53 protein-coding genes, 1 tRNA gene and 3 pseudogenes (2 of these 57 running past the window's edge) are annotated in these 55,481 nt (G+C 68.5%); 31 read left to right on the forward strand and 26 right to left on the reverse strand.

Features of this window, described 5'->3' with window-relative positions; translation table 11 throughout:
• Positions 1–1,985, forward strand: partial view of a PAS domain S-box protein gene (locus tag JMJ56_RS09115; protein ID WP_202831307.1) — the 3' portion only. Its footprint begins 559 nt before the window's first position; only the last 1,985 of its 2,544 coding nucleotides appear in the window; the start codon falls outside the window, past its left edge; it ends in the stop codon at positions 1,983–1,985.
• Here the strand turns inward: JMJ56_RS09115 and JMJ56_RS09120 are convergent, their stop codons facing one another.
• Positions 1,986–2,990: a lysylphosphatidylglycerol synthase transmembrane domain-containing protein gene (locus JMJ56_RS09120; protein WP_202831308.1), complete on the reverse strand. Its 1,005-nt coding sequence runs from the start codon at positions 2,988–2,990 to the stop codon at positions 1,986–1,988.
• A gap of 194 nt (positions 2,991–3,184) precedes the next feature.
• On the opposite strand from JMJ56_RS09120, the gene JMJ56_RS09125 reads away from it, so the two are divergent.
• From JMJ56_RS09125 to JMJ56_RS09135, 3 genes are read left to right on the forward strand one after another with little or no spacing between them, the layout of a single operon-like run.
• Positions 3,185–4,216, forward strand: a complete 1,032-nt coding sequence (locus JMJ56_RS09125; RefSeq protein WP_202831309.1) for a sugar ABC transporter substrate-binding protein — start codon at positions 3,185–3,187, stop codon at positions 4,214–4,216.
• A gap of 2 nt (positions 4,217–4,218) precedes the next feature.
• A complete protein-coding gene (locus tag JMJ56_RS09130) occupies positions 4,219–5,715 on the forward strand; it encodes a sugar ABC transporter ATP-binding protein (RefSeq protein WP_202831310.1) in 1,497 nt (498 codons plus the stop codon).
• Positions 5,716–5,727: 12 nt separating this feature from the next.
• Complete coding sequence (locus JMJ56_RS09135; protein ID WP_202831311.1) at positions 5,728–6,744, forward strand: ABC transporter permease; 1,017 nt, start codon at positions 5,728–5,730, stop codon at positions 6,742–6,744.
• A gap of 6 nt (positions 6,745–6,750) precedes the next feature.
• Here the strand turns inward: JMJ56_RS09135 and JMJ56_RS09140 are convergent, their stop codons facing one another.
• Together JMJ56_RS09140 and JMJ56_RS09145 are read right to left on the reverse strand one after the other, a co-directional pair.
• The gene (locus tag JMJ56_RS09140; RefSeq protein ID WP_202831312.1) at positions 6,751–7,926 is read right to left on the reverse strand and encodes a hypothetical protein; all 1,176 of its coding nucleotides are present in this window, start codon (positions 7,924–7,926) and stop codon (positions 6,751–6,753) included.
• Between the two features lie 94 nt (positions 7,927–8,020).
• Positions 8,021–8,548 carry a 2'-5' RNA ligase family protein gene (locus tag JMJ56_RS09145; RefSeq protein WP_202831313.1) on the reverse strand — a complete coding sequence of 176 codons (528 nt, stop codon included), beginning with the start codon at positions 8,546–8,548 and terminating at the stop codon, positions 8,021–8,023.
• Positions 8,549–9,066: 518 nt separating this feature from the next.
• Between JMJ56_RS09145 and JMJ56_RS09150 the strand changes: the two genes are divergently transcribed.
• Positions 9,067–10,410, forward strand: coding sequence for an NAD(P)H-dependent oxidoreductase (locus JMJ56_RS09150; protein WP_202831314.1), 1,344 nt, complete (start codon positions 9,067–9,069; stop codon positions 10,408–10,410).
• Positions 10,407–10,955: a dTDP-4-dehydrorhamnose 3,5-epimerase gene (gene rfbC, locus JMJ56_RS09155; RefSeq protein ID WP_202831315.1), complete on the forward strand. Its 549-nt coding sequence runs from the start codon at positions 10,407–10,409 to the stop codon at positions 10,953–10,955. Before JMJ56_RS09150 ends, rfbC begins: the two co-directional genes overlap by 4 nt.
• 473 nt (positions 10,956–11,428) lie before the next feature.
• Here the strand turns inward: rfbC and JMJ56_RS35475 are convergent, their stop codons facing one another.
• From JMJ56_RS35475 to JMJ56_RS09165, 3 genes and pseudogenes are all read right to left on the reverse strand, one after another.
• Entirely contained in the window at positions 11,429–12,001 is a 573-nt protein-coding gene (locus JMJ56_RS35475) for a sensor histidine kinase (RefSeq protein ID WP_407927898.1), read from the reverse strand.
• A gap of 16 nt (positions 12,002–12,017) precedes the next feature.
• Positions 12,018–13,700: pseudogene (locus tag JMJ56_RS09160) on the reverse strand (PAS domain-containing protein); the annotation flags it as partial.
• Between the two features lie 30 nt (positions 13,701–13,730).
• Positions 13,731–14,063, reverse strand: coding sequence for a Crp/Fnr family transcriptional regulator (locus tag JMJ56_RS09165; protein WP_202831317.1), 333 nt, complete (start codon positions 14,061–14,063; stop codon positions 13,731–13,733).
• A gap of 29 nt (positions 14,064–14,092) precedes the next feature.
• Between JMJ56_RS09165 and JMJ56_RS09170 the strand changes: the two genes are divergently transcribed.
• The 4 genes and pseudogenes from JMJ56_RS09170 to JMJ56_RS09180 all read left to right on the forward strand — a co-directional run bounded on the left by JMJ56_RS09170 (position 14,093) and on the right by JMJ56_RS09180 (position 15,704).
• Positions 14,093–14,806: an MFS transporter gene (locus JMJ56_RS09170; protein ID WP_202831318.1), complete on the forward strand. Its 714-nt coding sequence runs from the start codon at positions 14,093–14,095 to the stop codon at positions 14,804–14,806.
• Positions 14,794–14,916 carry a hypothetical protein gene (locus JMJ56_RS36180; RefSeq protein WP_268884970.1) on the forward strand — a complete coding sequence of 41 codons (123 nt, stop codon included), beginning with the start codon at positions 14,794–14,796 and terminating at the stop codon, positions 14,914–14,916. Before JMJ56_RS09170 ends, JMJ56_RS36180 begins: the two co-directional genes overlap by 13 nt.
• Positions 14,917–15,057: 141 nt before the next feature.
• Positions 15,058–15,189: pseudogene (locus tag JMJ56_RS35480) on the forward strand (NnrS family protein); the annotation flags it as partial.
• Positions 15,190–15,356: 167 nt separating this feature from the next.
• Positions 15,357–15,704: a carboxymuconolactone decarboxylase family protein gene (locus tag JMJ56_RS09180; protein WP_202831319.1), complete on the forward strand. Its 348-nt coding sequence runs from the start codon at positions 15,357–15,359 to the stop codon at positions 15,702–15,704.
• Positions 15,705–15,776: 72 nt separating this feature from the next.
• Here the strand turns inward: JMJ56_RS09180 and JMJ56_RS09185 are convergent, their stop codons facing one another.
• From JMJ56_RS09185 to JMJ56_RS09200, 5 genes and pseudogenes are all read right to left on the reverse strand, one after another.
• On the reverse strand, positions 15,777–16,472 hold the full coding sequence (locus JMJ56_RS09185) for an NnrU family protein (RefSeq protein ID WP_202831320.1): 696 nt from the start codon (positions 16,470–16,472) through the stop codon (positions 15,777–15,779).
• Between the two features lie 4 nt (positions 16,473–16,476).
• The gene (locus JMJ56_RS36185; protein WP_407927894.1) at positions 16,477–16,728 is read right to left on the reverse strand and encodes a molybdopterin-binding protein; all 252 of its coding nucleotides are present in this window, start codon (positions 16,726–16,728) and stop codon (positions 16,477–16,479) included.
• Positions 16,729–16,813: 85 nt separating this feature from the next.
• Positions 16,814–17,014, reverse strand: a pseudogene (locus JMJ56_RS36190) (hypothetical protein); the annotation flags it as partial.
• Between the two features lie 2 nt (positions 17,015–17,016).
• Positions 17,017–17,592 (reverse strand): DUF542 domain-containing protein, encoded by a 576-nt coding sequence (locus JMJ56_RS09195; RefSeq protein ID WP_202831321.1) that lies wholly within the window; start codon positions 17,590–17,592, stop codon positions 17,017–17,019.
• On the reverse strand, positions 17,589–18,044 hold the full coding sequence (locus tag JMJ56_RS09200) for a group III truncated hemoglobin (protein WP_236037572.1): 456 nt from the start codon (positions 18,042–18,044) through the stop codon (positions 17,589–17,591). The genes JMJ56_RS09195 and JMJ56_RS09200 overlap by 4 nt, the downstream gene beginning before the upstream one ends.
• A gap of 75 nt (positions 18,045–18,119) precedes the next feature.
• Between JMJ56_RS09200 and JMJ56_RS09205 the strand changes: the two genes are divergently transcribed.
• The 12 genes from JMJ56_RS09205 to JMJ56_RS09260 all read left to right on the forward strand — a co-directional run bounded on the left by JMJ56_RS09205 (position 18,120) and on the right by JMJ56_RS09260 (position 31,798).
• Positions 18,120–18,569: an RrF2 family transcriptional regulator gene (locus JMJ56_RS09205; protein ID WP_236037573.1), complete on the forward strand. Its 450-nt coding sequence runs from the start codon at positions 18,120–18,122 to the stop codon at positions 18,567–18,569.
• 63 nt (positions 18,570–18,632) lie between these two features.
• Positions 18,633–21,059: a recombinase gene (locus JMJ56_RS09210; protein ID WP_202831322.1), complete on the forward strand. Its 2,427-nt coding sequence runs from the start codon at positions 18,633–18,635 to the stop codon at positions 21,057–21,059.
• Between the two features lie 296 nt (positions 21,060–21,355).
• On the forward strand, positions 21,356–21,877 hold the full coding sequence (locus tag JMJ56_RS09215; RefSeq protein WP_236037574.1) for a DUF488 domain-containing protein: 522 nt from the start codon (positions 21,356–21,358) through the stop codon (positions 21,875–21,877).
• 31 nt (positions 21,878–21,908) lie between these two features.
• Positions 21,909–22,634: a hypothetical protein gene (locus tag JMJ56_RS09220; RefSeq protein ID WP_202831323.1), complete on the forward strand. Its 726-nt coding sequence runs from the start codon at positions 21,909–21,911 to the stop codon at positions 22,632–22,634.
• 473 nt (positions 22,635–23,107) lie between these two features.
• The gene (locus tag JMJ56_RS09225) at positions 23,108–24,418 is read left to right on the forward strand and encodes a site-specific integrase (protein WP_202831324.1); all 1,311 of its coding nucleotides are present in this window, start codon (positions 23,108–23,110) and stop codon (positions 24,416–24,418) included.
• 1 nt (position 24,419) lies between these two features.
• The gene (locus JMJ56_RS09230; protein ID WP_202831325.1) at positions 24,420–25,934 is read left to right on the forward strand and encodes a site-specific integrase; all 1,515 of its coding nucleotides are present in this window, start codon (positions 24,420–24,422) and stop codon (positions 25,932–25,934) included.
• Complete coding sequence (locus tag JMJ56_RS09235) at positions 25,934–28,102, forward strand: hypothetical protein (protein WP_202831326.1); 2,169 nt, start codon at positions 25,934–25,936, stop codon at positions 28,100–28,102. The genes JMJ56_RS09230 and JMJ56_RS09235 overlap by 1 nt, the downstream gene beginning before the upstream one ends.
• A 101-nt stretch (positions 28,103–28,203) precedes the next feature.
• Positions 28,204–28,557 (forward strand): hypothetical protein, encoded by a 354-nt coding sequence (locus JMJ56_RS09240; protein WP_202831327.1) that lies wholly within the window; start codon positions 28,204–28,206, stop codon positions 28,555–28,557.
• Between the two features lie 133 nt (positions 28,558–28,690).
• Complete coding sequence (locus JMJ56_RS09245; protein ID WP_202831328.1) at positions 28,691–29,101, forward strand: hypothetical protein; 411 nt, start codon at positions 28,691–28,693, stop codon at positions 29,099–29,101.
• Positions 29,098–30,978, forward strand: a complete 1,881-nt coding sequence (locus JMJ56_RS09250; RefSeq protein WP_328702326.1) for an AAA family ATPase — start codon at positions 29,098–29,100, stop codon at positions 30,976–30,978. The genes JMJ56_RS09245 and JMJ56_RS09250 overlap by 4 nt, the downstream gene beginning before the upstream one ends.
• A gap of 65 nt (positions 30,979–31,043) precedes the next feature.
• Positions 31,044–31,250 (forward strand): hypothetical protein, encoded by a 207-nt coding sequence (locus JMJ56_RS09255; RefSeq protein ID WP_202831330.1) that lies wholly within the window; start codon positions 31,044–31,046, stop codon positions 31,248–31,250.
• A gap of 170 nt (positions 31,251–31,420) precedes the next feature.
• On the forward strand, positions 31,421–31,798 hold the full coding sequence (locus JMJ56_RS09260; protein ID WP_202831331.1) for a hypothetical protein: 378 nt from the start codon (positions 31,421–31,423) through the stop codon (positions 31,796–31,798).
• Between the two features lie 224 nt (positions 31,799–32,022).
• Here JMJ56_RS09260 and JMJ56_RS09265 read toward each other — a convergent pair whose 3' ends face one another.
• Positions 32,023–32,748 carry a Crp/Fnr family transcriptional regulator gene (locus tag JMJ56_RS09265; protein WP_202831332.1) on the reverse strand — a complete coding sequence of 242 codons (726 nt, stop codon included), beginning with the start codon at positions 32,746–32,748 and terminating at the stop codon, positions 32,023–32,025.
• 405 nt (positions 32,749–33,153) lie between these two features.
• On the opposite strand from JMJ56_RS09265, the gene JMJ56_RS09270 reads away from it, so the two are divergent.
• The 5 genes from JMJ56_RS09270 (at position 33,154) to JMJ56_RS09290 (ending at position 36,363) form a co-directional block, all read left to right on the forward strand.
• Entirely contained in the window at positions 33,154–34,176 is a 1,023-nt protein-coding gene (locus JMJ56_RS09270; RefSeq protein WP_236037575.1) for an HWE histidine kinase domain-containing protein, read from the forward strand.
• Positions 34,177–34,355: 179 nt separating this feature from the next.
• The gene (locus JMJ56_RS09275; RefSeq protein WP_202831334.1) at positions 34,356–35,099 is read left to right on the forward strand and encodes an IS5 family transposase; all 744 of its coding nucleotides are present in this window, start codon (positions 34,356–34,358) and stop codon (positions 35,097–35,099) included.
• A 505-nt stretch (positions 35,100–35,604) separates the two neighbouring features.
• Positions 35,605–35,952, forward strand: coding sequence for a hypothetical protein (locus JMJ56_RS09280; protein ID WP_202831335.1), 348 nt, complete (start codon positions 35,605–35,607; stop codon positions 35,950–35,952).
• An 8-nt stretch (positions 35,953–35,960) separates the two neighbouring features.
• On the forward strand, positions 35,961–36,119 hold the full coding sequence (locus JMJ56_RS09285) for a hypothetical protein (protein WP_202831336.1): 159 nt from the start codon (positions 35,961–35,963) through the stop codon (positions 36,117–36,119).
• Positions 36,112–36,363, forward strand: coding sequence for a CopG family ribbon-helix-helix protein (locus tag JMJ56_RS09290; protein WP_202831337.1), 252 nt, complete (start codon positions 36,112–36,114; stop codon positions 36,361–36,363). Before JMJ56_RS09285 ends, JMJ56_RS09290 begins: the two co-directional genes overlap by 8 nt.
• Positions 36,364–36,566: 203 nt before the next feature.
• Here JMJ56_RS09290 and JMJ56_RS09295 read toward each other — a convergent pair whose 3' ends face one another.
• Positions 36,567–37,997: a UvrD-helicase domain-containing protein gene (locus JMJ56_RS09295; protein WP_328702327.1), complete on the reverse strand. Its 1,431-nt coding sequence runs from the start codon at positions 37,995–37,997 to the stop codon at positions 36,567–36,569.
• The gene (locus tag JMJ56_RS09300; protein WP_202831338.1) at positions 37,985–39,682 is read right to left on the reverse strand and encodes an ATP-dependent nuclease; all 1,698 of its coding nucleotides are present in this window, start codon (positions 39,680–39,682) and stop codon (positions 37,985–37,987) included. The genes JMJ56_RS09295 and JMJ56_RS09300 overlap by 13 nt, the downstream gene beginning before the upstream one ends.
• A 514-nt stretch (positions 39,683–40,196) precedes the next feature.
• Here JMJ56_RS09300 and JMJ56_RS09305 point away from each other — a divergent pair.
• A complete protein-coding gene (locus JMJ56_RS09305; protein ID WP_202831339.1) occupies positions 40,197–41,819 on the forward strand; it encodes an ABC-F family ATP-binding cassette domain-containing protein in 1,623 nt (540 codons plus the stop codon).
• 143 nt (positions 41,820–41,962) lie between these two features.
• Here the strand turns inward: JMJ56_RS09305 and JMJ56_RS09310 are convergent.
• The 4 genes from JMJ56_RS09310 to JMJ56_RS09325 all read right to left on the reverse strand — a co-directional run bounded on the left by JMJ56_RS09310 (position 41,963) and on the right by JMJ56_RS09325 (position 45,464).
• A tRNA-Ser gene (locus JMJ56_RS09310) sits at positions 41,963–42,053 on the reverse strand.
• A gap of 45 nt (positions 42,054–42,098) precedes the next feature.
• Complete coding sequence (gene der, locus JMJ56_RS09315; protein ID WP_202831340.1) at positions 42,099–43,439, reverse strand: ribosome biogenesis GTPase Der; 1,341 nt, start codon at positions 43,437–43,439, stop codon at positions 42,099–42,101.
• A gap of 37 nt (positions 43,440–43,476) precedes the next feature.
• Entirely contained in the window at positions 43,477–44,820 is a 1,344-nt protein-coding gene (locus JMJ56_RS09320) for a PQQ-like beta-propeller repeat protein (RefSeq protein ID WP_202831341.1), read from the reverse strand.
• Positions 44,820–45,464 carry a tetratricopeptide repeat protein gene (locus tag JMJ56_RS09325; RefSeq protein ID WP_202831342.1) on the reverse strand — a complete coding sequence of 215 codons (645 nt, stop codon included), beginning with the start codon at positions 45,462–45,464 and terminating at the stop codon, positions 44,820–44,822. Before JMJ56_RS09325 ends, JMJ56_RS09320 begins: the two co-directional genes overlap by 1 nt.
• A 91-nt stretch (positions 45,465–45,555) precedes the next feature.
• Here JMJ56_RS09325 and JMJ56_RS09330 point away from each other — a divergent pair, with 91 nt between their 5' ends.
• Positions 45,556–45,900: a hypothetical protein gene (locus JMJ56_RS09330; protein ID WP_202831343.1), complete on the forward strand. Its 345-nt coding sequence runs from the start codon at positions 45,556–45,558 to the stop codon at positions 45,898–45,900.
• A gap of 35 nt (positions 45,901–45,935) precedes the next feature.
• Positions 45,936–46,625, forward strand: coding sequence for a hypothetical protein (locus JMJ56_RS09335; RefSeq protein ID WP_202831344.1), 690 nt, complete (start codon positions 45,936–45,938; stop codon positions 46,623–46,625).
• Positions 46,626–46,686: 61 nt separating this feature from the next.
• Here JMJ56_RS09335 and JMJ56_RS09340 read toward each other — a convergent pair whose 3' ends face one another.
• From JMJ56_RS09340 to JMJ56_RS09350, 3 genes are all read right to left on the reverse strand, one after another.
• Positions 46,687–48,015, reverse strand: coding sequence for a dihydroorotase (locus JMJ56_RS09340; RefSeq protein WP_202831345.1), 1,329 nt, complete (start codon positions 48,013–48,015; stop codon positions 46,687–46,689).
• A gap of 283 nt (positions 48,016–48,298) precedes the next feature.
• Positions 48,299–49,174 carry a glutathione-dependent disulfide-bond oxidoreductase gene (gene yghU / locus JMJ56_RS09345; protein ID WP_202831346.1) on the reverse strand — a complete coding sequence of 292 codons (876 nt, stop codon included), beginning with the start codon at positions 49,172–49,174 and terminating at the stop codon, positions 48,299–48,301.
• 30 nt (positions 49,175–49,204) lie between these two features.
• Positions 49,205–49,603: a winged helix-turn-helix transcriptional regulator gene (locus JMJ56_RS09350; protein WP_407927895.1), complete on the reverse strand. Its 399-nt coding sequence runs from the start codon at positions 49,601–49,603 to the stop codon at positions 49,205–49,207.
• Positions 49,604–49,684: 81 nt separating this feature from the next.
• Here JMJ56_RS09350 and JMJ56_RS09355 point away from each other — a divergent pair, with 81 nt between their 5' ends.
• Positions 49,685–50,296 carry an FMN-dependent NADH-azoreductase gene (locus tag JMJ56_RS09355; RefSeq protein WP_202831347.1) on the forward strand — a complete coding sequence of 204 codons (612 nt, stop codon included), beginning with the start codon at positions 49,685–49,687 and terminating at the stop codon, positions 50,294–50,296.
• 111 nt (positions 50,297–50,407) lie between these two features.
• Here the strand turns inward: JMJ56_RS09355 and asnB are convergent, their stop codons facing one another.
• The 5 genes from asnB to JMJ56_RS09380 all read right to left on the reverse strand — a co-directional run.
• Entirely contained in the window at positions 50,408–52,168 is a 1,761-nt protein-coding gene (gene asnB / locus JMJ56_RS09360) for an asparagine synthase (glutamine-hydrolyzing) (protein WP_202831348.1), read from the reverse strand.
• On the reverse strand, positions 52,168–53,211 hold the full coding sequence (locus JMJ56_RS09365; RefSeq protein WP_202831349.1) for a glycosyltransferase: 1,044 nt from the start codon (positions 53,209–53,211) through the stop codon (positions 52,168–52,170). Before JMJ56_RS09365 ends, asnB begins: the two co-directional genes overlap by 1 nt.
• 76 nt (positions 53,212–53,287) lie before the next feature.
• Complete coding sequence (locus tag JMJ56_RS09370) at positions 53,288–54,307, reverse strand: glycosyltransferase (protein ID WP_202831350.1); 1,020 nt, start codon at positions 54,305–54,307, stop codon at positions 53,288–53,290.
• Positions 54,304–55,068, reverse strand: a complete 765-nt coding sequence (locus tag JMJ56_RS09375; RefSeq protein ID WP_202831351.1) for a glycosyltransferase family 2 protein — start codon at positions 55,066–55,068, stop codon at positions 54,304–54,306. Before JMJ56_RS09375 ends, JMJ56_RS09370 begins: the two co-directional genes overlap by 4 nt.
• Positions 55,065–55,481 carry the 3' end of a glycosyltransferase family 9 protein gene (locus tag JMJ56_RS09380; protein ID WP_202831352.1) on the reverse strand. Its footprint extends 504 nt past the window's final position, so the window shows 417 of its 921 coding nt (coding positions 505–921); its start codon lies off the right edge, out of view; its stop codon occupies positions 55,065–55,067. The genes JMJ56_RS09375 and JMJ56_RS09380 overlap by 4 nt, the downstream gene beginning before the upstream one ends.

A 55,481-nucleotide genomic window follows, 5' to 3' on the forward strand; every position in this document is an offset into this window, starting at 1 on the left:
CCTCCCTGCGCGAAAGCGAGGCGCGCTTCCGCCACATGGCCGACAGCGCGCCGGCTCTCATCTGGATGACGGATGAGCAGGGGCGGCAGGTCTTTGCCAACATGCACCACGACTTCCTCTTCGGCAGGCCCGCTGCCGAGATGCTCGGCGAGGGCTGGCGCGAGGTGGTGTGGCCGGAGGACCTGCCGGGGCATGAGGCCGCGTTCCGCGAGGCCTTTGCGGCACGGCGCCCCTACCGGCGGGAGTTGCGCGTCATCGACCGCCATGGCGCGGTGCGCTGGCTGCGCTGCGAGGGCGTGGTCCGGCTCGACGACAATGGCCGCTTCCTCGGCTATACCGGGTGCAGCGTCGACATCTCCGCCGCCAAGCATGCCGAGGCGGAGCTGCGCCGGCTGAACGAGACGCTGGAGCGGCGCGTGGCCGAGCGCACGGTGCAGCTCGCCGCCAGCGAGGCGCGCTTCCGCACCTATTTCGAGACCTCGCCGGACCTCGTCTTCCTCATCAATGTCTCGCCCGAGGGCGTCGCCTGCTTCGAGGCGATCAACCCGGCAGCGGAGCGGTTCACCGGCATGAAGGCCGCCGAGATCGTCGGCCGGCCGGTCGAGACGGTGCTGCCCGCCGCCATCGCCGAGACCGTTGCCCAGCGTTACCGCCACTGCGCCGAGGAGCAGCGGCGCATGACCTATGAAACTGTCTACGAGGTGGACGGCGAGCGGCGGGTGGCCGATGTCATCCTCGTGCCGATGGGCGAGACGGCGGGCGGCGGCCGTCTCGTCCTCGGCAATGCGCGCGACATCACCCGGACGCAGGTGCTGGAGGAGCAGCTCCGCCAGGCGCAGAAGATGGAGGCGGTAGGCCAGCTCACCGGCGGCATCGCGCATGATTTCAACAACCTCCTGACCGGCATCATCGGCGCGCTGGCGATGCTGGAGCGCCGGGTGGAAGCCGGGCAGGTGGAGGGGCTCGAGCGCTACACCAGCGTGGCGGTCACTTCGGCGCAGCGGGCCGCGGCGCTGACCCAGCGGCTGCTTGCCTTCGCCCGCCGCCAGCCGCTCGATCCGCGGCCGGTCGAGGCCAACCGCCTGATCGCGGGAATGGAGGAGCTGCTGCGGCGGACGCTCGGGCCGGCCATCGCCCTGGAGCTGCGGCTGGCCGAGGGACTCTGGCCGACGCTCTGCGACCCGAACCAGCTGGAGAACGCGATCCTCAACCTGGCGATCAATGCGCGAGATGCCATGCCGGAGGGCGGGCGCCTCACCATCGGCACCGAGACCCTGATTCTGGACCAGGCGGCTGCGCGGGCGATCGGGGGCGAGCTGCCGCCGGGGGAGTATGTGACGATCAGCGTCGGCGACACCGGCATGGGCATGCCGCCCGAGGTGCTGGAGCGCGCCTTCGAGCCCTTCTTTACCACCAAGCCGATCGGCCAGGGGACCGGGCTGGGGCTCTCCATGCTCTACGGCTTCGTCAAGCAGTCCGGCGGGCATGTGCGGGTGGAGAGCGCAGCGGGGCAGGGCACCGTCTTCCGGCTCACACTGCCGCGGCACCGCGGCGCGCCGGACCGGGCGGAGGCGCGGGCGGAGGCGGAGGAGGGCGACGGCTGGGCGACGCGATCCGGCCACGGCGAGACGGTGCTGGTGGTAGAGGACGAGCCCTCGGTGCGCCTGCTCATTCTCGAGACGCTGAAGGATCTCGGTTATGCGACTGTGGAGGCGGCGGATGGGCCGGCCGGGCTCAAGGCCATCCGCTCCGGGGCGCGGATCGACCTGCTCGTCACCGATGTCGGCCTGCCGGGGATGAACGGCCGGCAGCTGGCGGATGCGGCACGGGAGCTGCGGCCAGGGCTGAAGGTGCTCTTCGTCACCGGCTACGCGCACAACACGCTGGGCAACCAGGCTCCGCTGCAGCCGGGGATGGAGCTGCTGACCAAGCCCTTCTCGCTGACGGAGCTGGGGCGCCGCATCCGCGCCCTGATCGACAGCTAGTTACCGCCGCCGCAGCGCGAGGGGCAGCGCGGCCAGGCCGAGCAGCACGGCGAACCAGAGCGTCGCCAGCCGCACCAGGATGGTGGCGACGATGGCGGCCGGCTCCGGCACCCCGACCAGGCGCAGCAACCCGAGCAGGCCGACATCTGCCGCACCGAGCCCGCCCGGCAGCAGCGAGACCGCTCCCGCCACTGCGGCGAGGCAGAAGACCAGCATCCCCTCGCCGAGGCCGATGGGCGTGCCGAGCGCATGCACCACCAGCATCAGCACCAGGCATTCGGCGAGCCAGCCGAGGCAGCTCAGCCCCAGCGCAGGCAGCAGCACGCCGGGGCGGCCGATGGCCGGCAGCGTGGCGCAGACCTCCCGCGCCTTGGCGAAGAGGCCGGGCGCGCGGCGGAGGCGGCGCTCTGCCCAGTCGATCAGGTGCAGCAGCAGCGGCGCATGGGTCAGCGCCGCGAGCAGCGCGACGCAGGCCACGGCGAGGACGGCCGTCACCAACAGGTAGTGGCTGGTCAGCGCGGCCCCGGCCAGCGCCAGCAGGCAGATCGCCACCATGTCCATCACCCGGTCGCCGGCGAGCAGCGGCATGCTGCGGGCATAGGGCACGCCATGATGGCGCCGCAGCAGCCAGAGCCGCACCACCTCACCCAGCTTGCCCGGCGTCACGGTGAGGGCGAAGCCGGCGAAGAAGTAGAGCATCTGCCGCGCCGGCGGCGCGGTGACGCCGAAGGCCCGGCCGAGCAGCACCCAGCGCAGGCCGCGCAGGATGTAATTGGCGAAGGACAGGGCGAGGCAGGCGAGGATCACGCCCGGGGACAGCAGCGTGGCGGCCGCCATCATGTCGCTGTCGCGGGTGAACCAGAGCAGCGCGGCGCAGGCGAGCAGGAAGGCGGCGAGCATCGCCGCGGTGCGCCGCAGCGCGCGGCCAAGGCGTGGAGCATCGCCCTCCTCGGCGGCGGGGGCGGGCAGGATGCCGGCCTCCGGCCGGGATGCGAGGGGAGCCATGGCCCGAGGGCTTAGCGGCGCGGCCGGGCAGGGTCCACGCACCGCATGCTGCGCTGCGATGATAAGGGCGCGAGGCCGGGCCTCATCAACCGCGCGTGTGCGGGATGCGGTCAGCTTGACGCTGCAACGGGCCGCCATCGATCATCCCCGGCATGAACGGCCTCGTGAAGGGCCGCGGCTTGGGGAGAGACGTGATGGCATTCGACCTGCCCGGTGACCGGCGCGGCATGCTGCAAGGGGGCGGGGCCTTGCTCGCCGGCCTGATCGGCGGCTTCGGCATCAGCCCGGCCCTTGCTCAGGACATGTCGCGCGAGACCAGGCGCTCCGAACGGCCGCTGAAGGCCGCCTTCTCCAATGCCGGCCTGCAGGCCACTTGGTGCGCCCAGGGCAAGCAGGCGGCCGAATGGTGGGGCAGGCTGTTCAACGTCGACGTCACCTGGTTCGACGGCGAGCTGAACGCCACCAAGCAGCGCAGCGCCATCGAGAACATGGCGAGCCAGAAGTGGGATTTCGTCGCCATCCAGGCCTTCGGCATCGGCACGCTGGCCCAGCCGGTGAAGCGGATGATCGATGCCGGCATCCCGGTCATCGACATGGACACGCTGATCGCGCCGCTCGACAGCATCAACGTCCACAGCTTCCTCGCCCCCGACAACGAGTTCATGGGCGCCTCCGTCACCCAGGCGCTGGTCGATGCGATCGGCGGCAAGGGCATCGTGACGATGACCCAGGGCGCGCTCGGCCATACCGGGGCGCAGGGGCGGGCACGCGGCTTCGACTCCGTGGTGAAGAAGAACCCCGGCATCGAGGTGGTGGACACCACGCCGGGCGACTGGGACGTCACCAAGGTGTCGCGCCTCTGGGACACGCTGCTGACCAAGCACCCGAAGATCGACGCAGCCTATTTCCACAACGACGACATGGCGCTCGCCGCCTACAACGTGATGAAGGCGCGCGGCCGCACCAACATCCTGATCGGCGGCTGCGACGCGATGCCGCCGGCGCTGGCCGCCGTCTCCGACGGGCGGATGCATGCGACGGTGCGCAACCCCTCCTGCCGCATCCATGGCGGTGCGGTCGTCGCCGGCGTCGCCGCGGTGGTCGCGGGCCAGAAGACGGGCAACGGCGCAGGGCAGATCCCGAAGCACGTCATCACCGACGGCCCGGTCGTCACCAGGGCGAATGCCCCCGGCATGGCCTGGATGGAGAGCCAATTCCTGATCTGACCATGCAGAGCGGCGCGCCCCTGCTCGAGCTGCGGGGCATCAGCAAGTCCTTCGGCGGCGTCACCGCCCTCTCCAGCGTGGATTTCACGCTGGAGGCGGGCGAGATCCATGGCCTGGTCGGCGAGAACGGCGCCGGCAAGAGCACGCTGATGAAGATCATCGCCGGCGTGCACACCAGCTTCGAGGGGGAGATGCGCATCGCCGGCCAGCCGGCGCGGCACCGCTCCGCCCGCTCGGCGCGCGATGCCGGGATCGGCATGGTGCACCAGGAGCTGAGCGTGGTGCCGGAGCTCTCCGTCGCCGAGAATGTCATGCTCGGCGTGCAGCCGGTGAACCGGCTCGGCCTGGTCGACTGGCCGGGGATGATGCGGCGGGCGCGGGCGCTGCTCGCCGAGCTCGGCATCGATGTCGACCCGCGCGTGCCGATCGGCAGCCTGCCGCTCGGCCTGCAGCAGCTCGTCGAGATCGCGCGCGTGCTGTCCTCCGGCGCGCGCATCGTCATCCTCGACGAGCCGACCTCGGCCCTCTCGCCGCCGGAGGTGGAGGTGCTGTTCGGCCTGCTGCGGCGGGTGAGGGACAGCGGGCGGAGCATCGTCTTCATCTCGCACTTCCTCGAGGATGTGCTGGCGATCTGCGACCGCGTCACCTGCTTCCGCAACGGGCGGCTGATCGAGACGGCGCCGGTTGCGGCCATCGACAAGGGCTGGATCATCACCCGCATGATCGGCGCCGGGCATGAGGAGCTGGAGGCGGGCTATACCGGCGAAATCCGCCTCGACAGCAGGCCCGGCGCGCCGGTGGTGCTGGCCTGCGAGGCTGCCTCCGGCCCCGGCTTCCGCGAGGTCTCGCTGGAGGCGCGGGCGGGCGAAGTGCTCGGCATCTACGGCTCGATGGGGGCCGGGCAGCTCGATCTGGCGCGGGCGCTGTTCGGGCGGACGGCGCTGTCGGGTGGGCGGCTCTCGCTCGACGGGCGGCCGCTCGCCTTGCGCAACACCGCGGCGGCGCGGCGGGCGGGCATCGCCTTCGTGCCGGAAAGCCGCCGCAGCATGCTCTTCGCGCAGGAGCCGGTCTACCGGAACGTCTCCATCAGCATCCTTGGCCGCATCTCGCGCCTCTGGGTGAAGCCGGCGGTGGAGCGGGAAATCGCGCAGCGGCAGGTCGAGTCGCTCGGCATCCGCCCGCCCTCGGTGCAGCGGCGGCTCGGCACGCTCTCGGGCGGCAACCAGCAGAAGGTGGCGCTGGCCAAGTGGCTGACACATTTGCCGCGCGTCCTCGTCCTCAGCGAGCCGACGCGGGGGATGGATGTCGGCGCCAAGGAGGAGGTGGTGCGGATCGTCCGCGGCTTGCGCGAGCAGGGCATCGCCATGCTGGTGGTCTCAACCGAGCCGGAGACGGTGCTCTCGCTCGCCGACCGCATCCTCGTCATGAAACGTGGCGAGGTCTGCGAGGAATTCGCCGGCGGCACGGTCAGCAAGGACCGCCTGCTCGCCGCAGCATAGGAAAGAGCATCCATGAGCACGAGCGACAGCGCCGTCCTTCCCCGCAACGGCGGCGGCCTGCGATGGCTCCGGGGCCAGCTCCGCAACATCGCGCCCTTCGCCACGCTGCTGGTGCTGGTGGCGCTGTTCAGCATCGCCAGCCCTTCCTTCGCCACGCTCGACAACGTGGCGAACATCGCGCGGCAGGTGTCGGTCACGGCCATCATCGCCGTCGGCCTCACCTTCGTCATCCTCTGCGCGGAGATCGACCTCAGCGTGGCGAGCGTCGCCAATGCGGTCGGAATCATGGTCGCCTTCTTCACGCTGCAGGACCAGAGCGTGAATATCGCCAATTTCCCGCTGCCGGGGGCGGCCGCCATCGCGCTGGCGCTGCTCGGCAGCGTGGCGCTTGGCGCAGTGACGGCCTTCGGGGTCACGGTGATCGGCATCCCCTCCTTCATCATGACGCTGGCGATGCTGCAGATCGGCGCCGGCATCTGCGCCATGCTGGTGCGCGGGCAGATCGCCTACGCCGTGCCGGCGCCGATCGAGCTGCTCGGCTCGGGCTCGATCGGCCCGGTGCCCTGGATCGTGGTGGTGGCCATCCTCGTGCTGGCGATCGGCCATGTGGTGCTGAGCTACACGCGCTTCGGTCGCTACGTCTACATGGTCGGCGGCAACCGCGAGGCGGCGGAGTATTCCGGCGTCAACGTCAAGCTGGTGCTGGCGGCGGTGCTCATCATCTCCGCCGTCTGTTCGGGAATCGCGGGGATGCTCGGCGTCGCACATTTCGGCAGCGCGCAGCAGGACGAGTTCGACAACTACCTGCTCGATGCCATCTCGGCCGTCGTCGTCGGTGGCACCAGCCTGTTCGGCGGCCAGGGCGGCATCGGCAACACGGTGGTCGGGCTGCTGGTGCTCGGCGTGCTGAACAACGGGCTCGACCACGTCAGGATCGACAGCTTCCTGAAGATCCTGATCCGCGGGCTGATCCTGCTGCTGGCGCTGGTCATCAACGTCTATGCGCAGCGGCTGCGGGCGAAGGCGTGACGACGGTCAGGCCGCGGCGATGAGGGCCGGGCCGGGTGCCGGCGCCACGCGGCGCGGGCCCCGGACGGCCAGGTAGAGCGGGACGATGCCGAGGGCGGCCGGCAGCACCGCGAGCGATGCGGCGGGGCCCGCCCAGGCCACCAGCGCGGCCACCAGCAATCCACTGACGGCGCCGCAATCCCAGCCTGCCTCGAGATTGATCTGGAAGCGGTAGATCGCGCCCGAACGCCGTGCCCGCGCATAGACCGTGCTCATCACCACAGGTCCGTAGAAGCCCGCGATCGCGGCCCCGGTGGCATTCGCCGCGGCCGCGCCAAGCGGCCACCAAGCCGAGGCGGCGCGGAGCGCGAAGCTCGCCGCCAGCGCGGTGCAGGCAAGCAGCAGGTAGCGGTCGCGTTGGCCGCGGTCGATGGCGCGGCCGCAGAACAGGCTCACCGCTGCGCCGGCCAGGCCGGCAACGGCATTGGCAGCGCCGAAGGCCTCGTAATCCGCCCCCATCGACGAGAACAGCAGCATCGGCCAGACGAAGGTGAGGCCGGAGGAGATCCAGCCATCCGCCGCGAAGGTCGCCATGCCGGCCCTGTCGGTGCCGTGCAGCGCCTCGCGCATACGCGGCATCGGCCCGCCCTCGATCCGGCCCAGGCGGGCGAGCGGCAGGATGGAGAGCAGGGAGCAGAAGGCGGCGATCCCGAAATCGGCGGCCTCGCCGAAGGAGGCCAGCAGCAGGCCGCCCGCCAGGGGGCCGACTACCGTCACCAGCGCGCCGACCGTCATCCGCTCGCCGAGCTGGCGGCCGAGCGAGCCCTCCCCGGCCGCAGTGGCCGCCGTGGCGGTGTGGTAGGCGGGCCAGTAGAGCGCCTCGGCCATCGAGACCGCGACGACCCAGGCAAGGAGCCACCCGCTGCTCCGGTCGGCCAGCAGGAGCGGGAGGAAGCCGAGCGCGCCGAGGACCGCGCCGACCTTCATGCCGCCGGCGATGCCGACCCGCCGGACCACTTCGACCGCGAGCAGCCGGATGCCACAGCGGACCGTGAGGAGGCCCGCATAGGTCGCCAGCGCCACGGGCAGCCCGAGGCCGAGCTTGAGCAGATAGGCACCGACGAAGCCACCGGCCATCGCCGTCGCCAGGCCGAACAGGGCGGAATGCAGGGTGAGGAGGCGAAAGGGGCCGAGGTGGGACAAGGCTGGAATCCGTGCGGGAGGCGGCAGGTAGCGCCGTCCTTTCACGGAATCGTGAGCAGAATTTTAACCAAGACGCATCGTTATCATCCTTTGCTTAGGCGAAAGGGAAGGTGCCGGCCGCTTCCCATGGCCCGCCGCGGTAATGCCAGAGCAGCAAGCCGGTCCCGCGTGCGGTGAAGGGGGTGAAGGCCGCGCGCAGGTTGCCATGCAGTGCTCGTGCCGCCTCAGCCGTCACCTTGTTCTGGATGGTGACATGCGGGCGGAGCGGCTGCCGGTCCTGCGGCGTCAGCCAGTCCTGCCAGCCGGCGGCAAGGCCAGCACGTAGCGTCACCAGCCCGGGCGCGCGCAGCCGGTAGGCGACGCCGCGGCCCATCATCCAGACATCCTCCACGGCGAGGTCGAGGCCAGGCTGGCAGCGGCTGGTTTCGGCGAGGCGGGCCGCGATCTCGTCGATCGCCTCGCCGGGGAGGTGATGGAAAAGCGTCAGATGAGCGGCGAGGTGGTTGCGCTCGGGTGGGAAATGGGCCCGGCGCTCGCGGTCGAAGCGGGCTTGGGTGCCGGGATCGAGGGCGAGGGTGAGGATCAGCGGGTCGGGCCTGGCAGAGGATGCGGGCAAGGACATGCGTTCCGAAATCTCCGTCTTGCGCGCTGGATGCCGGTCGGCGCATCGCTGGTGGCGCTGGCGTTCATGCCGTCATTTCCGTCTTCCGTAACCACTGGTAATGGACGGAAATGATAACGGCATTGTTGGTTGGCGCATTGTTTTCATGAGCTATCGTTAATGAGGGAATTAGGGAAGGTAGATGCCGCTGCTGCTGTAGCAGCGCGCAAAAAGGCAGGCCATGAAGCGCCTCCTGAACTCCAGGAATGGTTTGCTCAATTCTACAACATGGCGTCCAGGGATGATGCCGGCCACGGGAAGTAGTGCCCCTGTACAGTCTATGCGTGCATCAGGATGAGGTAAGGCGTGACATTTCCGAGCGGGGACACCGTGGCCCAGGACGCGCTCGTCCTGACGCGGCGCGTGCCATGCCGCCAGCCGATGCACGGGCTGTCAAAGGCCGGTGATGGCCGGGCACAGCATGAAAATTCCGGTAACAACGGGCCTCTGGCGAACCCGGTGATTGAAAAGGAATACAGGTGATCATCGTCGATACCGCGCTTGCTCGTCGTGAGTCCGAGGGCCGGCCTATCCAGGTCGGGATCGTCGGAGCCGGCTTCCAGGGCGCCGCCATCATCCGCCAGATCGTGACCACGACACCCGGCATGCGGGTCGCGGCGGTCGCCAACCGGCATATCGACAAGGCGATCGAGGCCTTCACCGTGCTGGGGATCGAGCCCACCGTCTGCGACAGCCGGTCCGCCATCAATGCCGCCATCGCCCGCGGGCAGCCCGTGGTAACGGAGGATGCGGTAGGCTTGGCCGGCGCCGACGGCATCGACGTGGTGGTCGAAGTCACCGGCTCGATCGATTATGCGGCGGAGGTCGTCCTGGCGGCCATCACTGCGGGCAAGCATGTCGTGCAGATGAATGCCGAACTCGACGGGACGGTCGGGCCCATCCTCAAGCAGCGCGCCGATGCGGCCGGCGTGGTCTACAGCTTCTCCGACGGCGACCAGCCGGGCGTGCAGATGAATCTGTACCGCTTCGTGCGCGGCCTCGGCGTGACGCCGGTGCTCTGCGGCAACATCAAGGGCCTGCACGACCCCTACCGGAACCCCACCACGCAGAAGCCCTTCGCCGAGCGCTGGGGCCAGAAGGCGGCGATGGTGGCCTCCTTCGCGGATGGCACCAAGATTTCCTATGAGCAGGCGATCGTGGCGAACGGCACCGGCTTCAAGGTGGCACGCCGCGGCATGATCGGCCCGGATTTCTCGGGCGGTGACCCCTATGCGCCGCTGGTTCCCCTCGAGGAAACCATCGCCTCCTTCGCGGAGCACCTCTCGGCCGGTGGCCCGGGGATCGTGGACTATGTCGTCGGCGCCCGGCCGGGGCCCGGCGTCTTCGTCCTCGGCACCCATGACGATCCGCGTCAGCAGCATTTCCTGAATCTCTACAAGCTCGGCACGGGCCCGTATTTCTGCTTCTACACGCCGTATCACCTGTGCCATTTCGAGGTGCCCACCTCGGTCGCGCGGGCTGCGCTGTTCGGCGATGCCGTGCTTGCGCCGCGGGGCGGGCCGGAGGTCGGCGTCATCGCGGTGGCGAAGATCGACCTGTCGCCGGGCGACGTGATCACCGAGTTCGGCGGCTACCACGCCTATGGCGTGGCCGAGAACAGCGAGATCATTGCACAGGATCGCCTGTTGCCGCTCGGCATCGCGCTGGGCTGCCGCATCACCCGGCCGGTGGCGAAGGACAGTGTCCTGACCTTCGCCGATGTGGATATCCCGCCAGGCCGCGTCGTGGACAGGCTTTATGCGGAACAGGAGGCGCGCTTTCTGGCCCGCGCGCCGAAGCTGGAAGTTGGAATCGCCTCATGATCTTCCACAAGACGACGCTGCAGGATGCCTGGCTGATCGATATCGAGCCACGGGGCGACGAGCGCGGGATCTTCGCGCGCACCATGTGCCGCGAGGAATTCGCGGCGCATGGCATGGCGCAGGACTTCGTGCAGCAGAACATGTCCACATCGGCCACGGCGGGCACCCTGCGGGGGATGCATTTCCAGCGGGCGCCGCATACCGAGGCCAAGCTGGTGCGCTGCATCCGCGGCGCCATCCTCGACGTGATCGTCGACCTGCGCTCGGGCTCGCCCAGCTACCTCCGGCACGAGGCCTTCGAGCTGACGGCGGAGAACCGCAGGCAGCTCTACGTGCCGCCCGGCTTCGCACATTCCTTCCAGACGCTCGCCGATGATTCGGAGGTGTCCTACCTGGTTTCGGCCGCCTATGCGCCGCAGGCGGAGGGAGGCCTCCGCTACGACGACCCGATGCTCGGCATAGAGTGGCCGCTGCCCATCACGGCCATATCGGACAAGGACGCGAAGTGGCCCTACCTCGTCCAGGGCGGCCCGCCGATCTTCTGAACCGGGCCTGGTATGGGCCGGCGCCCGGGCATTGGGCGTGGTGGCGTGCAGCGAATCAGCGGACGGGGTGAAGCCCATGTGATAGGCGCCGAGGAAGCAATGGCAGGGGCGAAGGCCGTTGGATTCCCGGCGCAAGCGCTGATGCCGCGCCGTTTCGGATTGCCTGCGAACGGGGTGCCGTGACTGTCCTCCTCTCTGCGTGCACCTGCTGAGGAGCGATGCCGATGGTACGCATGTGGCCAGGGTTTCGAAGCTGCAAGTCTAACCTTCGCCGGCACTGACTCCATCCAGTGTCAGATCTCCTTGAGCGTGACGGTCCGGTTTCCCCCGGCGCTTATCCCAAGCATTCCGCCTTATCGCTCGATGGGTCGGCCCCCAGTACGACCCGCCCCGGTCCACGGGATTGCGCGGCACGGCTTCGTCCGTGCCGGCGGCGGGACGCCGCCGTAGGTCGCCGGGTCGGCGAGCCGCCGTCACCCAGCGGCAGGGAGGTGTGGCTCCGGCCCCGGTGGGTCGGATTCCCGCGTGAGGGTCAGCCTGACCTTGGTCCCCCTGCCGGGACAGCTCTCGACGCTGACCCGCGCGCCGACCTGGCGCGCCAGCGACCTCACCAAGGCCGAGCCAAGTCCCGACCGCGTTCCGGGACTGTCCAGTGGCATGCCGCGGCCCCCATCTTCGACCGTGAGCACAACGAGGCCATCCCGCTCCTCGACGGTGGCCTCGACCGCGCCCTGCCCACCGTCCGGGTAGGCATGCTTGATGGCATTGCTGAGCAGCTCGCTGGCGATCAGGCCGATGGGAATGCCGCGCTCGGCATCCATGTTCACTCCGGCGTGGCTCGCGCACCGCACCGCGACCTTGGGCGACAGCGAGCCGAGGTGCTCGGTCAGGTCGGTCAGAACCCTGCACAGATCGACCGTCCGCAGATCGGAACTGCGGTAGAGGCTGCGGTGCGCCTCGGCCACGGCCATAACCCGCGACATGGCCTTCTCGAGCGCCTCGGCGGCGGCCGGCTCGGCCGTCCGCTGCGCCTGGAGCCGCAGCAGGCTGGACGACGTCCCACCACTTCGGGTTCCCCCTGGCGGTCGGGCAGAGCGCCTCGAAGCGGTCTGCCTCGCCGGACAGCGCCCTCGTCACCGCCTTCCGGACCCGCGCCCGGCTGTCCTCCGGCCAGAGCGAGGCCCACTCGCGTCCCCGAAACTTCTCGAAGTCGTCGATCTCCATGAGGCACAGGCCATTGGCGTTCATGAAGGAAAGCGTGCCGTCCGGCTCGACCACCTTGGTGCAGTCGGTGCTCCCGTCCAGCACCGAGCGGAGCAAGGCGGCGTCGTCATGCTCCCCCGTCCACCCCTGGCCCTGCGCCAGGTCGCCCACCAGGCAGGTGACGTCGATGTTGATGCCCCGCATGCGCACCGGCGTGCCGTCCGGTGCGGCCCTGAGCACCCGCCCCAGGGCGGCCAGCCAGCGCTCGGCACCGTCGTCAGCCCGCCGGATGCGGAACAGGGTGCGGTAGCGGTGCCCGGACGCGGCCCAGCCTTGGCGCGCCGCGTCGAACAGCAGGTCGCGGTCATCCGCGTGCACCAAGTCCAGCCACCGCTCGAGCGTGGGTGCCCCCTCCCTCTCGGGCACGCCGTGCAGGGCGAACTGCTCCGGGGACCAGACCTGCCGCCTCGTGTCGCGGTCCCACTCCCAGGTGCCGAACTCGGCGACCTCCTGCATCGCCCGCAGCCGTGCCTCGCTCTCGGCCAACCGAATTTCGGCCCGCTTGCGCTCGGTCAGGTCCAGGTCGATGCCGACCATGCGCACCGGGCGGCCCGCGGCGTCGCGCTCGACGGTGGCGCGCGACAGCACCCAGCGCTCTCCGCCATCGGCCCGGAGCATGCGGAATTCGATGTCGTACGCCGCCTCGCACGCAAGCGCCCGACCGATGGCAGCCTCGACCCGCGCCAGGTCGTCGGGATGGACCAGCTTCCGGAACGCCTCGACGGTGCCGCCGAAGGAGCCCGGCGCCATGCCGCATGCCTCGGCCAGCCCCTCCGACCACTCGACGGCACCGGTGGTGACGTTGAAGTCCCAGAAGTACATGCGGCCCGCGCCGATCGCGAGCCGCATCTGCTCCGCCCGGCGCCGGAGTGCCGTGGTGGCCGCCTCGGCCTCCTGCCGGGCCCCGACTTCGGCCGTGATGTCCCGCAGGATGACCAGCACCGCGCCGAGGTCACCGTCGGTGTCCGGCAACGGGTGGTGGTCCATGTCCCACCAGCTTTCCGGGTCACCAGTGCGGAGGACGGCGCGGACGGCCTTGCTGGAGATGCTCCGTCCCGAGGACCGGGCCTCGGCGAGCCGCGCCAAGCCACCACAGGCGATGACGCCGGGGAACAGGTCGGCCACCTTCCGGCCGATGATGTCGGCCCCCTCCATCCCGGCCAGAGCGCGATAGCTGCGGTTGGCGTAGACCACCCGCCAGTCCGGGGCGAGCAGCACCGCGATCGGATCGGGCACCGCCTCGGAAATGCGGCGCAGGAGCAGGTGGGTGGTAGGGGAGAGGACGGGCTGGTGGCTCACAGCGGGTTTCCTTTCTCCCAGGACGTTGGCGTGGGCAGGCGGCCGCACAGGCGCGAGCGACCCGCGGCCGCAATGTAAGTTCCCGGAACCAAAATGAAAGCCATTTCTGGCACCCGCGCGGAGCACGGCGTGCCTGGCCCAAGGTTGCCCTGCTGGTGATCGAGAGGTGCTTCCGCGGGCCATGGCCCTCTTGGAAGCCTATCTCGCGCCGGCCTACAGAAGGCGAGCGCGATCGACCACGTGGGCCTCGCGCGGCGACATGCGGATGACGCCCGGCGCCTCAAGTGCGTTGAGCGTCCGCGAGAGGGTTTCCAGTGTCATGCCAAGCCGGGCGGCGATGACCGTCCGCGGTTCCGGCCGCGCGGCCACGCCCGCGCCCGCCTCCTCCGGAACGCGTCGGGCCAGGAACCTCGCCACGCGCCGCTCGGAGGAGCGCAGCTTCAGGTCCACCACCTGGTCCACCATCAGGCGCCAGTGGCGCGAGAGGAGCTCGATGGTCGCCCGCCCCAGCGCCGGATCCTGGGTGATGCCCTCCCCGGGAGGCATCGGCCGGAATCATCAGCAGCCGCACGTCGGTGAGAGCGGCCCCGAGGCGAGGTAGGACAGCCCGAGAATGGCGTCCGTCGCGTCTTCGCGCTGATGATGCTGGCCGCGGCCGCCGCCACCTGAATGCTCTCTACGCGCACGACTACACGACCTTCCTGCTCGCCGCGCTCGGCGTCGGCATCGCGGGAGGCTCGTTCTCGGTCGGCGTCGCCTACGTCTCGAAGTGGTACCCGAAGGAGCGCCAGGGTACCGCGCCCAGCATCTTCGGCGCGATGATGGCGCCGCTGGCGAACATCCATGTCTGGCGCTTCGCGCTCTACTACTTCTTCGTCTTCGGCGGCTTCGTCGCCCTCGCCCTCTGGCTGCCGCGCTTCTACGTGAGCGTCTACGGGCTCGACATCGTCATTGTGGGCATGCTGGGCGCCGCCTACTCCATCCCCGGCTCGCTGTTCCGGGTACTAAGCGGCACGCTGAGCGGCCGCTACGGCGCGGCGGGTGATGTAGTGGACCTTCATTGGCTCCACCGTCTGCTGCTTGCTGCTGAGCTACCCCGGCACGCACTACGTGTTGCGCGGCATCCGCGGCCCGATCGAGTTCGACCTTGCCATCGGCTTCCTGCCATTCATGGGGCGGACCATGACGCTCGACTTCTTCATGAGCCTGGGCAAGGCCGCGGTCTACAAGCACGTCCCCCGTTTGCTACCCCGGTCGCGTCGGCTCGGTGCGCGGCGTGGTCGGCCTGATCGGCGACCTGGGCGGCTTCATCCTGCCCATCGCCTTCGGCGCCATGAACGACCTGATCGGCGTCTGGACGAGCTGCTTCATGCTGCTCGTCGCCGCCAGCTTGGCCTGAATGCACCTCGCCATCCGACGCATGGAACGAGCCGAGCACCCCGAGTTGCGCGCCCTACGCGACCTGCCGGAGGCAGCCGCCGTCGCCAACCCGAACCCCACCCCCGCCGCACGCGCGCCGGGCGGCTGCGCCGTGGCCCTGATGATCCTGGCGGTCATGCCCCGGGCGACGCTCGGCCATACCGGACACCTGCTTGTCGCCGCGCCCGCCATGCTGGCGGCCTGGGCGCTGCTTCCCGCGGCGGTGCTGCTGCGCGCCTACGGCCCGGCGGTTCTGCCGGGCCCGCTTGCCCCATGCCGCCGCGGGGGCGCTCTGGGTGCTGGCTTTCGGGCTGTTCCTGCTGGCGCATGGGCCGATGCTGCTGCGGCCGCGGGCGGACGGGAAGCCCGGGTGACGCTGCCGCGTTCTCCGCGGCGTTCAAGGAACAGGAGGCGGGGTCGATGCAGCAGGATGAGGAACTTCCCGCCGCGGCGGGGCAGGTGGCGCGGTCCTACCCGGAGCTCTACCGGGCCTACGCCGCCCTCGGCGAGGCCTGCGCCAAGGCGGGGCCTGTCGAGGGGGAGGCGCTCCGGCTGGTGAAGCTGGCGCTCGCCATCGGTGCCGCGTCGGAGGGCCGCGTGCACTCGCATTGCCGCCGCGCGCTGGAGGAGGGCGTGCCGAAGGAGGCGTTGAAGCAGGTGGCGCTGCTGGCCATCCCGACCCTCGGCTTCCCGCGCGCGGTCGCGGCGCTGACTTGGATCGAGGACATCACCGACGACCGACGAGGCCCGGCGCAGCCCCGCGGCTGACGCAGCTTGGCCGAGCCGGCGGCCGCCGGCTCGGCCCCGCCGCCGGATTTCTAACCGCAACATCCGCCGGGGTCAGGGCGGCAGCGGCGTGACCCCGATGATCGGTCCGTGCAGCACGAGAAGGGCAAGCCATAGCAGCGTCGCCGCAACCAGGCGCTGGGAAGAGGGAAGGGTAGCGGGTCGCCATCGTCCGGAGGCCAGCGCCGCGCCGGGCCAGAAGGCGGTGCGGCGGGCGAGCCGCGCCCATGCCTCCGCGCCGAGCTGACGCCTGCGACGCCGGTCGAGGGCGCGCATGCCGAGGAGCGCGAACCCCGCGAAGCCGCCGAAGAGCAGCAGGTGCGCGAGGTCGCCGTTCGGCACGGCGTGCGCCCCGGCCCAGAGCGCGATGGCCCAGAGCAGCGGGTGTCGGGTGAATCCCACGACGCCAGGGTGCTCCGGGTCGTACCCGGCCGTGCGGCCGCCGAGGGAGAGCGGGTTCGGCGCGGCCGTTCCGAAGGCCACCAGCAGGCAGGCCAGCGGCACGGCGAGGTTCGGCATCCACCACTGCCACGGCGCCGCGTCCCAGATCGCCAGGTAGGGCGCTCGTCCGCTGGCCGCGACCAGCCAGGCCAATGCCGCCACCGAGAGGAGGCTGTAGAGCACGAGGTAGCCGCGCTCGCCGAGCGCCCCGGCGATGCGTTGGCGCAACGCGGGGCGCGCGGGCAGAGCGTGGGAGAGAAGGAAGAGGCCGAAGGCCCCGGCGAACTCGCCCCAGCCCCCCACGCTCATTCCCTCAGGCCGCCTTGGGGCGGAAGGCGACGCAGGCGGCCGGGTCCGTCTCCAGCCGCGGCCCGCCGATCAGGTCGATGCAATAGGGTATGGCCGGGAAGACTGCATCTAGGCACTCCGCGATGGCCGAGGGCTTGCCGGGCAGGTTCACAATCAGGCTGCGCCCCCGCGTGCCCGCCGTCCGGCGCGAGAGGATGGCGGTCGGCACGGCGCGCAGCGAGACCGCTCGCATCAGCTCGCCAAATCCCGGCAGCATGCGGTCGGAGACCGCCTCGGTGGCCTCGGGGGGTGACGTCGCGCGGCGCCGGTCCGGTGCCGCCGGTGGTCCCGATGAGCGGGCGGCCCTCGAGGTCGGCGAGGTCGCGCAGCGCCGCCTCGATCTCGGCCCGCTCGTCCGGCACCAGGCGCCGCACCGGGTGCCAGGACGTGGCGAGGATGCGGGCGAGGGCAGCCTCGATACCCGGGCCTCCCCGGTCCTTATACTCGCCGCGGCTGGCGCGGTCGGAGACGGTGACCACGCCGATAGCGACGGACGCCGCCACGCTCAGGCCCCGAAGCGCGGGAACAGGGCGTTGTTCTCCGGGTGGATGTGCTCCATCAGGTCGTCCGTCAGCTTGCGGGTGCCAGCATAGAGCGCCCGCCAGGTGTTGCAGGCGCCCGCCGGCGGCACGCCGCCCGTGGTCAGGGCGTCGAGGGTGCGGAGCTGGGCGCCGTGGCTGTCGTGCTCGTGGCGCATCATGCCGATGGGATGGCCGATCATCGGGTGGCCGCCGCGACGCATGAGGGGGAACAGAACCTGCTCCTCCTTCTGCATGTGCTCCAGCTCGGGCAGCTCGCGCCGGTGGGTGGCGTGGTAGCGGGTCTCGATCAGCGCGATCAGCTCCTCGGTCGCCTCAGGCGCCATGGCCCCGCCCGGCACCAGGGCCGCCAGCTCCTCTTCCACCGCGCCTAGGTCGGCCCCGGGCGCCGCGACCGCCTCGGCCAGCGGGGCCTGGCCGCCGCAGCAGACGTCGATCTTGTGAAGCCGGAAAACTGCCGTCGCGCCAGGCAGGCTGGCGGCGAACCCGGCGACCGGCCGGGCGGCATAGGCGCCGGCGGCCGGGGCGAGGGTCTCGGTCATGACTGCACTCCTAGCGCCCTCGGGCTCCCTCTGGCCGGCAGCGCGAGGGGGATCAGCCCCATCTCTAGGCTGCGGGCGATGCGGCGGGCGCGCTCGAGCATGTGCCCGGCGCCTTCCTCAGTGAAATGCACCCGCGCCGTCTCCTCGAAGAGGGCGAGCCAGCGGGCGAAATGGGCGGGGGTCAGGGCCAGATGCGCGTGCGCCTGCATGGGCTGGCCGTGGTAGCCGCCGGTCATCAGCGCGACCGATCCCCAGAACCGGGTGAGGGTGGCGATGTGCCGCTCCCAGTCCGCGACGCCGGCGAAGGCGGGGCCGAGCAGCGGGTCCTGCCGGGCGGCGCCGTAGAAGGCGCGCAGGAAGGAGCCGATGGCCTCCTCGCCGAGGCCGGTGCGGGCCGCGATCTCACCGGTGAGGGCGGCGCGGCGCTCGGGAGTTTCCGGGATGGCGTTCAAACTTGTATCTCCAACTCCAGTTACTTTCGTGCTGGATTGTGGTACCGTCAATACCAGATTCGAGGAGTCCTCCGGTTGCGCCTGCTCGCCTCCACCGACATCGCCCTGCGCCTGCTGATGCGGCTCGCCGCCGAGCCCGGCCGGGTGCGCACGGCCGAGGAGCTCTCGGCCGAGGTCGGCGCGCCCCGCAACCACCTGCACAAGATCATCCAGGACTTGGCCGGGGCAGGGCTGGCGCGGACCCTTCGCGGCGCCCGCGGGGGCGTGTTGCTGGCCCGGCCGGCGGCGGAGATTCGCATCGGCGAGGTGGTCCGCCTGCTGGAGGAGGGGCAGGCGCTGGTCGAATGCTTCCGGCCGGATGGCGGCGCCTGCTGCCTGTCGGCGGATTGCCGCCTGCGCGGCGTGCTCGCGCGGGGGCGTGCCGCATTCCTCGCGGAGCTCGACGCGGCGACGCTCGCGGACTGCCTGCCCGGATCGCTGGTCGGGCTGCGTTCTCTATATGTAGTGGGTGACAGTCCCTCGTAATATCCATATTATGTGTTTGTCGACTCGCCGACGGTGGCGGACGGCGAGAACAGAGACGCCCTGATGGATGGTTACCTCTCCCGCGCCCCCGAGGCGCGGCACGCCCCAAGCCCCGGCGCGAGCTTCGGCACCCTGCCGGTGCCGGCCCGCGTCCTCGACCCCGGCATGGGGCTGGCCGTCGCCCGGCGCACCGTGTTCCGCGTCGCCGACGGGGAAGATTTCGGCCGCGTGGCCGACCGCGTGGCTGCGGGCAACATGACCTTGCTCGGCGAGGCGGCGGACCCGGCCGAGCAGGCACGGCTGCGCAACGCCATCGCCTCCGGGGCCCTCATCACCTCCGGGCGGCACCTTCAGCACGGCGACGTGGGCCAGCCTGGGCGGAACATGGAGGTCTTCACCAACTGTTCGACGGCCAACGTATCCTTCAGCCTGTTCTACCTGCTCCTGAATGGCAGCGGCGTCGGCCGGGCCTATGACGACGAGCTGGTCGTGGTGGACTGGGGCCAGGCGCCGCGGCTGCTGCTGCGCCTTGATCCCGCGCATCCCGACCGGCCGCGCACGCGCGCCGACCTGCACCGCTTCGGCGCCGAGTTCGGCCTCCTGCCCTGGGGCACCAGGCTGGACGCCTTCTCCGAGGCGCAGGAGGCGGAGGTGCGCGATTGGATCAGCCGCGAGTTCCTCGGCGACGCGGAGGGGCTGCCGCCCGGCGCCATCCGTCATGAGATCGTCGACAGCCGTGAGGGGTGGGGCAAGGCGGTCGAACTCGTGGAGAGCCTGGCCTTCGAAGGCGCCGCCGACCGCACCCTGCTGCTCGACTTCTCGGCCGTCCGCCCGCGCGGCGCCCCGATTGCCGGCATGCAGGGCCGCCCGGCCTCGGGTCCGCTCTCGCTCATGCGCGCCTTCGTCAACCTGCGCCACCAAGTGATCGAGCCCGCCCGGCATCGCGCAGCCGATGACGAGGCCCTGCAGCCCTGGGAGCAGGCGCTGCTGGTGGACCACCACCTCTCGGTCGAGGTGCAGGTGGGCGGCGCCCGCCGCGCCGCGCGCATGGCGTCCAAGTCCTGGCGCGACCCCGGCATCCTGCGCTTCATCCGCGCCAAGTCCGAGGGCGGGCTGTGGACCGCCAACAATTCCGTCATGGTGGACGCCGGGTTCTGGGAGGGCGTGCGCGCCGCCCGTGCGGGCAGCGCCGATCCCTGGCACCGCCACGCGCTCGCGGTGTTCGACGAGGCGACGCGCTGCGCCTACATCAATGGCGAGCCCGGCTTCATCAACGGCGACAAGCTCGAGGACGCGCGCACCGGCGACGCTTGGCGCAAGCCGGTGCACGAGGACGGACGCGACGTGCGCTCCGCCCGCTACCGGGCCGACCTCGCCGTGCCGCTACTGGCCGAGCTGGCGCGCCGGGCGCAGTCGGCGCGCTTCCCGGCGACGACCAACCCCTGCGGCGAGATCACCCTGCATGTCACCGGCGGCTACTGCGTCATCGCCGACTTCGCGCCCCTGTTCGCCTGCCCCGCCGGCCTCGACACGGTCACGCCCGGCCTTGTGCCGGACGAGCTCGCCGCCGAGTGGGATGCGCGGGTGGAGGACAGCGTCCGCCTCGGCGTCCGCTTCCTGATGCGCGCCAACACCATGGACGCCCTCTACGCCGAGGAGGTGCGGCGCACCAACCGGATGGGGATCGGCCCGACGGGTCTGCACGAGTGGGCCTGGATGCGCTGGGGCCTGGACTTCGAGGACCTGCTGGACGAGGCGCGGTCCGCCTCGTTCTGGGCCATGCTGGCTCGGCTGTCGGCGGCGGCGAAGGATGAAGGCATCGCCTACGCCACGGAGCTCGGCCTCGAGGCGCCCGTTACCGTCACGACGGTCAAGCCCGCGGGGACGACCAGCAAGCTCTTCGGCCTGACCGAGGGCGCCCACCTGCCGGCCCGGCGGCAGTACCTGCGCTGGGTCCAGTTCAGGGGTACGCGCGACGGCACCGGCGCCTGGGCCGCCGACAGCGACCCATTGCTGCCGGACTACGAGGCCCGCGGATACCCGATGCGGGTGCTGCGCTCCTTCCCCGGCATGTCCGTGGTCGGCTTTCCCACTCTGCCGCTGATCCAGCGCCTCGGCATCGGCGAGCGTCTGGTGACCGCGCCGGATGCTTCGCCCGAGGACCAGTACCGCTGGCTGGCGCTGCTGGAGCGGCACTGGATCGGTGCCGAGCGGGGCAACCAGGTTTCCTACACGCTCAAGGTCTACACCGACCGCCACGACCTGGAGGCGTTCCGCGAGATGCTGCTGGAGCACCAGCCGCGCATCCGCTGCTGCGCGATCCTGCCGAGCCGGCCGGATCACGCGCTCGGCTACGAGTATCTCCCCGAGGAGGAGGTGCCGTTGGAGCGCTTTACCGCGCTGGTCGAGGACATCCGCGACCCGGCGCTGCACGAGGCGATCGACCTCGCCCATCTGCAATGCGCCTCGGGCGTCTGCCCGATCTTGTGAGGAATGCGCCGGACTCTGTAAATAGAGAGCCCGGATGTCGTTGATCGACATGCGGGTTCTGGTTTACGAACGCTACAATATCCGGCTGCGGAATATTTGCTTCGGGTGGATCCGACAATCTGTCAAAAGGCCACTCCTGCCTCCAGGCACAGCGGATTCCCTGGCGCATCATGCAGGTGAGCCGAGACATGGAGGGTTTCTGGAGCGTCCCCACGGACGTGCGGCAGGCTTGAAGGCCGCGCGGCCCGGATCGGTTCAGGCGTTAGTCGCGTTGACATGCGGAGGCTGCCGACGCCATGACCTGGTTCATGACAAAGCGGCAGGCAGGTTTTCTGGCGACGATCGGCTATGAAGGAGTCGTGCTCGACGAATTCATCGCCGCCCTCAAGGAGGAGGGCATCAAGCGGTTACTCGATGTCCGAGAACTCCCGCTCTCGCGCCGCCGCGGCTTCTCGAAGACGGCACTTTCCGCTGCTCTCGCCGATGCTGGAATCGACTACGTCCACTTACGTGGTCTGGGCGATCCAAAGCCGGGCCGAGATGCTGCCCGTAGCGGCGACATGGCCCTTTTCCGCAAAATTTTCCGCAGGCACATGCGGTCTGAGAGGGCCCTCGCGGACCTGGCAATAGCCTCACACTTGGTCGCTGATAAGGTCTCTTGCTTGATGTGCTTCGAGCGGGACCATAACGGGTGCCATCGCAGCATTGTCGCAGATGCCATCTCTGCTACCCTGCCAGTTAAAATAAGGCACCTGCGAGTCGCCAGTGCATCCAAAAAGTCCGTCTCTAACGAAGTCTCAGCCTTCGAACTCGCTTGAGAGAAGTGGGCGCGAGAAGGTCTTAGTCCTGGTGAAGGCCCTCCCTCATGTCGGCCAGCGCCACGGAGAGACAGTCTGCTGCGCTGGCGTCACTATGGACGGCCAGTGGCGGCGGCAATACCCCATTCATTTCCGCCGTCTACGGGACAACCAGTTTAGCCGTTGGCAGTGGATTGAGTACGACTGGATCGCTCCTGGCCCTGAGGACCAGAGACGTGAGAGTCGTCGGGTTCAAGAAGAGACAATTGAGGTCGGCGAGGTAATGCCCGAGCGTGAGAGGGCACAGTTCCTTGAACCGATAATAACCGGCTCAACCAAAGAAGCTGCGGCCAAAGGCATGAGCCTCACTCTTGTCCGGCCGATTTCGGTCCGATTTCGATGGAAGGCAAAGACAGAGAAGCAGATCGCCGAGGAACGGGCAGCCTACGAAGATGCCGCCCGCCAGAAATCCTTCCTCGATCCGGACCTGACGGCGCTGAATCCCTGCCCCTATGCTTTCCACTTCGACTGGACCGACGCTGAAGGAAAGACACACAAGGCAACCTGTGACGACTGGGAGACCGCAGCGACGTACTATCGACGCGAGAGGACGATGGGGGCCAAGGCCGCACTGGCCGACTTGGAGAAGACCTTTGGGGCGGAATACCCCGCCCGTGGGATGGCCTTCGCTATGGGCACGCACTCGCGCCGTGCCGAGCAATGGCTCCTGGTCGGGGTGTTGCGACTGGACCGGGTAAGCCAGTTGTCGCTGTTCTGACGCCGCCCCAAGCACAATGAGTGGCGCGGCCGTTCAGGCGACAATCTCGTGGTCCCACACCTGACCTTGGATCAGGCGGCCTTGGCGAATTGCGATCACGAAAATTTCGCGATAGAGTGAATGGATTCACTTTGACCCGACTCGGTCTGATCAGGCCAATTCGCCACATGCCTTTCAATCGCGCCCTGCTGACGGCAGCTTCTGCCCGGACCTTCGTCCGGACGCTGCGCGCGTACATAGGCTGATCTCCTGAGATTTGGCCGCGGGTCGCCCTCATAGGCGACTCGCAGTTCAACAGGCGCCCGAGGCGCCTGCTCGGAGATCGCCCCCTTGCAATCCCAAGAAAGAAACCCGTGGCTCGCCACGGTTGCTGACACGCGCCTCCAGCGTCTGGCGCGTCGCCCGCTCGCGCGCCGCTGCCTGTACTTGGCACGATCCGCTTCGTTGGAACCGCAGAAGGGGAGTGTTCCCTAATGCGGGAGGCAGTGCACAACCCACTTCAGATCCGCTGGGCAAAGTTCTCGACCGGCGAACGCATGCCCTTCCTCGTCACCAGAGTCGACGGGCTTCCGCTAGAGGCGGTCATCGATTGGATCATCGCTCAGCGACGCACCTACAAGCAGGCACGGACCCTCGAAGCTGATCTTGAGAACCTGCAGTACCTGTACCTTTGGGCTGATGCGGAGAACATCGACCTCTCAGCGCGGGTGGTGAGCGGCCGCTTCTTCACCGACGAAGAACTTCGGAGCCTCCTGCGGTTCAGCGGCTGGCGCCTTTGGCGCGCGTTGGAGGAGATTGCTGAGAACCGGTTCTTGACCGGACGGTGTCCCCTCCCATCCAGGCCTACCAGGGTCGACGTGCTGCGGCGTCCTCCGGATTACGTTGGCCTCTCGGTGAAGCGGAACCGGTTACAGACTATTCACGCCTTCCTAGAGTTCAACAGCGGCGGGTACGAAAAGAGGATGGCGGTCCACGCCGGCCACGACACACGAGCTGCGTATGCCTCGCAACGTTTGTCCTGCCTGAAGAGGATCGCATCCGAATACAAGGAGATCCCTGTTGGCACAGACGTGCCTCGGAAGGGAATCTCCGAGGCACACCAACTCCAGCTGCGTGCAGTCATCGAGCCGGACCACCCGGATAATCCCTGGGAGCCTGCGGTCAGGGTCAGGAACCGGCTGATCGTGTTGATGCTCCTCGACCTTGGAATCCGAAGGGGCGAACTCCTGGTAATCAGGACCCAGGATCTGACTTTCACAGCAAGCCGGTGCGCTGTTGCCGTCCATCGCCGGCCCGACGATCCCCTCGACCCACGAACCACGCAGCCCGCTACGAAGACCTTCCCAAGGCAGCTAAGCGCGGGAGGGCGTCTCTCTGGCCTCTTGCACGAATACATCACAGAGATTCGGCGAAAGCTGCCTGGTGCGCGTCGGCACCCCTTCCTCCTCGTCAATAGCCGGGCCGGCGGCCCGCTGTCTGTGTCGAGCGTGAACAAGCTGTTCTCCGCGCTGCGTAAGCGCGTCACAGGCCTGCCTGCGGAACTGACGCCACATGCGATGCGGCATACTTGGAACGACCGCTTTTCAGAGCAAGCCGAACGGAAGGGACTTGCGCCCGAACGAGAGGAGAAGCTCCGGAAGCACCAAATGGGATGGAGTCCGAGGTCGCAGATGGCCGGGCGGTACACCCGACGGTACGTCGAGCGAGAGGGGAACAAGCTGTCCGTGGAAATGCAGGAAGGGCTGGGTGCGCTTCTATCCGTCCTCACCAAGGAAGAAGAGTGAGATGCTGCATCAACACGCCAACGACCTTCCCATCGTGCCTGCTCGGGTACGTACGCGTGACGGGTTCGACTTCGACCCTCGCCCTGATTCTTGGCATCTTGAGTCCAGAACAGGCAGCGGAAAAAACTGGAGATTTGGCGAGTTCGCGGCCTCTGGCGAGCGCTTCATTCGGTCCCTCAAGCTCGGGCTAGTCGCCCTGTTGGAAGAATACTCCTTCGACCACAGCAGGAATCTCTTCGATCGTTTCCGAGACTTTTACATGTCGAGCTTCTCGGGCCGGCACGCGCGCGGCGGGCTTGTGGACCTTGAGCACCTCCTTCATTTCCGTTCTCGCCTTAACCAGAACACCCTTTGGAAGCTCGGGACCCTTCGAATTCTCCTGATCCGGCTCCATGAGGCGAACCTCGGCATCTCCACCGATGCCGCCATCGAGTACCTGCGGCGATCGCGTATCCCAGGCAATCCGACCGGGGTAGACATCCGTACGCGGGATCCGAAGCGGGGCGCCTTCTCGACCACGGAACTCGAGATGATCCACGCGTCAATCACACAGGCTTATGTCGACGGGAAGATCGACTTACCAGACTTTGCCCTAGCTGTACTGATGTTGGCGTTCGGCATGCGGCCGGTGCAGGCGGCCAACCTGAAAGAACGGGATTTTGTTGTCGGCATCGGCAGCAATGGTCAGAAGGTCTACCTGCTGCAGGTGCCCCGCGCCAAGCAGCTAGGCAAGCGGCATCGCCAGGAGATGAAGACCCGCAGATGCGCACAGAACGTCGGTGCGCTCCTCGAAACACTCCTGGAACATAACGCCCAGTTGCGCCAAGCGCGCGGAATCAAGAACGACGACCCGGCACTATTTCTGGGTCGAGCGAAGGGTAAAATCCCAGGATTTGCTTGGCACGAAACGAATTCCAACCTTGGATCTAGGTTGGAACGCACCCTTCGCCTTGTCTGCCCGAACCTCAAGGCAAACCCGAAGCGTTTTCGGCACACTCTGGCGCAGCGGCTAGCGGACATGGGCGTCTCAAAGCACGTTATTGCCGAACTCCTCGACCATTCCTCTACCAGCCACGTTGGGGTCTATACCGAAGCTACACCCTCCGCTGCTGCCCGTCTCAGCCGTAAACTCGCCATGGACATGGCGCCCTTGGCCCAAGCCTTCCAGGGAATGCACGTCGCACCGGCACATCAGGTGAGTGCCAGTGTCATTCCCGGCGGCAGGATCCACGACAGAAGTATGGAGGATAGCCGCGAACCCTTGGGTGGTTGCGGCACCATGGGCTTTTGCGGACTCCACGTACCGGTCGCCTGCTACACCTGCCGCCACTTCCAGCCCATCTTGGAGGGGCCGCACGAGGCGGAGTTGGAAAAGCTCCTGGCTGAGCGCGAGCATCAGCGCGTCGCCGGCTACGCTGCCAAAATTGTCGAGATTCTGGACCGCACGATCCTAGCGGTGGCCGAGGTCGTAGCTGCCTGCGAAGCCCTTCGGAGCGGCCGTGGAGGCGCAGGCTGATGAACATCATCGTCCCATTTCGCCCGCTTGCAAGCCTTCGCGCCGAGGATCAGGTGACGGCTTTCATCGACCTTGCGCGAACACGGCTCAATGATGTCCTGATCGCCGATACGGCATACAGCGCGGTCTCTTGGGATGTAACCAGAGCGTTCACCACCAAAGGAGACAAGTGCGAACGGTGGCTGCACTTCGTGCCGAAGGAAACGAGAAACCTAAAGGCTCGCTCCAGCGGCAACGCGCTGAAAGCCCCCTTCATCGAGTTCGCTAAGGCCTATGTCCGCTACCGCCACTCCGCCGCAGCAGTGAGCTACGGACAGACGTTCCTGCGTCTCCACGCACTCCGTCTCGTTGAGGCCGCCTTCCGCTCCGTTGAGCGGGCTCCTGAGATCTGGAACCTGGACGCACATGTACTCAACCGTGCATTGGATCTTGTGGCCGGCTCTGGCAGCCACATGCCTTACAAACTAGGCAACCAACTCGAGATCCTCCTCCAGTTCTGCGCAGAGACGAACCTGCTCGCATCCAGTTTCCGGTGGCGCTGCCAGCTTGCGAAGCCGAGGGAGATCGAGAGCCGGCTAGGCAAGGAGTTCGCTGACCGCCGCGCCAAGCGCCTACCAAGTCGAGCAGCATTCGACGGGCTTGCCCACGTCTTTCGTAATCCGCAGACAGCAGCCGACCGGCTGTACTCGGCGATTACTGCAATCTGTTGCGGCATTCCGATCCGCGCCCACGAGGTCCTCCAACTCTCCGTAGACTGCGAGGTGGAGGCGGAGCCGTTCCGGAGAGGTGAGGAGGGGCAAGCTGAGGGCGGGGCGCCCGAGAACTCGCGGCCGGCCTACGGCATCCGAGTTTGGCCGGGCAAGGGAAACGTGCCCCATGTAAAATGGGTCCCGGACGCGTTCGCTGACGTCGTGCGGGAGGCCGTGCAGCGCCTTCGCGTCGAATGTACCGCTGCAAGGGAGGTGGCGGCTTGGTACGAACGTAATCCAAAAAGTTTGTGGCTACCTCGACACCTCGAACATCTCCGAAGCTGCGAGTGGATCCTGGTTCCGGAAGTCCAGGCCATTCTCGGGCTGCCCTGGGTTGGCTCTGCTCAGGCCTGGGTAGACGGCAACGCGATCGCTAAACGCCGAGGAGATCGCCTCGGCGCAAATGGGCAGCCCCTTGTGGAAGTGCGTTTCTCCGAGGTCGAACGGAAGGTGCTCTCTCTACTGCCAAAGGACTTCCCCTATCTCAACGGAATGCGACACCTGCCTTACTCAAATGCCCTGGCCGTCGTGAAGCTGCATGGCCTCAATAACTATAAGACCTCGTCACTCTGCTTGATCGAGCCTGTCGGATATCATCAGTTCTATGGCTGGCTTCGCGGCAAAATTGATTATCCGTCGGTGTTCGAGCGCTACGGTTTGACTGAGGAGGACGGAAGCCCCATCCAAATCACCACGCACGCATTCCGGCACTGGCTCAACACCATCGCGCACATGCGGGGGGTAGGGGAGCTGGACATCGCTAAGTGGAGCGGGCGGCACCCCGACCAGAACCACTTCTATGACCACGAGACGGCCAGCGAGATCCTGGAGGCAATTGATCGCGTGGTGGAGGACGACGAGGGCGGGCATGGCCCAGTATTCGAAGCCGCGAGGGCCGCGGTTTCGGACCGGAAGCAGCCAATCCCTCTGAACGAGATCAAGCGCACTCTCCTCGGTAGCAGCCATATCACAGAAGTCGGTATCTGCGTCCACGACTACTCCCTTCTCCCCTGCCAGAACCACGGGAACTGCCTGGGATGTGCGGAGAACGTGTTCGTCAAGGGCGACCCAAAGCATCGCGCCAAAATCGAGCGACAACTCACTATCGCGCTTGAGCAACTAGTCCAGGCTGAGACCGCCGTAAGCGAAGCGATTTTTGGCGCTGATAGATGGGTACAAGCCCACCTCCGGCGCATGGAGCAGATGCGCCGGATCCTGGCTGTCCACGACGATCCCGCGGTTCGGGACGGTGACGTGGTTGGCCTTCATACCCCGAGCCAGGACTCCGAGATCCAGATGGCGCTGCGCGACCGGCCCGCGCCATGCGAGGCGGACAATGGAAAGCAACCTGGTTCTACGCACGACGGTGCACAGCCCGGCGACTCGCTGGCCGATGAAGTGGCGGAGATGTTCGAATGAGGCGGGGCAGGCCATCCAAGCCGAATCTAACCAGAGAGGACATCGATGCGGTCGCCGGTATCCTGGAAGGATGGCAGGGAAAACTCACCTGGGAAGCTCTGGTGGCACGCATCGGCGTGGTTCTGGGCCGGACCTACACCCGCCAGGGACTCGAGCGCCACGAGCAGTTGAAGCGGGCGTTCCAGTTCCGGAAGACGCGTCTTCGGGCAGCCGCAGATGCAGGATCGCGCCAGCTTCAGCGCAATCAATCGCTGGATCTGACACCTGAACTCGCGGCTGAGCGGCAGCGCAGGCAGGCCCTAGAAGAACGCCTCGAAGTCCTAGAGAGAACTATCAATGCCTACGACGAGCGGTTTGCGACCTGGCTGTACAACGCTCGGCTGGCGGGCCTCACCATTGAGCGACTGAACACGTCCCTTCCTCCGGTCGCGCGGCGCAGGAGCGACAGTCGGTGATGAATGATGCGTTCCACCGGATCGGTCGAGCGGGCGATGTCTTGTCCCCCTGTCCTAGCTCCACCGCCACCGGGCCACAGCCAGAAGGGCCCATTAAAGGATCGCCAGCAAGCAGCTGTGAGGAGACTAGACTATGACGGAAAGCTCCAAGCAGAAGTCGTTCTTAGAGGTTTCCGAGGGTCACTTCGCCAAGCTCGTGGAGTACGTCGCCCGCCTGCGAGCGGCGGGATTGCGCCTTCCGGGTCGTCACGGACGAGTCAACAAGACGGCGGTTGCCCGTGCGTGCGGCTTCGCGCGCGAGACCTTCCAGCAGAACCACCGGTTTGCTGCCACTTTGGACGCCGCCGTCGAGGAGCTGGGAATTGAACTCCCTGAAGCGGCAGAGCCGGAGTCCCGGAACTCCGAAGACAAAGCCAAAATCATGCGCTTGGAGCAGCAATTAGCGACATCGAGGAGCGAAATCCACGAACTCCGCCGACGTTTGAGGCGCTTCGAAAGCATCGCCGACCACATGGCAGGCTCTGGTCGAAGGGTGCTTCCGTGAATCATTGGGTTCACCCCCGCCCACACCCGCGAGGTCGGCACATCGTACGCTTTTTGGCCAGCCGGCCGGAGTTCGCCGGGGTTGGACCGGCCACAGCGCAGCGCCTTTGGGACACCTGGGGTGACGACCTGTACCGGATCCTCGGAGACGGTGATTTGGAGCGACTCTCGGCATCCCTACCGAGACCTCAAGCCGAGATCATCATCGATGCTTGGCGGAACCAGCAGACCCTGACGGACGCGGTCGTGTTCTTCGACGAGATCGGATTGGACAATCGACTGGCGCGAAAGGCCGTGGAGTTCTGGGGAGATGAAGCCGTGGCGAAGCTGAGGGAGAACCCCTATCGGCTGCTCACGATTTGCCCTTGGTCGCAAGTTGACCGGTGTGCGCGTCTTCTCGGCGTCATGGCCGATGATGAGCGGCGACTAATCGGAGCGGTCGAGACTTCGCTTTATGAGAGGCTCGACCAAAAGCACACCGTCACCCTTGAGAAGCCAGTGCTGCTGCGCGTCGGAAATCTTCTTGGGACAACGCGAGAGGTTGCGGGGCATGCCCTGACCCTCGCAGTCCGAGATGGTGCGGCCGTCCCAGGAGGGGAAGGCTTCCAACCCGCTGGCGCGGCTTATGCCGAACGCTTTATCGAAAGGCGCATCGCGGGCCTATTGGCCACGAGTGAGCGGCAGCAGGATCTATTTGTCGGCAAAGCAGCATCTACCGAGGTCGACGAGGCGGTGCAGGAGTACGACGCCAGTGCGGCGCATCGCCTCACTGACGAGCAGCAAGCGGCGGTCCGAATGGTGATGTCCAGTCGGGTGTCAATCCTGACCGGGGGAGCCGGGGTTGGCAAAACCACGTGCCTGCGCGCCATTAATATTATTGCCCGGCGGTTCGGACTCAATGTCATCCAACTCGCCCTCGCTGGAAGAGCTGCTAAGCGCATGGCAGATGCTACCGGGCAGAGCGCGCAGACCATCGCATCCTGGCTCCGGGAGGCTGCCACTGGGCGACAACCAACCGGGCCCCGTTCGCTAATTATCTTGGATGAAGCCAGCATGCTGGATCTTCCAACGATGTACAGGCTGCTGTGGCGCCTGCATGAGGAAGCAAGGCTCCTCCTGGTCGGCGACGTCGGTCAGCTCCCCCCGATCGGGTATGGCTTGGTTCTTCATTGCCTTGTTGAGAGCGACACGATCCCGAGGATCGAGCTCACACGCATCCTCAGAGCGTCTGAAACAACCGGAATTCCCATGGTATCGCGGGCAATCCGGGACGGCGTTTTGCCACCTTTGCTGCCGTATGAACCTGGCCAGGAGGGATGCAGTTTCGTTCCGTGCCGACCAGATCGTGTCGTCGAGGCCATTGAGCGGATCCGGGGTGATCTGGATGGTCAGGATGTTCAGATCATCTCCGCTGCATATGGAGGACCGGCTGGGATCGACGCTGTAAATACCCATTTCCACCGCTTCAACGCGCACGGAAAGCCTCGCTTCCGCCGCTTCACCGTTGGCGACCCGGTGATCTGGCTTAAGAACGACTACGCCCGCGGCCTCTGGAACGGCAGTATGGGCATGGTGATCGGGATCGATGGCGGTCACCTCCAGGTCAGGCTGGATGGTCAAGAGTTTGACCTGGACGCAGACGACCTCGACGATCTCGATCTCGCCTACGCGATCAGTTGTCACAAGGCACAGGGATCGCAGTGGGGAACGGTGATCGTGCCGCTCGTTCAGTCGTACTTGATGGATCGAGTATTGCTCTACACCGCCCTGACGCGGGCGCAGAGGCGTCTGATTCTCGTCGGCGATTTTGGGCTTCTCGAAAGGGTCGTGTCCCGCCCTCCAGCCTCGATCGCTCGCAGCGTGGGGCTCGCCGTGTAATGCCGGCGATGCGCTGCGGCTTCAGTAGTGTGCGGAAGTCGTTTGAATACTGATCGAGGTTCGCCATGATTGAGGAAGGGATGCGCATTGGCCGCTATCTTATTGTCCGTGATGTGGACGGGCGCTTCCACGCGCTTTCAGCCGCCGCTGTGCTGGCGGTGTGCGACGACAGCTGTGGGGGCAGCATGATGCTGCTGCCAGGCGGTCGCGCCGTTCGCCTCGACCAATCGATCGAGACGGTACTGACCTGGTTGAACCACAGTGGGCCGTAACGCCAACGCCTTTCACCAGATGAGCTTTGGCAGCGGGACGATAGCCAGCCTGTCGCTGTGCCATCACCTCGGACGCAGCCGGTCCTCTCAGAAGGACTGTCGCCTGACTATGAACCAAGATCGGCTTGCCCATGCCCCTCCATCGGCCAAACAGCCCCGACCGAGGGCCGTTGAAGCGACTTTCGGCGATCTTTCCTTGGCTCCCGCCTCTGGAAATCGGCGTCGGATGGACGGCGCTGGTCTGGGATCTGGCGGAGGATCTTGAGGATCTGGCGGGCCGAAACACGCTCCTACGCGGGCGTGAGCTTTTCTTTTCCGAGGTGAAGTCGAAGTATGGCGGATTGCGGGTTTCCTATCATGGGACGGTGTGCCGCATGGGCAGCTTCGGCGACGTACATTGCAGCATCGACGACGTAATCTCGCGCGCGGAAACGCGTGCCTGTCACACCTGCGAACGCTGCGGCCGACCCGGATTGACCGCGTTACATAGCGGATGGCTGTACACGTTGTGCCTAGACCACCATGAAACGCAGGCCGAGCGCCATTGAGAAACCCTGATCTTGTCCTGCTGCTCCCACCGCCCGTGTGACCGACTGGCATTGACCGGAAGGAAGCCGAAAATCTGTTTCAGTTACCGGTGGAAAAGGCTAAGAGGCGGTTTCCACAACTACCCAAAGTTGCGTCAGCTTGAGCGCACCCAAAACCATACTGACGGTATCAAGGTATCGAACTCCGCTGTGTTTCCTTGAGACGCGACCCAAAGTGGGCGCATCTAGCCCCTGGCAGAGCCGAGCAACTGCTCGAACTGGCGGCGCACAGCGCCGTAACATTCGCAGGCCGCTGCTTCGAGCCCTGCACGGTCAGTGACCGTTATGTGGCCTTGGCCGTAGCGAATGAGCCCGGCTTGCTGGAACAGCCGTGCCGCCACGGTGACGCCGGGGCGGTGGACACACAGCATCATTGCCAGGAACTCTTGGGTCATCGGGAACTCGTCGTCTCCCGCTCGGTCGTGCGCCATCAAGAGCCAACGGGCTAAGCGCTGGTCCAGGGCGTGGTGGCCGTTGCAGGCCGCGGTCTGGGTGACCTGCTGCTGGAAAGCCAGGGCGTAGCGGAGCAGGAGTGTCCGCAAGGTCGAGCTCTGCTCCAAAGCCTGACGGAAGGCGCCCGCACCCAGCCGCAGCATGGTCCCGGGGGCCTGGATCATGGCCTCGACGGCGCTGCTGTCGCTGCCGAGCAGGAGGGGCAGGCCGACCATGCCTTCGGAACCGATGAGGCCGACCTCGGCCGATCGGCCATCGGCAAGCACGGCCAGCATTGAGGACCAGCCCGTTTCGGGAAAGTACACCGCCGTGATCGGCTGGTCCGGCGCCAGTAGGATTCGACGCTGCTCCGTTTCGACCGACTCAAGCTGCGGCCAAAGCCGCGCGAGATCCTCGGCGGGCAGGGCCGCGAGCAAGCGGTTGCGGGGCGTCAGAACAGGAGATTGCGAATCGGCCAAGGGTGCTCCTGGGCGACAGGTGTCGGCGGGAGCACACACATCTCTCGGCCACCCGCGCCGGAGGTCTCGGCGGGCGATGACCAGGACATGGTGACGCCTGAGCGGGGGAACAACCGGTCAGGCGCGTATTCGGCACACGCGGTGTGAGCTCAGTCGATGTCGCACCCCCGCCGTGAACGGCCGGGTCGCACCATCATTTGTTTCTACCGCGTTGTATGAAAGCCGACAGCGCCCATCGGCCACCTCGGGCAGAAGCTCCGCTTCGGTGAAGTGGCGAAGCGGGTGAGTATGTCATCGGAGGAGTTGGGTAATCTCGGGCGAGTTGACGGCGAGACGGTTACTCCGGGGCGCTCCGAGCCGTCACCGACGTTTCTGCCGGATGGCGTGGGAGGGAGTTCCGCATCCTTGGAGGCGGAACAACGCATCGCGGAACTTGAGGCGGAGAACCGGGCGCTCAAGGCGGAGGCGGAGCGGTTGCGGCACTTGCTCGACAGCGCTGCGGACTACGCGATCGTCACGCTCGACCTCGAAGGGCGGATCACCGGCTGGAACGAGGGTGCCCACGCCATCCTGGGCTACGGGCATGGCGAGATCCTCGGCCGCTCGGGCGAGGTGTTCTTCCCCGCCGAGGACCGCGCCCAGGGCGTGTTCGTGAAGGAGTTGTGCCGTGCCGTAGAGGAAGGCCGCGCGCCCAACGAGCGCTGGCACATTCGGCGCGACGGCAGCCGCTTCTGGGCCAGCGGGCTGATGATGCCGTTGCTGAACGCGGACGGTAAGCCCGAGGGGTTCCTGAATGTGTTCCGCGACAGCACCGCGGTCCGGGCCGAAGAGGAGCGCCGGGCACTGTTGCTGGCCGAAATGGGCCACCGGATGAAGAACGTCCTGGCCACGGTGCAGGCGGTCGCGGCCCAGACTTTGCGCCAGACCGGAGTGCCCGCGGCGGTGCAGGAGACACTCCTCCAACGGCTGGTGGCCTTGGCGGGCTCGCACGACCTGCTGACCCGCGGTGGTTGGGAGAGTGCACCCCTGACCGACGTCATACAGCGCAGCCTGTCGCCCTACGCTGGGTCGGGCCGCGTGACGTCGGACGGCCCGCCGGTGCGGCTGGCGGCAGACACCGTAGAGGTCCTCAACCTGGCCTTCCACGAACTGGCTACCAACGCGGCCAAGTACGGTGCGCTGTCCGTGCCGGAGGGCCGGGTTGAGGTGTCCTGGGCCTTGCGGCGGACCGGCAAGGGCACACGGCTGGTGGAGATTGACTGGCGCGAGCGCGAGGGCCCGCCCGTCACGCCACCCAAACGGCGGGGCTTCGGCTCGCGGCTGCTGGAGCGCGGGCTGGCGCAGAGAGTTGGCGGCACGGTCAAGCTCGACTTCCGCCCCGAGGGCCTGGAGTGCCGCATCTGCCTGCCGGTGGCGGCCGGCGAATAAGGCGGGGCGCGACAGAGCGATCGGGCCGACGTGATGGGTCAGGGAGCACCCCGCAGTTCACGGCCGGCTCGGGCTCGGATTGAGTGCGGGCGTTGCGGAAACCCTGCACGGCCATCCGGAGCTATGGCATCCCATATCTGGAGTTCCAGCCAGGGACAGCCGCATTGAATTTTAGGCTCTTGCACCTCGTCGCCACGGTGATCGATGCGTGTGATCGGCAGCCGAGCCGCAGCCCCGGCCACCCGCCCACCGCGACTATTCGAGTCGTAGCCACCCTGCGTCGCTTTCTGCGTGAGGGCACGCCCTGGCGCAGCTTGATTGCCTCCGAGGAGGCGGCCAGTGGCTCGACGCTGCGGCGTTGCTTGGCCCGCTGGTCGACAACAGGCCTACTGGCCAAAGTGCACGCCCTGTTGGTCGGCATGCTGCGCGGCCACCCCGACCTGATCCTCGACACCTGCTCGGTGCGGGCCAAGCGTGGTGGTGACCTTACCGGCCCGAACCCGACGGACCGGGCCAAGCGGGGCACCAAATACCACCTCGCGGTAGACGGGGACGGCGTGCCCGTGGCCTGCTCCGCCACTGCGGCCAACGTCAACGACACGCTCGTCTTTGAACGCCTGTTCCTGACGGCCTTCGCGGTCATGGCCCGCATCCGCTCCGTGTTCGCGGATAAGGGCTACGACGCCGAGCACCACCGCGATCTCTGCCGCCAGTTCGGCATCGCGCCGCACATCCACAAGCGCGGCCAGTCCCGCGGATCAGGGCTCGGTAAGCGGCGCTGGCCCGTCGAGCGCAGCAATGCCTGGCTGTTGGAGAACAGACGCCTCGCGCTGCGCTATGACCGCCTCGGTTTCGTCATCCAGTCGCTGCTCCGGGCCGCCTGCATATTCCTGTTTGCTAGGCGGCTCGCCCGTGAATTCTGAAAACCGCCTCTAAGTAACTGAAAAAACTGCGTTTTTCCCGCAAATCCCCAGGTCTGGGAAAAAGCAGGAAAAATCTCATTACATCAGTGGGTTAGACTTTCTGCGAGCCCAAAGGGGAGAACGAGGCGCGCAAAACCGACGTTGAGGCGCTGCGCACGCTGATCGACCAGCTACGGACTTTCAGCCGCTTCGGCCTGACCGGAGCGCCATGGTGTTTGGGGTTCCACGAGCGCGACGGCAGCGCACTGACCCGTACAAGAAGCCAGCTTCCCAATTGCCCGGGCGGAGCCGCGATCTTTCCCAAGCCAACCGACCAACGCGACGCCGAATGCCGGCACCTTCGGCATCATCAACAGAGGCAAAACGCTCTTTCGGCAGGCTCCAGGCTTTTCTGGGGGCTATCATGCCACGGTTGACGGTTGAGGAAGAGGAAGCAGAGGTCCGGGAGTTGGGCCACGAGGCTGTCAGAGCTCTTCGCCCCACCCAACGGTGGGAAAATTGGACGATGCTCGGGGCCGCCTTGGTTGCAGCCGCCGTTGCGGTTATAAACTGGTCCGGCGTCTGGGCTGCTGCTGCGGTTGTTATATCGCTCTTGCATCAGCTTCAAAATTTACTGCACCGAACTCAAGTTGCAACGAGCTTCATGTCGTCACTTCGTGAAAATGAATACAGGCGGGTGATGAACGACATTACAGTGCTCACCAAGCAGAGTGAAACCACGTTTGCCGAGATGCGGGGGCTTCGTCACAGCCTCACCGCCGCAGGTTTGATTTCGGACGAAGCCGAGTACATCCGCCGGCTGAAAAATCTTACGGCTCGTCTCCAGGGGTCCCGAAGCGAGCCCAACACCTGAGGTAACCCATGAACGCGGCGATCCCTTTTCTTTGGGCGGGCGGTTTATTTGGCATCGCCTTCGGCGCGGTCGGACTTGTTTATTACTTTGTGGCTTTCATCCGGATCGTATGGCAACGGCATCTCGCAGCCTCATGCTCCAGCGGCCGGCCACAGCTCAATGACTGACACCAACGTGGTGTCCGTGACGGTCTGCATGTCGGTCGAGAGATGTGACGCCCTGGACGCGTTGGCTCGAGTGTTGGGCTGTGACCGCAGCTATCTTGTGACCGAAGCACTTGCTCAGTTCATCGGAGCCTACGAGGGGTGGACGGCCCATCTAAAAGAGGGGCTGCGCCAGGCCGATGCCGGCGAGATCGCCAACGCCCATGACGTTGCTGCTGCTTTTGCACCTCGGGCCTGGAAAGGATGACCTCCTTAGAGTTCACCCGACTGTGCGGCCGCAGGATCCATCGGGAAGGAGATGTCGCCTTCCCCAACTGAAACGGGCGCCGCGGCCGCCCTTCTCCCTGCCGACCTGAGCCAGCATGCCGTCTGGCGTAGGTTGCCGCCCTACTTGCATGAGCGCCGTAAGGCGATACTCGGAGCTAATCGGAGCCAAAGCCCCCGATCCAGTCACCAAGCCGGCAGCTTGGGGGTCCTGGAACATACGACCAGCTTCCTTGCACCGCGCGTCATAGCGACGTAGAGGTGAGCCGGGTTCATCCCGTGCGCGTCAAGAATAACTGCCACCTCAGCTTCCAGACCCTTCAATAAAAGCGTACTGCCGACAGCCCGTCCAGGTAGGGGACGACCGAGCAGCCGGTTCTCTTCTCGCATTTTGATAGCCATCGCTAAGAAGGAAGCCTGCTCGTCATCAGGGCATGCCTCTAGGGCCTTCAGGCAGCTCCTGAATACGGTCGGCCGATGCACGCGAACTCCGGTTTGCGCGTTCAGCGCCGAGAGGAACCCGAGCGCGCCGCGGTGGGTCGGTGCCGCGGCGAACCGCAACGCGGCGGCCTCGGCATCCGAGGGAGGAGCCGTCGAAGTGCCGGCCAGGTGTTCCCGGACGCGCTCCAACGTCTCCGTCCCGCCCAGGTTGGCCATCACGCTCTCCGCAAACTCGATGATGCGGTCGAGAGCGTCGCTCTCCGTCACGCGGAAGGCACGGGCGAAAGAGACGAGGTCGCCCAGGTCCACACTCTCGATCGCTACGGCGTCGGGGGTGTTCCGGGCGAAACGGCGTTGCCGATCAGGCTTTTTGCTCTCCGCCATGATCAGAACACCACCATCCTTCGACAGGGCAGGCGTTCGGCAGGCCTCGAGTTTGATAGCCTCGTCGGAAATGCCGTCCAGGGGCAGCCAGACGACGTTTGCCGGCGCCGACGACAGGTCCACGCCCCCGCCTGCCAGGAGCGATCGTCGCGCGTCGAGCAGCCACTCGCCAAAGCCTTGTTCCCCAGCATTGATCCATCGCCAGGGCGTGGAGAGCTCGCCGGCGGGCGGGAAATGCTCGCGGACGTCCTTTTCCCAATCGGCGAGACGACCCGCAAAGTTGAAGATCGCTTGGAGGGGGTCGCCGAGAACGCAGGTGCGGAGGGTGTTAGACGCCAGACCGACGATGAAGTGCTGGATCTCCGAACAGTCCTGGTACTCATCCACGATGAGGCGGTCGTAGGAGGCCGACAGCACGTCCGAGATGTGCCCGGCCTGGAGCAGTTCGACCGCGGCCACGCGTATCGCGTGGTAGTCTGACCTGGGGTTGCCGAGGGCGAGGATGGACGGATCGTGGCCGCTCCGCCCTGGGAACGTCCCGATCAGCCGCATCGCCCACCCGTCGAGCGTGGCCAAGCGATATGAGGCCCGGGGAACCTGGAACCGATCCAGCCGGCCCCGCAATGCGGCGACGCCCGCGTTGGTATGGGTGAGGACGAGGATCGGCTTTGGGTCGCTGTGCCGCGTCAGGGTTCTGGCGATCAGGTGTGTCTTGCCGCACCCGGCCGGCGCTGAGACCGATCCGCGGTCGATTGCGAGCAGGTCAATCTCGTCCGGGGTCACTCCATCCACGCGCTGATCCCCTGGATCACGGCCTGGAAGGGCGCCGCGGCACGTGAAAGGCCTGGGCCGACGATGTCGAAGCCGACGTCCTCCATCCAGGACACTGACTTGAACCAGCCGGGCTTGGACCGGGCTGCCTTTGCGAGGACGAGCCGTCCTGGCTCGTTCAATAGGGCTGCCCGGTCGGCGAGGCACCGCTTTCCAGATGAGGCTGACTTGATGTTCTCGTCGATGAGCCCCTCACCATGGATTTCGATCGCCCGATCGAGGAGCAGGGCCGCGTCCGCCTCGCCAAGATCGCCGAATAACGCGTCCTCGATCGCCCGTCCCGCGCCCCAGGACGCCACCTTTCCGCCAGCTGCCTCAAAAGCTACTTCGATCGCGGCATCGGGCTTAACGTCGTCGTCGCGGAAAGTCATCGTCCGGTAGCCGAGCTTCGTGAACGCCCCCGCACGACTGTAGACCTTCGTGATGCCGCCGGCGTCCACAAGGGCGACCGCGCGTGCCATGAGGGTGGGGGTGCCGCTCAGCGCCATTTGGCGGTCCAGGCCACGCAGGAGTCCGACCTCGCTGGCTCCTTCACAGACGATGATCGATTTCGCCAGCAGAGCCTCCGGGAAGACGCGCATGGTGCCCTGTACGTCCGCCACTTCACCGGCGTTGAGCACCTGCAGGCCGCTGTCGGTCCGCCGCAGGATGTTTAGCTGACCGGCCGAGAGTTCCCGGACTGCGACAGGCGAATGGGTGGTTGCGAAAACCTGGAGCGGCGGATCTTTCTCCTTCGCGCCAAGGGAGCCCAGCAGGGCGATGATGCGGTGTGGCTCGAGGCCGTGCTCAAGTTCGTCAATCAGGGCAATGCTCGCCTCCGCCGCGGCCGCCCGCTGTAAACCGGCGACGAGCAAACGTGCGGATCCGGTGCCGAGGTTCCGCAGGGGGACGCCCCTGGCGTCGTGCAGAGAGACGGTGCCGGCCGAGACGGAGGCCGTTCCGGGATCGAGGGAGGCATTCGCGCCGCCGTGCAGCGGGACGCCGAGGTCTGATGCGACGCGGTCTACGGTCTTCAGCGTCTCGGCTATGTGCTTCTGAGCGGTGCTGCCGAAAGTTGCGCGGGCGTCTCGCAAGGCCTGCAGCATGGCAGGGCCGCCAGTCACCTCCTCCCCCGTGAGGCGGGCGAGCACGGATCCGCGCCGCCAGCCCAACTGGGCCTCGCTCCCGCCGCCGATCCTCGTCGGGGCCATTCGGACGCGGTCGGCCCAGGCGAGGGATCGCGTGGCGTTCTCGGTGGCCGCCCGGTCGGAAAACAGGCTCCAAGACGGCTCCAGATCGCTCGCGACGATGAGCTGCAGCGTCAGGACGGTTTCGATCCCGCTCCCTGGCTCGTCCACCACTTCGGAGGTCGACTCGATGTAACCCCGGAGGTATTGTCCGTAGCCCTCCATGCTCCGTAGGGCGTCTGGCAGATCGCCGAGGGTGATCTGGATGGCGATGGGCTGCCCCGGGTTCAAATCGTGGAAGTCGGCGTCCGAGAACTGGGCCGTCCGGCGCGCCCCGATGCAAAGGTCGATCGCATCCAAAATCGTCGTTTTCCCGCCATCACCGGCCCCGATGAGGCAGTTCAGGCCCGGCGATGGAGACCAATCCAGAGCGTCTATACCCCTAAAGTTTCGGATCCCAATGTGCCTGATCCGAGCCATATCTCTGTCTTACCCTCCCGCTGCCGGCGGCAACTACATGACCGAGCCGAGTCGCGCCTACTGCCGCAGCGCGGGAGTAAAGTCGGTAAGCGGCTATCACAGGGGGGAAGGACCTGCCCTGCAGCGTCTGTGGCTTGGAGGTGCTCCATCGTCGGCTCCCTCCGCCAAACGATTCTGTAAACGACGAGCGCCCGAACGGGCGTCCGAACCCACAGAATCAGGCGTTTTGTTTACGGATCGCTGGAGCGAAGGTCATGGCGCTCAGAATCTGACGGAAGCGCGGGCGATCTCTCTCTCAGTTACCATCCGCGTTCCACCTAACCGATCTGAGGCGGCTGGCGGGGCCGGCCAGGGCGAGCGCGCCCGGACGCCAATCGCCGCCGGAGGGAGCGGCCAGGCCGGTTCCCGGGGCAAGCGGCGTGGCGGTACGCGCCGCCATGGGCAGCAAGCCACTCTCTTGCCGGCGCGCCCCGTGGCATAAGCGCGCCGCAACTGCTCCAAGCCCCGCACACCCATGATCCGCCTCGACAACATCAGCAAGCAGAACGGCCAGCAGATCCTCTTCATCGAGGCCTCCGCGGCGCTTCAGAAGGGGGAGAAGATCGGCCTCGTCGGTCCCAACGGTGCCGGCAAGACGACGCTCTTCCGGATGATCACCGGCCAGGAGCCCCCCGACGAGGGCCAGGTGGTCGCCGACCGGGGCATCAGCATCGGCTTCTTCAACCAGGATGTGGGCGAGATGTCGGGCCGCAGCGCCGTGTCCGAGGTGATGGACGGCGCCGGCGCGGTGAGCGCCGTGGCGGCCGAGTTGCAGGCGCTGGAGGCCGCCATGGCGGACCCCGACCAGGCGGACGACCTCGACAGCATCATCGAACGCTTCGGCGAGGTGCAGGGACGGTTCGAGGCCCTGGGCGGCTATGCCCTGGAAGGCCGGGCGCGCGAGGTCCTGGATGGCCTGAGCTTCAGCCAGGAGATGATGGAGGGCGACGTGGGCGCGCTGTCGGGCGGCTGGAAGATGCGCGTGGCGCTGGCCCGCATCCTCCTCATGCGCCCGGACGTCATGCTGCTCGACGAGCCGAGCAACCATCTCGACCTGGAGAGCCTGATCTGGCTGGAGAATTTCCTCAAGGCCTATGACGGCGCGCTGCTGATGACCTCGCACGACCGCGAGTTCATGAACCGCATCGTCAACAAGGTGATCGAGATCGATGGCGGCGCGCTGACAGGCTATTCGGGCAACTACGCCTTCTACGAGCAGCAGCGCGCGCTGGCCGAGAAGCAGCAGCAGGCCCAGTTCGAGCGCCAGCAGGCCATGCTCGCCAAGGAGATCAGCTTCATCGAGCGGTTCAAGGCGCGTGCCTCGCACGCCGCCCAGGTGCAGAGCCGCGTGAAGAAGCTGGAGAAGATCGATCGGGTCGAGCCGCCCAAGCGCCGCCAGACGGTCTCCTTCGAGTTCCAGCCGGCGCCGCGCTCCGGCGACGACGTGGTGAACCTGAGGAATGTCCACAAGCGCTACGGCCAGCGGACCATCTACGAGGGGCTGGACCTGCTGGTGCGCCGCAAGGAACGCTGCTGCGTCATGGGCGTCAACGGCGCGGGCAAGTCCACGCTGCTGAAGCTGGTGACGGGCGCCACGCAGCCGGATGCGGGGACGGTCACGCTGGGGGGCAGCGTGAAGCTGGGCTACTTCGCGCAGCACGCCATGGAACTGCTCGACGGCGAGCGGACCGTGTTCCAGTCGCTGGAGGACGCCTTTCCCCGCGCGACGCAGGGCTCATTGCGCGCCCTGGCGGGCTGCTTCGGCTTCTCGGGCGACGAGGTGGAGAAGAGGTGCCGGGTCCTGTCGGGCGGCGAGAAGGCCAGGCTGGTCATGGCGATGATGCTCTATGACCCGCCGAACTTCCTCGTGCTGGACGAGCCGACGAACCACTTGGACATGGCGACGAAGGAGATGCTCGTCGCGGCGCTGTCGCGATACGAGGGCACCATGCTGTTCGTCTCGCACGACCGGCACTTCCTGGCCGCGCTGTCCAATCGGGTGCTGGAACTCACGCCCGAGGGCATTCATCAGTACGACGGCGGCTACACGGAATACGTGGCGCGCACGGGCCAGGAGGCGCCCGGCCTGCGGAGCTGAGCCCGGAGATCCGCAGCCGTAGGGTCGTTTCGGCAGGCCTGTGTGCGCCGGGACGGCCCGGCCGCTCTTCGTGCCGCCGGGCTTCGGCGGCCGTGGAGGGGGCGGGTTCGTGCCAGGTCGAGGCACCGCGTGATCCAGTGGGATGGCGGACAGGGTGGGATTCGAACCCACGATACGCTTTTGACGTATACGCACTTTCCAGGCGCGCGCCTTCGACCGCTCGGCCACCTGTCCTCAGGGCGGCGGACCATAATCAGGCAGCCCGCCGCGGGCAAGCGGCTACGTATCGCTTTCCGCATACGGGTTGGTCGTGCCACGGAGCTGTAGCCGGATCGGCACGCCAGGCATGGCGAAGGACTCGCGGAAGCCGTTCACCAGGTAGCGGCGGTAGTCCTCCGGCAGCTGCTCGGCGCGGGTACCGAAGACCACCACGGTCGGCGGCCGGGCCTTCGGCATGGTGGCGTAGCGCAGCTTGATGCGGCGCCCCTCGGAGAGCGGCGGCGGGTGGCGCGTCAGCATGGCCTCGAACCAGCGGTTCAGCTCTCCGGTCGGGATGCGGCGGTTCCAGTGGGCATAGGTCTCGCGCACCGCCGGCATCAGCTTCTCGACGCCGCGGCCGGTCTGGGCCGAGAGCGGCACCACGGTGATGCCCCGCATCTGGGCGAGGCTCGCCGTCAGCACGTCCTCGATGCGGCGGCGGGTAGCGGCGCGGTCCTCCACCGCATCCCATTTGTTCAACGCGATGACGACGGCCCGGCCCTCGCGCTCGGCCAGGCGGGCGAGGCGCAGCTCCTGCTCCTCCATCCCGAGCAGGGCATCGACGACCAGGATGGCAACCTCGCATTCCTTCAGCGCGGCGATGGAGGCGGCGGCCGACATCTTCTCGAGCGCCTGCTCGATGCGGGCCTTCTTCCGCAAGCCGGCGGTGTCGACGAGGCGGACGAGGGCGCCGGTCTCGTCGCGCCACTCGACCGCGACGGAATCCCGCGTCAGCCCGGGCTCCGGCCCGGTGATCATCCGCTCCTGGCCGAGCAGGGCGTTCAGCAGGGTCGATTTCCCCGCATTGGGGCGGCCGATGATGGCGAGGCGCAGCGGCCGGTCTGGGTCCTCCGGCTCCTCCGCCTCGGCGGGCAGGTGCTCGCGGATGGCGTCGTGCAGCTCGCCCATGCCGTCGCCATGCTCGGCGGAGATCGCCACCGGGTCGCCGAGGCCGAGCTCATAGGCCTCGAAGGCCGCCTGGCCGCCGAAGCGCCCCTCCGTCTTGTTCGCCACCAGGATGACCGGCACTGACTGGCGGCGCAGCCAGGTGGCGAAGGCGCGGTCGGCCGGGGTGAGGCCGGTCCGCGCGTCCATGACGAAGAGGGCGAGGTCCGCCTCGCGCAGCGCCGCCTCGGAGCTGGCGCGCATGCGGCCCTGGATGGTCTCGGGCGCTGCCTCCTCAAGGCCGGCGGTGTCCAGCAGGCGGACATCGCGGCCGGCGATGCGGGCCTCGGCCTCCTTGCGGTCGCGGGTGACGCCGGGGGTGTCGTCGACGATGGCGATCTTCCGGCCGACCAGCCGATTGAAGAGGCTCGACTTGCCGACATTCGGACGGCCGAGGATGACGATGGTGGGGAGCATGGCGCTCCCTAGCGCATCCGCCGGCCGATGTCCCGCCTCAGGCGCCCTGGAGCGCCGCCACCACCGCATCTTCCGTCAGCACGTACATGACGCCGCCGGCGACGGCTGGCGGCAGCATGACGCCGTCCGGCAGGCGGACGCGGCCGGCGATCTCGCCGTTGGACGGGTCGACCTCCACCAGCTGGGCATTGCTGCCGGCGACCAGCAGGCGGCCGCCCGCGAGCACCGGGGCGGCCCATTGGATGGGGTCCCGCCGCCGTTTCTCGTCCTTGAAGCGTTGCAGGCTGGCGATCCAGCGCACCCGGCCGTCGTCCCGGCCGAGGCAGGCGACCTCGGCCCCGGTCGTCAGCAGGAAGACCCAGTCGCCTGCCACCCAGGGCGTCTCGGCCGCGGCCACATCCCGCTCCCACAGCCGGCGGCCGGAGCGGAGGTCGAGGGCGATGGTGATGCCGCCGAGGCCGCTGGCGAAGACCCGGCCACGGTCGATCACCGGGAGCGCGGTGATGGCGGCGATGTCGGCGAGGCCGCCGCCCGCGGCGGAGCTCAGCGTCTCGCTCCACTGCGCGCGGCCGTCGCTCGCCCGGATCGCCGCCAGCTCGCCGGAGCCGAAGCCGGCGACGACCATCTCGCCCTCCACCGCCGCGGCCGGCAGGCCGAGCGCCATGGTGGCGGTCGGCTGGCCGCGATAGGTCCAGAGCGTCCGGCCGTCCTCGACCGAGAGGGCGAGCAGGTGGTTCTCCGTCGTCGTCACATAGGCCCGGCCATTGGCGACGGTCAGGGCGCCGCGTGCCGGGGCGGGCAGGTCGACGCGCCAGCGCGGCTTGCCGTCGGCCGGGTCGAGCGCCATCGCCTCGGCCATGCCGGTGGCGAGGTAGAGCGTGCCGTTGTCGAAGGCGAGGGCGGTGCCGAGGGCGCCGTCCCGGTCCTTCTCGGGCCGGGTGTCGAAGGACCAGCGGCGGCGGCCGTCGAGCGCCGTCAGCGCCGTCACCATGCCCAGCGCATCCGCCGCATAGACCGCGCCGCCGGCGGCGATGGGGGGCGCGAGCAGCCGGCGGCGATAGGCGGTGCCGGTGCCGATGGCGGTCCGCCAGGCCTCGCCCAGGCGGAGGCCAAGGGCGGGGTGGCCTGCCGCATGGCTGATGGTGCCGCCGGCCTGGGGCCAGTCGGCATTCAGCGCCGGGGGCGGCAGGGTGACGGGGGCCTGGGCGCCCTCCTCGATGTTCAGCGGGCGCTCGACGGCCAGCACCGGGCGGCGCTCGCCGCGCAGCGGCACCTTCCGTTCGCCGAAGATGCCATCGAAGGTGTCGGTGATCGATTCGCAGCCGGCCAGCAGGCCCGCGCCGCCCAGCAGGGCTGCGCGGCGGGTGAAGTTGGTCCGCATCAGCCGCCGATCTCCGCGAGCAGCTTGCCAGCCCGGTCGCGCACGCCCTGGGGCGTGGCCGGGGCCGTGGTCAGGCTGGTGAGCAATTGCTTCGCCTCCTCCGTCGCGCCGCGCTTCATCGCGGCCAGGGCCCGGATCTCCTGCACCGAGGCACGCCAGGGACCCTCGGCGAGGGGGGCCAGGCGACCCTCGATCGCGGCCGGGTCGCCGGCATCGAGGGAGTGCAGCCCCCACATCACCGTGCCGAGGTCCCGGTAGAGCGGATCGATCGAGCCGTCACGCGCGACCTCCTCCCAGAGGGCAAGCGCCCCGGCGCGGTCGCCGGCCTCGGCCCGCAGCGCCGCGGCGCGGAGGCGGGCGAGGCTGCGGTAGCCGGGCGGCGCCTCGGCGGCCAGGGCGGCGAAGCGGTCGGCCGCGGCGCGGCCGTCGGCACCGGGCTCGGCGGCGGATTTGTTGGCGGCCATGTAGACCTCGGCGGTCTGGGCAGACTGGCGGGCCTGCCACCAGCGCCAGCCCTGCCATCCGCCGACGCAGGCAACCGCGAGCAGCATCAGCCCGGCCAGCAGCCCGCCATAGCGGGCCATCAGCCGCTTCATGCGCTCGGCGCGGAGGTCTTCCTCCACCTCGTCGAAGATGTCGGCCACGCGGTCCTTCCTCGGGAGAAGGGGCGGTGCATAGCAGCCCGTTGGCGGTGCGTTAAGCCCGGCGCGTGCAGGCTGCCGGGCGATGCGCTGGATGCTGCCCCTTCTCCTGATCCCGCTGGCGGGCTGCGAGCCGCTGACCGTGGGCGCGGCGGTGACCGCGGGCTCGGTCGCGGTGGTCGGGCGGTCGCCGGTGGATGCGGTGGTATCCGTGGCGACGGGGCGGGATTGCTCGGTGGTGCGGCTCGACCGCGGGCAGGACTATTGCCGGCCGGCGGAGGCGCCGCCCGCGCCGCCGCCCTACTGCACGCGCAGCCTCGGCCGGGTCGACTGCTGGGCGGCCCCGTTGCCGGGGCGGCGTGGCGTGGCGGATGGGCCGGCGACCCTCAGCGCGGCGCAGGAAGCCAACAGGACCAGGCGGTGGCCAGGTCTGTGGTGACGCAACCGGCACCCCCGGCCGGAGGTTGTTGCGGCATGAGCCAGGCCGCCGGGACACCGCAGGAGACCAGCCGCTTCAGCCTCGATAAGCTGAGCACGGTGGTGCAGACGCTGGCCATCCTCGGGGCGGGGGCCTGGGGCGTCTATACCTTCATCTACGAGGCGCGGATCAAGCCGGGGCTGGCGCCGCCCAGCCTGTCCGTCACCACCACGCTCGAGAAGGCAGGCGAGCGGGATGGGCGGCTGGCCATCCGCTCCACGGTCACGCGGACCAATGTGGGCGAGGCGGGGGTGCGGGTGCTCGGCCTCACCTACAACGTCATCGGCACTGGGATGCGCTTCACCGGACCCGAGGCGGGGCCATCGCCCGAAAGCCTGGCGGGGAGGAGCGAGGTCACCGCCGCGCGCTATGGCCGGGCGGAGCGGCAGGAGATGGTGCTGCGGCAGGGCGTGCTGTTCGCGGGGGCCACCGCGCTGCCGGCCGAACCCTCCGAATTGCAGCCGGGCGAGGCGGTGTCGCGCGACCTGATCTTCTATGTCGAGCGGGACCGCTACGATTCGCTGCGGTTCCAGGTGGATCTGGCCTACACGAAGCTGTCCGAGCCGGCCGTGCCGCTTGTCCTCGCGCTCGGGCCGGACGGGCGCATCCGGGCCGAGTGCGCCGAGGCGGCGCGCTGCCGGGAGCTCACCACCACCGATTTCGGCACCGAATTCTCGCTCTGGTAGGCGTTGCTTGAATGGGCCGGCGATTTACGTCCCGAGTGGGAATACCCGGGACGATCGCAGGCTAGCCGCGCGCCTCGGCAAAGCGGACGCCGGTGCCGCGCGGGGTGCCGATCACCTCGTCCTCGCGCATGGCGACGGCGCCGCGGAGGATCGCCATGACGGGCCAGCCGGTGCAGCGATGGCCGGCGAAGGGCGTCCAGCCGCAGGGCGAGACGATCCAGCCCTCCTCGATGGTGCGCTGGCGCTTCATGTCCACCACGGTGAAGTCGGCGTCGTAGCCGGCGGCGAGGCGCCCCTTGCCATTGGCGCCATAGACCCGGGCGGGACCGGCGCACATCAGGTCCGCGAGGCGGGAGAGGCTGAGGCGGCCGGCGCTGACATGATCGAGCATCAGCGGCACGATGGTCTGCACGCCGGTGAGGCCCGCCGCCCCGTCCGGCCAGGGGCGTTCCTTGGCGGCGCGGCTGTGCGGGGCATGGTCGGAGCCGACGACATCGACCGTGCCATCGGCGATGGCGGCCCAGGCGGCGCGCAGGTGGCGCTCGTCGCGGATGGGCGGGTTCATCACCGCATAGCCGCCGAGCCGGTCATAGGCCTCGTCGGTCTGGGTCAGGTGGTTGAGCAGAACCTCGACCGTGGAGACGTCGCGGTAATCGCGCAGCAGCTCCAGCTCCTCGGCGGTCGAGACGTGGAGGATATGGGCGGGGCGGCCGGTCTTGCGGGCGAGCGTCATCAGCCGCTGCGTGCCGATAAGGGCGCAGTCCACGTCGCGCCAGACCATGTGGTTGCGGTGGGGCATGCCGCTGGTGAAGAGCGGCTTGCGCTCCTGCAGCCGGTACTCGTCCTCCGAGTGGTAGCAGATCCGCCGCCGGCCGCTGCGCATGACGGCTTCCAGCGAAGCATCGTCCTCGACCAGCAGGTCGCCGGTGCTGCTGCCGGCGAAGACCTTCACGGCGCAGACATTGGGCTGGAGTTCGAGCGAGGCCAGCTCGGCGATGTTCTTCTTGGAGGCGCCGACATAAAGGCCGACATCGACCCAGGCGCGGCCTTCGAGATAGCCGCGCTTCCAGTCCAGCCGCTCCCTGTCCGTGATGGAGGGGGCGGTGTTCGGCATGTCGAAGACGGCGGTGAGGCCGCCGAGCAACGCAGCGCGGGTGCCGCTCTCCAGCGTCTCCACCGCCGGGTCGCCCGGGTCCCGCAAATGGACATGGGCGTCGATCAGGCCGGGGAGGATGTGCAGGCCGGTGCAGTCGATGGTCTCGGCCGCTTCGGCGGTGCGGAGGTCGCCGAGGGCGGCGATGCGGCCGGCGCGGACGCCTACATCGGTCGCCTCCTCGCCCCAGGGGAGGACGCAGGTGCCGCCGCGCAGCACGAGGTCGAAGGCGGGCATCGGCTTGGCTCCTTGCGGCAGTCGGAGGGGGGTTATCCCGCGATGTGCTGGAGCGGGGAAGAGGCGGCCCTCAATTGCGGCGAGGCGCCTCAAGAATTGAGGCGGAGAGGTGGGTAAGGGATTGTCCCGATTGGGAAATGTAGGCGGATTTGAGGAATTGATGGTTTTAGGGGAGGGGCCGGGATGGGCGCGGCCTGGGCGCTTTCAGGGAAGTATTCCTATACGAAGCCGCATCGGATGGCAAGGATGCGGATGGGGCGGGCCGGGCCCGCCCCCGCGCCGCTTACCCCTGGGTGCCGATCTTGTCCTGCGTCTTCGTCTCGAAGTCGCTGGCCTCGTGCCGCTCATGGAGCTGGCTGGAGGGCTCGCCCTGGACGCGGTTGACCATGCGGCCGCGCTTCACCGCGGGGCGGGCGAGGAGCTGGTCGGCCCAGCGGTTGACGTTCCTGTACTCGTGGACGGCGAGGAATTCCGCCGCGCCGTAGAGCCAGCCCTTCACCAGCCCGCCATACCAGGGGAAGACGGCGATGTCGGCGATGGTGTAGTCGGGCCCGCCCAGATACTCGCTCTCGGCCAGGCGGCGGTCCAGCACGTCGAGCTGGCGCTTGGTCTCCATGGCGAAGCGGTTGATCGGGTATTCCATCTTGCTCGGCGCATAGGCGTAGAAATGGCCGAAGCCGCCGCCGAGATAGGGCGCCGAACCCATCTGCCAGAACAGCCAGGAGAGGCACTCGGCCCGCTTCGCCGGCTCGGTCGGCAGGAAGGCGCCGAATTTCTCGGCGAGATAGGTGAGGATGGCGCCCGATTCGAAGACGCGGACCGGCTCCGGGCCGCTGCGGTCGAGCAGGGCGGGGATCTTGGAGTTCGGGTTCACCGCGACGAAGCCGCTGCCGAACTGGTCGCCCTCGCCGATCTTGATGAGCCAGGCGTCGTATTCGGCACCCGCATGGCCGAGGGCCAGCAGCTCCTCCAGCATGATCGTCACCTTCACGCCGTTCGGCGTGCCGAGCGAGTAGAGCTGGAGCGGATGGCGGCCGACCGGCAGCTCCTTCTCGTGCGTGGGGCCGGCGATGGGGCGGTTGATGTTGGCGAAGCGGCCGCCGCTCTCCTTGTCCCAGGTCCAGACCTGGGGCGGGGTGTAGCCAGGGGCATCGGTCATCGGTGTCGCTCCTCGATATTGTTCAACTGGTTAGCGATTCTCTTCCGCCCGGCTGTCGAAGGCGGCGCGGGCGCGATGGATCTCCGGCAGGTGCTCGAAGACCCAGGCGCCGAGCGCCTCGACGGGACGGCGGAGGGACTGGCCGAGCCCTGTGAGCTCGTAATCCACCCGGGGTGGAATGGTGGGGGTGATCGTGCGGGTGACCAGCCCGTCCCGCTCCAGCCCGCGCAGGGTGAGGGTCAGCATGCGCTGGGAGACCCCGCCGATGGCACGCTTCAGCTCGCTGAAACGGCGGGGACCGTCGGCCAGCATCATCACGACGAGGACCGTCCACTTGTCGCCGATGCGGGCGAGGAGGGAGCTGACCGCCTGGCAATCGCCGGGCAGATGCGCCGCCCGGGTGGTTCCCTCGCTGTGGCCGGGTTCCAAAATTGTGCCTCCTTGGCGGGTTTCAGGTGGTGACGCATATAGCCTTGGTCACAAATGAATACCACCAGGGGCAGCAAGGCCATGACCATCCTGCACATCGATTCCAGTATCCTTGGCGACCATTCGGTCAGCCGCAAGCTCTCGGCCGGCATCGTCGCGCGGCTGCGGGCGGTGCGGCCGGGCGAGCGGATCGTCCATCGGGACCTCGGCGCCGCGCCGGTGCCGCATCTCTCCGGCGCGACGCTGGCGGCGGCGCGGAGCCCGGCCGCGGAGCATGCGCCGGAGGTGGCGGCGGACCTGGCGTTGGGTGGCGAGGTGCTGCAGGAATTCCTGGAGGCGGACACCGTGGTGATCGGCGTCGCCTTCTACAATTTCTCGGTCTCCAGCCAGCTGAAGGCCTGGATCGACCGCATCCTCGTCGCCGGGCAGACCTTCCGCTACGCGGATGGGCGGCCGGTGGGGCTCGTGGGCGGCAAGCGGGTGATTCTCGCGGTGGCCCGGGGCGGGGTCTACGGGGCGGGGGCGCCGGCGGCGGCCTTCGAGCATGGCGAGAGCTACCTGCGGGCGGCGCTCGGCTTCATCGGCATCACCGAGCCGGAGGTGGTGGTGGCCGAGGGGCTGGCCGTGGGCGCCGAGCAGCGGGCGGCGGCGATGGACGCGGCGGAGCTGCGCATCGCGGCGCTGGCGGCCTGAATTCGCCCCGGAGCGGTTTCCGTTCGCACCGGCTCACGGACGCCGCTCCAGCTTGCTGGCTGAACGAGCAGATATCTCCGACCGGGTGATGCCGTCCGACCGGAGTGCGCTCTAGCGCCCGCTCAGGACCTCGAAGACATCACCCCGGACGTCGCGCCGCTCGACATGGCGGCGGTGCCACAGCGCATAGAAGAGCAGGTGCCAGGCGGCGAAGCCGCGATGCTTCTCGCTCCCGGCATGGCGGAACAAGGCGGCGACGCGGTCGGGGCGGGCGATCTCGGCGACGCCGGGCTGGGCGGCGACGAGCGGGCCGAGGCGGTCGCCGACGCCCTCGATCCAGGCGCCGATGGGGACGGTGAAGCCCTGCTTCGGCTTGGTGGGCTCGGCGGCGGGGAAGTGGCGGGCGAGCCATTCGCGCAGCAGCCACTTGCCGCTGCCGCGCTGGACCTTCAGCGCATCCGGCAGGCGGAAGGCGCTGGCTGCGATGCCGGCATCCAGCAGCGGCGTGCGGCCCTCGACGCCATGGGCCATGAGGCAGCGGTCCAGCTTGATGAGCAGGTCGTTCGGCAGCCAGTCGGCGATGTCGAGCGCCTGAGCGGCCTGGAGACGGGTGCGGCCGGGGCTGGCGGCAGCGGCCTCGGCGGCACCGGTGCCGTCGCGCCAGCCGGTCGGCGCCTCGCGCAGCACGTCGAGGCGGTCGAAGCTCCCTCTCGAACGGGGGGCCTTGCCGCCCAGCCACCACGGCCGCATCGCGGCCCGGTAGCGGCCGTAGCCCCCGAAGATCTCGTCGCCGCCTTCACCAGAGAGGACGACCTTCACTTCCTGCCGGGCGCGGCGGGCGAGGAACCAGGTGGGGATGATGGCGTAGTCGGCGGCCGGGTCGTCCATGGCGCCGGCGATCTCCGGCAGGTGGCGCCAGACATCGGCCTCGGTGACCGAGAGGGTGATGTGGCGGGCGCCGGCGGCCTGGGCGAGATGGGCGGCGGCGGCGCGCTCGTCGGCGGCGCCGGGGACGTCGAAGCCGGCGGTGAAGGCCAGGACGGGCCGGTCGTTGAGGCGGGCCATGAGCGCGAGGACGGCGCTGCTGTCGATGCCGCCGGAGAGGAACATGCCGTAGGGCACGTCGCTGCGCTGGTGGAGCAGGACACTCTCCTCCAACGCGGCGTCGAGGCGGGTGAGCGCCGCGTCGGCGGTGATCTCCTCGGGGCCGCCTTCGGGGAGGGCGGCACGGCGGTGGCGCTCGGTGACGGCGCCGTCGGCGATCACCACCGTCTCGCCGGGGAGGATGCGGCGGATACCCTCGAAGATGGTCTCGGCGCCGGTGGTGAACTGGATCTGGAGAAGCTCGGCGCGGGCTTCGGGGCGGATGCGGGGCTCGACCAGGCCGGCTGCGATCAGCGCCTGGGGCTCCGAGGCGAAGGCGAGCCCGCCCGCGACCTCGGCCAGGTAGAGCGGCTTGATGCCGAAGGGGTCGCGCGAGAGGACGAGCCGCTTGGTCCCGCGGTCATGCAGCGCGATGGCGTACATGCCGCGCAGCCGGTCGGCGAAGCCGATGCCGTCGCGGCGGAAGAGATGGAGCGGCGGCTCGCAGTCGCTGCCGGTCGAGCAGTGCAGCTGGTTCTCCTCGCGCAGCTCCCGGTAGTTGTAGACCTCGCCATTGGCGACGAGGGCGGCGGCGCCGGCGAAGAGGGGCTGGTCGCCGGTCACCAGGTCGATGATCGAGAGCCGGGTGTGCGAGAGGGCGACATTGCCCGAGACATGGTGGCCGTGGCCGTCCGGGCCGCGATGGGCGAGCGCGCGGGTCAGCGCGTCGAGGGTGGCGCCGGAGGGCGTCTGGCCCAGGCGGAGGGCGAGGCCGGCAAGGCCGCACATCAGGCCATCTCCTGCGGGACGAGAGCGGTGAGGAAGGCGCGCCAGCGGGCCAGGACCGGGGCCTCGGCGTGGTGGGCCGCGTACTCGGCGCGGCCTGCCTCGGCGAGGGCGGCGGCGCCGGCCGGGTCGGCGAGCAGGCCGCGGATGGCGGCGGCAAGGGCGGCCGGATCCTCCTTCGGGACGAGGAGGCCGGTCTCGCCGGGGCGGATGAGGGCGGCGGGACCTTCGGCCGCGGCGGCGACGATGGGGCGGGCGGCGGACCAGGCCTCAAGCACGACATTGCCGAGCGGCTCGTGACGGGAGGGGCAGATCAGCGCCTCGGCGGCGGCGAGCAGGGCGCCGGTGTCCTGGCGCCAGCCGAGGAAGGCGAGGCGCCGGCCGAGGCCGAGGCTGCGGGCGAGGGCTTCCAGGGCCGGGCGTTCGGGGCCTTCGCCGGCGAGCGACAGGTGGGCCTCGGGGAGGTCGGCGAGGGCGCGGAGGAGGATGTCGAAGCCCTTGTTCGGATGCAACCGGCCAAGGGCGAGCAGGCGGCGGGCGCCGGGCGGGGCGGAAAGCGCGGCGGGCGGGGCGCCGGCGAGGTCGTCGGCGAAATTCGGCACGTAGTGGGCGCGTGTGGCGGGCCAGCCGCGGGCGATGACCCAGTCGCGGATGTCCTCGGTATTGCCGATCAGCGCGTCGCAACCGCGGTAGTATTTCAGGTCGTAGTAGCCGCCCATGCGGCCCACCAGCGGCCAGGGGGCGCCACGGCGGCGCAGGGCCCCGGCGAAGCGGCTGGCGCGGTTGGCCCAGGAGACGACCACCCCGGGGCGGAAGCGGGCCAGCGCCGCCTTCAGCGCGGGGGCCGTGCGGAGGTCGAAGGGGCCGCCGAAGGGGAGCTGCACGGCATCGAGGCCGCCCGCGGCGAGGCGGGCGGCGCGGGCGGCATCGGTGCGGATGACGGCCAGCACCGTCTCGCCGGCGCGGTGCTGGGCGAGGGTCAGGCGCTCGTAGAAGGCCTCGGCGCCGCCCATGGGAGCGCCGGCGATGACATGGGCGATTCTCATGGCGGGACGACCTTGGCAGGCCGCGCGGGCCAATTCAGCCCTCCGCGCCATTTGGCGCTCCGATCACCGGATCGCCTCATCCCGCCAGCGCCTCGAAGCGGGTGGCGATGTCGGACCAGGAGGGGCCGGGGCCGCGGGCGAGGGCGCCGCGATGGAGCGCGCTCCAGGCCATGTCGTCGCCGAGGAGCCGGATGGCGGCAGCGGCGAAATCCACGTCGCTGGCGGCGATGTGGCCGGTCTCGCCCTCGGCGACGCGCTCGGCGACTGCGCCGAGGGGCGTCACCACGGCGGGGAGGCCGACAGCCTGGGCTTCGGCCAGGGCGAGGCAGAAGGTCTCGCCGGGGTCACCGCGATAGAGCATCACCCGTGCCTCCGTGAGGCGCGCGGCAAGGGCCGGGCGGGGCAGGGGCGCCAGGAGACGGACGCCTTCCTCCGCGAGGGCGGCGGCGCGGGCGAGCACCGGGGCGGCGCGGGCGGCGAGGCGGGCATCGCCGCCATAGGTGGCAGCGCCGCCATAGAGGTGCAACTCCGCCCCTGGCACGGCGGGGCGGATTCGGGCCGTCCAGAGGTCGAGCAGCCAGTCGAGGCCGCGCAGCGGGTTGGAGGTGAAGACGGCGACGGGCGGCGGCGGCTGGCGGGGCGGGGAGCCCTCGCTGAAGGGTGGGGCGAGGGCGAGGGGGATCTCCACCGGGCGGAATGGCAGGAGCCGGGGGAGGCTCGCGCTGTGCGAGGGGCCGAGGGTGACGAGGCGCGGCCGGGCGGCGAGCAGGGGCAGCAGGTGGCGGGGCTTGCGCAGGTAGCCGCCCGGGTTGTGCAGCCAGAGCACGCGGCGGCCGCGGGGCAGGGCGCGGAAGAGGCGGGGCAGGCGGGTGGCGATCACCAGCTCGGCGGGCGGGCCGCCGGGCGCGAGGGGCGACCAGTGGAGCCCGTCGCGGGTCTCGGGCGGCTCGGTGCCGGCGCGGAGGTCGAGGCTGTGGCCGCGGGCGAGGAAGGCGGCGGCGAGCAGGGCGAAGGCGGTCTCGGCGCCGCCGAGCGGGCGCCCGGCGAGGGCGGCGGGGCCGAAGCGGGGGCCCTCGGTGGCGAGGGCGATCCTCATCCGCGGTGCCGCTCGGGTTCCAGCCGGGCCTTCAGGTGGGCGAGCAGGGGGAAGAGGCCGGCGCAGAGCGCGATCAGCAGGCCCCAGCCGCCTTCCTTGTAACCGCGCCGCGCCACGTAGCACTTGATGATACGGGAGAGGCAGCGGCGCATGTTGTCGGGCAGCGAGCCGATATCGCCGGCGGCCAGGAGGTCGGCCGCCTTGGCCGAGGAATAGCGGTCGAGGCGGCGGAGCATGTCGGAGATGTCGCGGTCCACCTCGTGGCGGATGCCGGCTGAGGTGATGCGCTCGCCTTCCGTCCCCGTCCAGTCGAGGCCGGGATGGACGCGCTGGGCGCGCCAGCGCTTGGCGCCGCGGCGGAAGAGGATGGGCTTCAGCGTGGTGCCGAAGCTGCCGCCCCAGCCGTGCAGGATCAGCCGGTCGCCCACGTAATTGTCGATCCGCACGCGGTGGAAGCCGTGGGGGGAGGTGGCGATCGTTGTGCGGAGGGCGGGCCAGAGTTCGGGCGGAACGCGCTCGTCGGCATCGACCTCGAGGATCCAGTCGCCGGTGCAGGCGGCGATGCCCGCATTGCGGCGCTCGCCTTCGAGGGCCCATTCGCCCTCGACGAGGCGGGCGCCATGGGTGCGGGCGACCTCGGCGCTGGCATCGGTGCTGCGGTCGAGCATCACCACCAGCTCGTCGGCGGGGGCGAGGCTGGCGAGGCAGGCGGGGAGGCGGGCGGCCTCGTTGCGGGCGACGACGAGGGCGGAGAGCCTCATGCCGGCTGCGGCTCGGCGAGGAGGGTCCCGGCGGCGGCGAGGGCCTGTTCGAGGGTGAGGCCGGCCATGCTGTCGAGGGCGGGGCTCGCCGGGGCGATGGCGGTGGCGGTGCGGTGGCCGGTGGGGGCGTATTCGGCGACGCGGGAGGGGCCGAAGAGGCCGAGGGTCGGGGTGCCGGTCGCGGCCGAGAGGTGCATCAGCCCGCTGTCGTTGCCCACGAAGAGCGCGGCGCGGGCGAGGACGGCGGCGGCCTCGGGGAGGGCGATGCGGCCGACGAGGTCGACGGCGCGGTCGCCGAGGGCAGCGAGGACGGGGGCGGCCATCGCCGCCTCCTGCGCTCCGGGGCCGCCGAGGATGGCGGCGCGGGCGCCGGCGAGGGGCTGGCCGGGGGCGGTCAGCGCCTCGAAGAGCGC

This window comes from Belnapia arida, assembly GCF_016773205.1.
Classification (GTDB): Bacteria; Pseudomonadota; Alphaproteobacteria; order Acetobacterales; family Acetobacteraceae; genus Belnapia; species Belnapia arida.

What these genes read in the sequence shown, in the direction of transcription:
- JMJ56_RS09120 (WP_202831308.1), bottom strand. Translation starts at nt 2,990, where the DNA reads ATGGCTCCCCTCGCATCCCGGCCGGAGGCCGGCATCCTGCCCGCCCCC.
- JMJ56_RS09125 (WP_202831309.1), top strand. Translation starts at nt 3,185, where the DNA reads ATGGCATTCGACCTGCCCGGTGACCGGCGCGGCATGCTGCAAGGGGGC.
- JMJ56_RS09130 (WP_202831310.1), top strand. Translation starts at nt 4,219, where the DNA reads ATGCAGAGCGGCGCGCCCCTGCTCGAGCTGCGGGGCATCAGCAAGTCC.
- JMJ56_RS09135 (WP_202831311.1), top strand. Translation starts at nt 5,728, where the DNA reads ATGAGCACGAGCGACAGCGCCGTCCTTCCCCGCAACGGCGGCGGCCTG.
- JMJ56_RS09145 (WP_202831313.1), bottom strand. Translation starts at nt 8,548, where the DNA reads ATGTCCTTGCCCGCATCCTCTGCCAGGCCCGACCCGCTGATCCTCACC.
- rfbC (WP_202831315.1), top strand. Translation starts at nt 10,407, where the DNA reads ATGATCTTCCACAAGACGACGCTGCAGGATGCCTGGCTGATCGATATC.
- JMJ56_RS09165 (WP_202831317.1), bottom strand. Translation starts at nt 14,063, where the DNA reads ATGCCTCCCGGGGAGGGCATCACCCAGGATCCGGCGCTGGGGCGGGCG.
- JMJ56_RS09180 (WP_202831319.1), top strand. Translation starts at nt 15,357, where the DNA reads ATGCAGCAGGATGAGGAACTTCCCGCCGCGGCGGGGCAGGTGGCGCGG.
- JMJ56_RS09185 (WP_202831320.1), bottom strand. Translation starts at nt 16,472, where the DNA reads ATGAGCGTGGGGGGCTGGGGCGAGTTCGCCGGGGCCTTCGGCCTCTTC.
- JMJ56_RS36185 (WP_407927894.1), bottom strand. Translation starts at nt 16,728, where the DNA reads ATGCTGCCGGGATTTGGCGAGCTGATGCGAGCGGTCTCGCTGCGCGCC.
- JMJ56_RS09195 (WP_202831321.1), bottom strand. Translation starts at nt 17,592, where the DNA reads ATGACCGAGACCCTCGCCCCGGCCGCCGGCGCCTATGCCGCCCGGCCG.
- JMJ56_RS09210 (WP_202831322.1), top strand. Translation starts at nt 18,633, where the DNA reads ATGGATGGTTACCTCTCCCGCGCCCCCGAGGCGCGGCACGCCCCAAGC.
- JMJ56_RS09215 (WP_236037574.1), top strand. Translation starts at nt 21,356, where the DNA reads ATGACCTGGTTCATGACAAAGCGGCAGGCAGGTTTTCTGGCGACGATC.
- JMJ56_RS09225 (WP_202831324.1), top strand. Translation starts at nt 23,108, where the DNA reads ATGCGGGAGGCAGTGCACAACCCACTTCAGATCCGCTGGGCAAAGTTC.
- JMJ56_RS09230 (WP_202831325.1), top strand. Translation starts at nt 24,420, where the DNA reads ATGCTGCATCAACACGCCAACGACCTTCCCATCGTGCCTGCTCGGGTA.
- JMJ56_RS09235 (WP_202831326.1), top strand. Translation starts at nt 25,934, where the DNA reads ATGAACATCATCGTCCCATTTCGCCCGCTTGCAAGCCTTCGCGCCGAG.
- JMJ56_RS09245 (WP_202831328.1), top strand. Translation starts at nt 28,691, where the DNA reads ATGACGGAAAGCTCCAAGCAGAAGTCGTTCTTAGAGGTTTCCGAGGGT.
- JMJ56_RS09255 (WP_202831330.1), top strand. Translation starts at nt 31,044, where the DNA reads ATGATTGAGGAAGGGATGCGCATTGGCCGCTATCTTATTGTCCGTGAT.
- JMJ56_RS09280 (WP_202831335.1), top strand. Translation starts at nt 35,605, where the DNA reads ATGCTCGGGGCCGCCTTGGTTGCAGCCGCCGTTGCGGTTATAAACTGG.
- JMJ56_RS09285 (WP_202831336.1), top strand. Translation starts at nt 35,961, where the DNA reads ATGAACGCGGCGATCCCTTTTCTTTGGGCGGGCGGTTTATTTGGCATC.
- JMJ56_RS09290 (WP_202831337.1), top strand. Translation starts at nt 36,112, where the DNA reads ATGACTGACACCAACGTGGTGTCCGTGACGGTCTGCATGTCGGTCGAG.
- JMJ56_RS09300 (WP_202831338.1), bottom strand. Translation starts at nt 39,682, where the DNA reads ATGGCTCGGATCAGGCACATTGGGATCCGAAACTTTAGGGGTATAGAC.
- JMJ56_RS09305 (WP_202831339.1), top strand. Translation starts at nt 40,197, where the DNA reads ATGATCCGCCTCGACAACATCAGCAAGCAGAACGGCCAGCAGATCCTC.
- der (WP_202831340.1), bottom strand. Translation starts at nt 43,439, where the DNA reads ATGCTCCCCACCATCGTCATCCTCGGCCGTCCGAATGTCGGCAAGTCG.
- JMJ56_RS09320 (WP_202831341.1), bottom strand. Translation starts at nt 44,820, where the DNA reads ATGCGGACCAACTTCACCCGCCGCGCAGCCCTGCTGGGCGGCGCGGGC.
- JMJ56_RS09330 (WP_202831343.1), top strand. Translation starts at nt 45,556, where the DNA reads ATGCTGCCCCTTCTCCTGATCCCGCTGGCGGGCTGCGAGCCGCTGACC.
- JMJ56_RS09335 (WP_202831344.1), top strand. Translation starts at nt 45,936, where the DNA reads ATGAGCCAGGCCGCCGGGACACCGCAGGAGACCAGCCGCTTCAGCCTC.
- JMJ56_RS09340 (WP_202831345.1), bottom strand. Translation starts at nt 48,015, where the DNA reads ATGCCCGCCTTCGACCTCGTGCTGCGCGGCGGCACCTGCGTCCTCCCC.
- yghU (WP_202831346.1), bottom strand. Translation starts at nt 49,174, where the DNA reads ATGACCGATGCCCCTGGCTACACCCCGCCCCAGGTCTGGACCTGGGAC.
- JMJ56_RS09355 (WP_202831347.1), top strand. Translation starts at nt 49,685, where the DNA reads ATGACCATCCTGCACATCGATTCCAGTATCCTTGGCGACCATTCGGTC.
- asnB (WP_202831348.1), bottom strand. Translation starts at nt 52,168, where the DNA reads ATGTGCGGCCTTGCCGGCCTCGCCCTCCGCCTGGGCCAGACGCCCTCC.
- JMJ56_RS09365 (WP_202831349.1), bottom strand. Translation starts at nt 53,211, where the DNA reads ATGAGAATCGCCCATGTCATCGCCGGCGCTCCCATGGGCGGCGCCGAG.
- JMJ56_RS09370 (WP_202831350.1), bottom strand. Translation starts at nt 54,307, where the DNA reads ATGAGGATCGCCCTCGCCACCGAGGGCCCCCGCTTCGGCCCCGCCGCC.
- JMJ56_RS09375 (WP_202831351.1), bottom strand. Translation starts at nt 55,068, where the DNA reads ATGAGGCTCTCCGCCCTCGTCGTCGCCCGCAACGAGGCCGCCCGCCTC.